Here is a 57,671-nt window from a genome sequence, read left to right on the forward strand (position 1 = left end):
TTCGAATAGTTCAGCCATAGTCGGTCTCCTCTCGTAAATTTCCTCCGCAACGACGGAATCTCCCGGTGCCCGATCGGGCGTCAGGCTGAGCCCATGATCGAGCAAGGCGATGTCGTCGTTGCGCGTGAAGAATGTGATCCTGGGAACTGACCTCGAGTTCCGCCGCTGATCAGTCTGTTGCCTGCCTCAGTCTTGGCCATGCGGGCACGACTGCCGCGAGCAGGCGCAGCAGTGACAGGCCTTCCCGCCCAAGGAATAGCGACGGCAGGAGCCAGCACAACAGCAAGCCCCCCACAGACGCCAGCAATGCCGTATCGATGAGCAGCGGAAGAGGCGATAGATGGAGGGCGCGAAGCCAGTCCACGAATGCCCATGTACCGGTTCCGACAACGCCCGCGAGCGCGACGCCAGGCAGGTGCGCAAGGAAGAAATTCGCCCACGTCATCCCGGTCACGCGGAGACTCAGCTGCGCCATGAGAAAGAAATTTGCCCCGAATGCCAGGCAGACACCAAACGCCACCCCTTCCACGCCCCAGAATTGCCCTGTGAAGGCTCCGATGCAGACACCGACGGTGAAAACAGCCTGGCGCCAGGCCCGGGCGTAAACCGTTCCGGTTGCCCGCGAGACGGAGTCGCTAAGCTTGTAGCTCGTGCGGAACAGCATGCTGAACGCCAGGATCTGGAGCGGGCCGACCACGCCTTCCCAGCCCCGTCCGAGAATGACCCGAACCAATTCGGGCGCGACGATCGCCACCACCACGCTGGCCGGCAGGACAAGCAGGCTGCAACCGGCGACCGCGCTGCGATAGGCACGCGCAAGCCTGACGGGCTCTTCCTGGACCAGCGCCATGGTGGGGAACAGCACGCGATCGAGCACCTGGCCGACGATGACCGCCGGAGTGGTCATGAGTTGGGACGACAAACCGTAGACACCGAGCGCATCGGCGCCGAGATAGCGGCCCACGACAAGCCTGTCCACCTGAGTGGCAAGGTAGTTGCAGACCCGCGCAATGGTGAAGCCGCCGCCAAAATAGAGCAGTTCGAAAATCGCGCTCCGCTCGAGCAACGGCCGCATCGGGTGCCGCTGGCCGACGAGCAGCACGATCGTGCGGAACAACTGCTGGACCAGGATCGCTGCGACAAGTGCCCAGATACCGAAGCCGAGCCAAGCCAGCACCGGAGCGACGACCACGTAGCCGATGGCGAAAGCGACCGCGTCGACGAGCGCGAGCCAACGGAACCGCAAGGCACGCTGGGCCGAGGCCAGCGCCACCATGGAGGCTCCTTGGAAAAGAAAGATGAAGCAGACCGCACGCACGATCGGAGTGAGCTCGGGCAGGCGAAGAAGACCGGCAATAGCGGGTGCCAACGCCCATACCAGAGCGGTTACGGTAAGGCCAAGGAAGAGCGACAGGGTATATCCGACCCGGAGATGCCGCTCCTCCAGTACAGGTCGCTGCACGATCGCAGGCGTGATGCCGAGGCCCTGGAAGATGGCCGAAAACTTGATGACGATCAGTGCCGCGGAGTAGAGACCGAACTCGTTGGGCGAGAGCAACCGGGCCAGGAGGACGAGGGCGACAAGCTCGGCAACCGCCAAGGCGCCCATGGACAGGCCCGTCCAGAACATGCCTACGACACTGCGTTTTGCCAGCCCGCGCCGGATGTCGCTCACGCCAATCTCCACATGCCGCCTTGCTTACTCGACCGACCAAAGAAGGGCGGCCATGCATCTCCCCGGAACCGCTCAGCGGGGGGAGGGGATATTCGGATGGCCATGCTGAAACGCCAACGGCGCCCGCGTGGGCCGCGAGCCATGCCCGACGAGAAGGGACGGGGGGATCTCGTAGCGGTAGAATCCCATCTCATCCCGCACCTCGGGGATGATCGCCGCCAGTTCGTTCGCATCCAGGCGCAGCCACTTCTGCTGGCGGCCGGGATCGATCATCTCCTTCGCCACGCGAAGGATGTCGTCAGAGCAATGCAGCCCGCAATGTTCATAGATACGGCGCAAGACCAACTCGGGATCCTGTATCAGATCCTCATAGCGAAACGACAGCACGCGGCCTTCGCCCAGCCTGGCGAGATCCTCTCGGGCCATTCGATTGCCGCGCGCCCACTGGCGCGCGATCACTGTCAATTTTTGATGCTCCTGCAAATCCCGATCTATTCCCTTGTAGCGCGGTCCGTAGATCGACGTGTATTTTCTGTGTAGTATCCTCTTGGCGACTATCTGCTTTACGACGTCTCCCACGTAGTAATGGACTTGTGTGGCCGGCGTTTCTTTCAATAGTCGCAGAAGACCTTTGAAACTTTTTGCGCGCTGCCACTTAAGTTCCATGGAGCTTATATAGGAGAACGGATTCCTTGTAATATATAGAAATATAGCTTCTGGGAATATCTGGTGGATAAATGGCACGCGCAAGACATTGGCGGGCGTATTTTCCATGATTTGCCGGTTGCCGTTCCGCAGCTGATAGTCGAGGAACCGGTTGCGAATGTAGCGCACGACCTTCTCGCTGGCGTCGGCTTTGACAAATTCGTCATGCCGCCGCGCCGGATCGGCATAGAGCCACAATGTTTTTGGCTCGTACCAGGTGACGACATCCGGGTGCAGCCCGATCAATTTCTGCGTGATGGTGGTGCCCGACCGGTAGTTGCCAATCAGAAAAATCGGAGGTTTCAACTCTGCTGTCGTCATGACAAGCCCCTATCGCTAAAGGTCAACCAGGATGCACGGATGCGCACGACAACGCGCTGCTACTGGTCTCTGAAGGCACGCATCATCTGGTCCGTCAAAGGCTTCATCAGGTATGAGAGCACCTTGCGGTCGCCAGTCCGTACGAACGCTTCCACCGGCATGCCGGGCGCCAGCGAGAGCGCTCCAAGCTTCTTCAGCTCCTGGGGGTCGGGGGTGATGCGCACCGTGTAGTAGATTTCGTTGGTATGCTGATCGCGCGTCACGTCTGCCGCGATCATGGAGACCATACCTTCCGTTTCGGGCGTGGTATGGACGTTGAAGGCCGTGAAGCGAAGAAGCGCGCGCTGACCGATCGAGAGCTGATCGATGTCCTGGGGTGCGGCTTTTACCTCGACCGCGAGAGCATCGGTGTCGGGCACGATCAGCATGATCGGATCCCCCGCGCCGATCACGCCGCCAACGGTATGGACTGCCGATTGATGGACCGTGCCGCTGGCGGGGGCGCGAATATCGATGCGCGACAGCTGGTCCTCGGCGGCGACCTTGCGCTCCTCGAACTCGGCGATCTTGGCCTCGACATCGCGCAGATCGCTCCCGGTCTCGCTGGAAAACTCCTTGTCCAGCTGCAGGATCTGCAGCTCGATTTCGGCGATCGCTCCCTTTGCCTGCGCAATGCTCGACACAAGTTGCGCCCGTTCACCCTCGATGCGCGTCGCCTCACGTTCATATTCGGTCAGCTTCGATTTGAGGGTGAGTTTCATTTCGACAAGACTGCGTATGTCGACGAGCTCGTCGTTGATCAGCTTGATCTCCTTCGTCTTTGCCGATTCCTGCGCCGAATAGCCTTCGATCTGCTTCCCGAACTGCTCGATGCGTTCGCGCAGGCGCGCCTTGTTGCCAGACACCTCGGTTCGACGAAGCTCGAACAGCCGCTGTTCGCTCGCCACCGTGGCAGCTATCTCAGGGTCGTTCATTCTCGCGACAAGCATCGGAGCAAGCGTGATGCGCTCGCTGCCGTCACGCTCGGCCTCGAGCCGGGATTTTCGCGCATAGAGCTCATCCAGGTTCTTCGTCACGTAGGCCAGGCTGGCACGCGGAACGGTGTCGCTGAGCTGGACCAGAACGTCTCCGGCCCTGACGCGGTCGCCGTCGCGCACAAAAATCTTGCCGACCACACCGCCGGTCGGGTGTTGAACCTTCTTTTCGCTGCTGTCGACGACCACCGTGCCGTGCGAAATCACCGCTCCCGAAACATCCACCGTCCCGGCCCAGACTCCCATTCCGCCGACGAGCAATGCGACGATGGTCGTGCCACCCAGCAGATTGCGACGGATCGACCGTCGGTTCAAAAGCGACACGTTCGAAAGGGCAGCTGTCATTTCCCCATTTCCAATCCGGGTCAGCCATCAACGCGGTGTCGGAGTGAGCTTGAAAACCGGCTGCAGGCCTGCGGTCACGGTCTGTGGCGCGGGCAAGAGTGTCGACAGAACGCTTTCCCTGGTGCCGAACATCTGCGTCTGGCCTTCTTTCATCACGAGCAGGAAATCCACTGTGCTGAGAATGTTCGGCCGATGCGCCACGATCGCTAAGATGCCGCCGCGGGCCTTGATTGCGAGGATGGCCGCGGCAAGCGCCATTTCACCTTCGGCATCGAGATTGGAGTTGGGTTCGTCGAGGACCACCAGGAACGGATCGCCATACAGCGCGCGCGCCAGCGCAATGCGCTGACGCTGGCCGGCTGAAAGCGCGGTTCCGCCCTCTCCGATCTGCGTCTCGTAGCCATTGGGGAGACCGATGATGAGCTCGTGGACGCCCGCGGCGCGGGCGGCTGCGACAATGGCCTGCGGGTCCGGCCCGGGATCGAAGCGCGCGATATTGTCGGCAACCGTTCCCGCGAACAGTTCGACGTCTTGCGGAAGGTAGCCTATGTAGCGGCCCAGCCGCTCCGACGACCACTGGTCGAGAGCGGCGCCGTCCAGCTTGATACGGCCGGCCAGCGGTCGCCATGCGCCGACCAGCCCTCGAACCAGACTCGATTTGCCGGAACCGCTTGGTCCTATGATGCCGAGCACCGAGCCGGCGTCCAGGCTGAATTCCACACCTTGCACGATGATGCGCTGTGCGCCCGGCGCACCGATCGCGATGCGCTCCACCGTCAACTTCGACCCGGGCACCGGAAGCGCCATCGGTTGAGCATCCTGCGGCAACCGGGCGAGCAATTTGCTCAGCCTGCTCCAGCTCTGTCGCGCCCCGACGAAGTTGCGCCAATGGGCGATGGCAAGATCGACGGGCGCCAGCGCACGGCCTACAAGGATGGAGCCGGCGATGATGATCCCGGAGGTCGCCTCGCCCTCGATCACAAGCCAGGCGCCCACACCCAGCATCGCCGACTGAAGCATCAGTCGCAACGCACGAGCGAAACTGCCGAAACCGCCAACGATGTCGCTGACACGCTGTTGCAGCGCAAGATGCTCGCGGCTCGCTTCGCGCCAGTGGTCGTGCAGGCGCCTGCCCATGCCCATCGCCTGAAGCACCTCCGCGTTGCGCCGGCTGGCCTCGGCCAAGCTGTTGCGCCTCACGCTGCTTAGAACCGCGGCGCCCATCGGTCTGCGTGTGAGGATCTCCGTCGCGACCGTCAGCGTCACCAGCACCAACGCGCCGCAAGCGGCGGTTGTCCCGAGGGTCGGATGAAGGCTCCAGATGATCGCCAGATAGAAGGGCAGCCAGGGAAGATCGAACAGGGTGCCAGGCCCGGCACTCGACAGAAAAGTACGGATGTTGTCGAGATCGCGTTGCGGCTGCAATCCATCTCCCTGCTGGCCGATGTACAGGGGCAATTTCGAAACGGCGGTGAATACGCGTCCCCCGACCGCTTCGTCCAGCTCAGCGCCGATCCGGTTCATGATGCGGCCGCGCACGAGGTCGATTACCGCCTGCCCGGCAAACAGAACGCCGGCCAGTATTGCCATGGCTATCAGAGTGGGGACGCTGCGGCTCGGCAGCACCCTGTCGTAGACCTCTAACATGAACATTGCGCCGGTCAGCATGAGGATGTTGCTCACGCCGCTGAAAACCGCAACGCCCGCGAAGGCTGCCTTGCAGGAACGCAACGCACTGGCCAGTTCGGAGCCGGGCGCCGGTTCCTTGGTCGGGGACGGGGCGCCGGCGTTCGCGAATGCGCCGGGCAAGTCGCTTCTTCGTCTCCGCCTTGCGCTGCGGACGGCTGCCATGAGGAGACCAAGGGCCGCGACCGCCACGAAAACCTGGAGGGCGCCCGGACCGGCCAGCAGGGCCTGCAGGTCGTAAAAATAGCGCCAGCCAGCCACGAGGTCCGTCCAGGGTCGCGTCTGCGAAACCCTGGCGAGATCAACAAAGCGTGGCAGAAACTCCGCACCCGCAAGCGCGGCGGCGAGGAGGAGCAGGATTGCAGCGGGAAGACGGACGATGAGGCGGCGGCGCGGGGCCTTGCTCGACTTCTTGCGGCGCGCAGTTGTGCGGGGGCGCTTTGGCGGCCGCTGCTTCGTCTTGGCATGGAAATTCGCCCGGCGGGGACGCGCTCCAAAGGCCGTCAATGCTGTGCCAAAGATCACGTCAAAATTCCGAAGATATCTGCTGCTCTATTGGCCGACCATGCTGCGCTGGACGGCCGGATTTTGCACTTTGGGAGAGATACCAGAGTCCGGAGCGTAGAACCCCTTGTTGGCCACGACGGAAACCTCGATGACGTCGCCGGCTCTCACTTCCGTGTTTTGATCGGCGACGATGTCGTGGGCGATCTTCTGGTCGCGCCTGAAGATGGAAATCCTCACCGAGCCCTGCAGGTCGTCGAAGGTTCTCTGTTCGCCGTAAGTGAAGATAAAGAGAAGCTTGTCGGCCACGTATCTGATTTGACTTTGGATTTTTCCGAGCTCAACTTGCGCGTCCTGGGTCTGGCCGATCAATTCCATTTCGTGACTTTGGTGCTTCTTTCGCAGCTCGCTTTCAGCGTTCAGCATCGCCTGCTGCGCCTGTTCCTGCTGCAATTCCGTCTGCGCCAGTTCAGCCCGATAGCTGGTATGTGCTCGTTCCGCCGTCAACACATTCGAGTTCGTTATCAAACCCTTTTCCCGCAGAGACCGGGCAGACTGCAGTTCTTGCAGTTGGATGTTCGCGGTCTTTTCACGTTCTTCCCTGGCCGCGGCTAGCATGGCCGCTTCCTTCTTCGCCCGATCCAGCGAGGCCTCCAGGTAGGAAACGTCATCCCGATACGCGGCAAGGCGGGCGTCCAGCTGCTGCTGTTCGGACGCGATGATGCCGTCAATCAATTGCCCGCCAAACTCGACGGGCGAATCGGGAGGAGCGACGAAGGACTTTTCCAGTCGACTTTCCGCCTGGAGCCGGGCAAGACGGACCTTCAGGCGATATTCTTCAAGCGCCAGGTTTGAGCGCGCGCTTCGCAGATCAGCTATTTCCAGGGCGGGCTCCGTGTTGCCCACAGCGCTGGCGCGAAACCCGCCTGCTATAGCGAGTGCATGGCGAACCGTTATTCCGGGTTGAAACGGATAGGATCCGGGGTGGGCCACCGTTCCGGAGATAAAAAATGGCCGGTATTGTCCGATCTCCACTTTCACGAACGGCTGGAGGATCAGCTTCTGCTGCTGAAATGCTTGCTGGATGGCCTGCGAGAGGGCAACGGTGGTCAGGCCGCGCGCTTTGATATCACCCAACATTGGCAGTGAGATCGAGCCCCGATCATCGACAACGACCTCCAGCGGATAGGATTGTTCGCCGATCACGGACACACGCAGGATGTCACCGGTGTCGAAGGTGTATCCATCCGCGCGGGAGGCACTTGCGGTGAGCAGTACAATGGCAACGGCAAGCCCACCGATCATTGCGAGCATGCTGCCGACCGCGGGTTCGAAGTTGGAAATTAGCCGTCGGCACCAGTCCTTCATGCGCAGAGGCTTGGAAGGAAATTGCTGGTCAACACGCATACGCATCGTCGGTACTCCGGTTGTCTAGCCTGCTGCCATCGGGGCCCGCCGACATTCGCCGGCGGGAGCGTGACACGAGGTTCTTCCTATGGTTCGAGAAGTAAGCCTGCATTGCGAACTCCATCGGAGCAGCAAAGGCTGATCAAAATCCGTGCAGCCCGAAGGTTTGCCCGGCGAGGCGGTCGCGAATTCTCGCCTCGTTTGGCCTCGCGGCCGAAGTGGCGGGCTCCAGCACGGATTGATAAATCTGCTCTACGCTTTCGCACATGGCGTCCAGCCCCCAGGACGACAGGTCGGTGCGTTTCGCGCCGTCGGCCAGTTGAGTGCGGTGCTGCTGGTTCTCGAGAAGACCGGCGACAGCCGCCGCCGCGGCGCCCACATCCTCGGCCGGGGTCACAATTCCGTTCACGCCATGGCGAACAACCTCTTCCACGCCGGGCAAATGCGAGACCACGCTGGCTCGACCGCCGGCCAGATACTGCATCATGACGCGAGGCAATCCCTCTCGCATCGAGGTCAGCACGCACACGTCCGCCAGGCTGATCAGTCGTTCGGGCTCGCTATGGTAGCCGATCATGCGAATGTTGTTTGCGAATGGGGATCGTTCAATCGCCGATTCAACGTCCGAACGCGCCGGTCCGTCACCGGCGAGGAGCAGTCGCACGTTTGGAACTCGGTCAACGACTTTGCCGAATGCCTCAATGAACTCGACGTGGCGTTTTCTCGGTTCCAGCGCGGCCAACATCAGGACCACCGGCGGCTTTGGCTCCCCGGCAGCCGTCCCCAGGAGCAGATGCGGATCTTGCGGCCACCTCGCGTTCGCGAAGCGTGCCAGGTCGAAGCCGGAATGGACGACATGGTGCTGATCGGGGCTGCCCAGATGATTGGCGATGCAGATGTCGCGCATAGCCTGACTGACATCGATGAAAGCGCGCGTGAACTTCGCGGCCAGGCGTTCGGCGGCCAGGAACATCAGCCTCTGCCCGCGGCCGACATGCACGAAAGGCAAGATGTGGACGCCATGTATGATGCCGGGGACATTGGCCTCCTTGGCGGCGAGGCGGCCGACAATGCCGGCTTTGCTTTGATGCGTGTGCACGATGTCGGGCCGCCAATCACGCATAAGGCGGGTGAGTTGCCTGAAGGCGGAAACGTCGCGGGACGGCGAGATCGGATTGATGAGTTTTTCCAGCGTCACCAGTCGAAGGGCTCCGGCAAGGGATGCCCGTAACCTCGGGTCGTATTCCGCGCCGTGAACCAACAGCACTTCATGGCCGTGCCGCGCCTGAGCGAGACAGCAAGCCAACGTGTTCTCCTCGGAGCCGGCTCGAAGCAGTCTGGTGATCACATGAACGATCTTCATTTGCTTGTACCTCAGGGACATGAAATCCGGGAGCGGCGAGAGATCGAGGGGATCGAGCGGGAGTGTCGCGGGGCGCCTTCCGCGGGTTTCGGGGCACGGGCCGGGCTCGCCCGTCGTTCGGCGCGATCGCGTAAAAGCTGCACGTCGGGGATGATGCGGGGCGGTTGGACCGCCCGATTTGCCTCTCAGAGAGACAGCCAAATATGCCTGAACAACTCTTGGCCGACGGCCTCTATGCCGGCGCTGGCGTCAACGGTCCGGATATCCTTGTCCTTCGCCCGCAGTTCCGCCATCAGCGATAGCCGCGCGTCGAACGCTTCTTTCCTGATGTCCCCGGGCTTTCGCTGTTCGGAGACCGCAAAGTCTGAAACGAGGTGCAAAACGAGGTGTGGGCGGCGTTCCGCCATCTTCTCGTAGAGTCGCTGCTCAAGCCGGGCGAGAACTGACAGGCCTGGGACGGAGAACAGGCGAGCGGGAATGGTCGGCCCGTCCAGATATCCCCTGCCGAGCGCCTGCGGCCACCGGTCACAAATGACGATCATGCCGCGCGTCGACCATCGATGTGCGCGTTTCACCACAGCGTATCGCTCAAAAGCGATCAAAACCGCCCAAAACGCCAACGCGGCAGCGACAAGTCCTCCCTTCGACCAAGCCCGGCCGGAGGAATCGCTGCCATCGTTCTGGGCCAGGGACTTCAGGCGCCGTCTATGGGGAGAGACGACGGTCTGCAATGCCTTGCGAAGCCGCCATCCATTGCCATCGCCAGTTCCGACATAGACTTGGGCACACCCGAATTTCCACCCGAATATCTGCCTCAGCCGGTCAGCCTGAGTGCTCTTGCCCATGCCATCGGGACCTATCAAGGCCACCACGAATCCACCAGCTGCGGGCCGTCTCTTTGGTGGAAAGCGCCCCGGCAGCAAGCGGTGGAGGGATCTCAGGGCGAGATAGCAGGTCTTGCGTGCCAGATGCACCGCGGCGTCGGCGATTGCGAAGCGTCCCGTGTAACCACACATTTCGCGGATCGAACGCCGCAGTCTGGCCAGATCTCCGCGGTGGGCGGCCAAGCCGTCGGCGCTTCGCAGGAACCTGCAGCGCACCGTTCTTGCGCCGTCAAACGTGCAGTCGACGACCTGCAAGCCGTGCTCGTCGGACGTGGATGGCAGGCGCGCAAAGTGCTCCTCGTCGAGGGCGATCCATTGCCTCCACGGAAGCGCCGAGGCGCGGAAGGCGAAGCGGGCAATCGCTATTCGAAGCTCGTCTTCGGGAGAGACCACCGGAACCGATACTCCGTCGACGCAAATCGCCTCCCATCGCGTGATCGCCGCATAATCGAAAGCCGGATAGCGCTTGCGAAATTCCCGGCCGACGCGGGCACCGATATGCATATCGAGATGGAGATAGCGGCCATGCGTGAAGTCAGGCAGGAACCAGTCTTCTCTGCCGGCACAGACATTGTCGTAGCAGGAGAGGCTCACGCCGCGCCGGCCGTGCAATTGACAGACGATGGAGCAGAAGAGCGGGTAGTCATGCTTGTCCAAAAGCACATCCAGATCATCCCGTCCGGCAAATCCGTCATGCACGGACGCGAGATCCTGAATAATTCCGTACCTCACGCCAGCTTCATTGAGTGCTCGAAACAGTTCGCTGGCAATCGGCAGTGCCGGCGCCGTTTCGATCGGCCTGAAAGGAGCGCCTCCGTCAGTTTGATACGGCGCTGCACCTGAGTGGCTGCCCAATGCGCCCGCGCCAACAGTCTTCGCCGACGCTGAAACATTCGCTCCCGGCGCCAACGTTTCCGCCACGATCTCCGCCTTGGCCTCCGTAGCCCAGCGGCGATACTGCTGCGGCTGCAGACGATCCCGAAGGTCTCCGGCCCCGGCCGGAGGGAAGGCTGCCGATTTGGACTTGCGTGGTGTTTGCAAGAGATTTCTCGTGATTGGTCGCGGGCGAGCGTCACTCGCTCGTCGTCGCCGGAAACGTCGTGGAACTGGCGTGCGGTAGGTCCAAGCCCCTCGGTGGGCTGGTGTTCCTGGGATGTCGAACGACCAATCGTCTCAGTGCCGGCCCGCAGGTTCTGACGTCACCTTCGCAGGCTACCGCACCGAGGGTGAATTGGGTGCCAACTCATCACTCCCTGCCGAGTATTTCGGCATCTGTGTAACGAAAGCGGTGAGTAAAAACTCACCGAGTAGTTTCAAGACACTATCGACAACTTGTCCCTATCAATAGTGATAGGAGTAGACCGGTTCATGATGTCGAGAAGAATTCTGACCGCTCCGGCGCTTCCGACATGATCAAGAATCCCGAGCTGGTCCGAAAATGGCCCGTCTATGATCCTGATTTTCTGGCCCGGCCTCAACAGGATGTCCGGGTGCAAAATCCCGTCCTCATCGGTTGCCGATATCAAGGATTCAACCACCCCATAAGGCGCCGGTACCGGCATGCCCTTGCTCATGACGAGCTTTCGGACGCCCACGGTCGAGTTGATCGGGTACCAGCTCTGCTGATGGACAGCCAGGGAGACGAACAGATAGCAGTCGAAATACGCGCTGGAGACGGTCCTGACCCTGCGGGCGTGCCGGACGGTTCGCCTGCGCTTGGGCAGATAGGTCCGGAAGTTCTGCGACAGCAGGTGCCGCTCGGCAAGGCTCTCGGAATGCTGGTGCGTCTGGACCACGCACCAGCGCGCAGCTTCGCCGCCGCGACTTTTCTCCGCCGAGTCAGGAAAACCGTTGTTGCAGAAGTTAGTGTGCAGCATGACGCAATACTGTCTCTTCCCTAATTGAGGTAGTAACTGTCCGAGACACTGCTTTCGAGCGACGTGTAACGGCCGTATCTGGGCAGCTTTGGTTCGTCCACCATCGTGAGGGCAATGCCGGCAAGCTTGGACCGATCGCCAAGATGTCGAATTCCTTCGGCAACGGCCTCGCGCGAGGTTTCCCGCCACCTCACGACGAAGACGACCTTGTCGACATGCCTGGCCAGGATCGAGGCATCGGCCGCGGGTCCGACGGGTGGTGCGTCAATGATCACCGTGTCGAATTTTCCCCGAACTTCCTCAAGCAGCGAGCGCATTCGCGCCGAAGCAAGAAGGGCAGGCGGGTTGCGGGTTCTTGCTCCTGCGGGCAGCATGGATATGCCCGAGCGTTCGTCCAGATGGATTGCGTTTGCGGCCTTCACCGGCAAGGTCAGGAGATCGACCAATCCGACCTTGTCAGCCATGCCGAAGAAGGCCGTGGCGGCCGAAAGGCGCAAGTCCGCGTCGATGACCAGAACCCGTTCGCCGTCGGCAGCCGCCGAGCAAGCCAGGCTCAATGCCAGCGTTGTCTTGCCTTCGCCGGGCATCGCCGATGTCACGAGCACCAGGCGCGGCGAACGGTCCAGTTCCGGCGTGGCCTGGATGCCGAGGCGAAGCCGCCGCACCGCTTCGCTGTACCTGGAGAGCGGTTTGCGCTCGAGATAGGCCACAGGCTGAGCATGGACGTCTTTCGACCAGCCCGACATCCTTGGCATCGACGCAAGAACCGGAACTGCCAATTCTTCCTCGATCTGCTTCTTTGCCATGAAGCCGGAAGCGAAGAGTTCACGCAGGACGGCGCCGGCGCCCCCGAAGAAGATGCCGAAAACCACACCCAAAGCCGCAAAAAGAGGCCTGTTTGGAAAGCTTGGCGCGCCAGGAACGCTGGCATCGGTGATTACACGCACGCCGCTGTTGAGGAGGGTGGATTTCTCCTCGGTGAGCTTGGCGCGCGACAGGAAAGTCTCAAAGAGTTCCTTGTTCGCGGCCGCGATCCTCTCCAGATCGCGTAACTGGACGCCAACCTGACCTTCGATTTCGGAGCGGTTGGATACCGAGTCCAGGGCGCGAGCCAGAGAAGCCTCCCGAGCTTCGGCCGCGTCGACCTCGTTCTTCAGATTGCCGATCAGGCGCTGGACTTCGGCGGCGATCTGTCCCTCGATGTCGCGGCGCTCGGCCTGAGCGGACAAGACCTCGGGATGCCGCTCGCCATACTTCAATTTGAGGTCGGCTTCCCGCCGGGTCACTCCGGAGAGCTGAGCCCTGAGCGCGTTAATCACCACCGACTGCAGCACGTCCGGAATCGACTGGATGTCACCTCCGGCAGCCTGTACCTTGCTAACTTGCTGATATTGCGAACGTTTCTCGGACAACTCGGCGCGCGCGTTGATTAGGGCGACGTTCAACTCGGACAGCTGCTGGTCAGTCAAACTGCCCGCCTGCGTCGCCACTAAATTGTGATCGATCCGAAACTTCTGGACAGCTTGCTCCGAACGGCTGAGCTCCGCTCGCAGATAGGCGGCCCGATCGCTGAGCCACGAGGAGGCCTTCTGGACCCCTTCGTAACGGGACCTTATTCGATCTGCCACATAGGCCTGGGCAATCGCGTTCGCGAGCGATGCCGCTTTTTCCGGATCGTAGGCGCCTACATCAAGCTCAATGACGTTGCCAAGCCCGACGCGCGAAACTCCCAGCGCGTTCTGGAGCCATATCAATGCCCCCGGTCCTATCTTGGGGTCTTCCGCCAGCTTTTGGCTGTCGACGACCTGCTGAAGAAGTGACGCAGACCTCAAGACAGCGATCTGACTTTCAATGAACGTTGGATTGTCAGAAAAATCAGAATTGGAGTAATCCTGTGGAGTCATATAGTCGATCGGAGCGTCAAGCAATATCTGAGAGACGCCGGTGTATGTTGTCGGAAGAATATATGCGGCAGCCATAAACAGTGTGAAAGTGATGACGGCAATTCCGCACACCAGCTTCCACCGACGAAGAAAGAAATCGAAGACTTCCCTGACGTCGAGGGGCAGGAATTCCCGAATCATCCTCGGATTATCAGTTGGATTGGCCATTTCCCGAATCCTCACGATCGACAGCACAACTCCCAGCCCTTCAGCGTCGGCTGAATGGCGTTCATTTCAAAATGGGTCGGGCAGCTAGCTGTTATGCGCTCTCAAACGCATGAATCGTAAGGGTTGGTGTCCCGCCGACATGTCCAAATCGCTCTTCTGCGCCCACTCACCGATCGCGTCACCGGTAAGGCAGAAACATATCAGCTTCGCGGACATCGCCGCCATTACCATTATTGAGTAGTAACTCGGCTAAAGGTCGATCTGGTCTACCCCGTATGCCTCTCCGAGCTTTAAGAAGTCGCCGAGACACCTTCCTCTCGCCCTTCAGGGAGGTCCACTACAACGCTACGATCGTCAAGGATGCTCCTGACGATGAGAGAAGCGGCCGGCCTCGGCAGTTCTGAGGTTGACATGGACACTTATAGCGAAGTCGTTCCGAGTTTTGCAGGTTGGGTGCTCGACGGTCCCGGGGTCATTCTTCTGCTGGCGGCAACCCTGCCGCTGATGCTTCTTCTTAAGGGCCGGCAGCTGGGCTACGGGACCCTTGCCGTCGTTGTCGGCACTGTCATGTTGCTATTGTTGGGTATCGAGAATTGGGCGGGAGCGGTCGCCGCTCTTCTCGCCTATTGCGTCCTCGTTTCATTGGCCTTGCTTTCCACCTGGAGGCGTATGAAGCAAATCGAGGACCGCCTCGCATTGGTCGCGTCGGCAATAGACGGCCTGGAAGTCGCCGAGGAGCGGCGACAGACCTACAGCGTCAGGCGTTCGCGCCGGAAGCCGGAGGCCGGAGCAATGGTGCAAACCGTCGCGGTCGGCGCGACGGACAATCCAGAAAACGAGACGCGATATATTCCAGGGCCGCCTTGGCAAGAGCTGCAACCGCCCGGTCCGCGACCCGAATCCGCGGCTCCGGCGTCAACGCAATCGGCAGGGCGCAATTTTGCCTCATCGTCGGGTGGGAGCCCCTGACAACAAGGTTCGAACACAAGGATCGGTTTTGCGGCGGCAGGTCCCCGGGCAGCCTGTCCGGACCGACAGCGCGGTTCAACTTTTCGCTGCATCCGCAGCGTCGCGCGTAATGACGAGACTCTCGGCCTCCCGCCGGGGCTTTGCGATGGTCCAGACGATACTGTCGGGCGCAGTATGCGGGATCGGTGCGGTGGGGCCTGCATTTCGACGGCATGCGGGCACGCCGCGGCATGCTGCTTGGCATCGGTGCGGCACGAGCTGTTGTTCCGAAGTCATCGTGCGCTGCAAGCCAAAGCTGTGCTGCCTGAGCGACTTTAATATACCAAGGGTGTAGGGTTGTACCAAAAGGTGGTAGACTGCGCTGCAATTCGGATAGGGTGACAGATGGAACTTTTTGCCTAGTCGATAGTTGCAGCTTCAGGTTGACCCGGGGGGGTGGATCATGGGCTTGGGCGATTCGGGGAAATGAACTTATCGAAGCAAGTTGGATTGGTGAAAGGACCCACGCTTGCTGACGCAAGCTGGGAAAGGGGAATCTCTGTACTGCCAGGAGCCGTGCGCCGCGCCTATGCGGCCAACGCGACTATTGCAGGCGAATACCACACCAAATCCTCTATTCTGATTATGATCGCCGGCTGGGCGGCATTTGCGAAGACATTGCCGAATGGCTCACGTCTCATCGTCGATTTTGCGCTTCCTCGCGAAATTGCGGTGATCGAGTTCGCCGGAAAAGCGGGCGATACGGTGACGGCCCTCTCGGACGTTATCGCGATCGAGCTGGCCGGCCCCGTCCGTACATGTTCTGCGCGTTATCCGCAGTCCATCTGCGAAGCAATCCTGCGGGCTGAGGCGGATCGATATTCAAGGGTTGCGGAACACCTGGCAAGCGTCAGCAGAAGGGGTGCCGTTGAGCGCACGGCCCATTTCCTTCTCGAACTGGCCTGCCGCTCACATCGATCGGCAACGAGCTATCCGGCCCGCTTCGAATGCCCGCTGACCCAGGGCGAACTGGCCGATGCATTGGGACTTTCGGCTGTGCATGTAAGTCGCGTGTTGAAAACGTTGCGTCAGACCGCCCTGGCCTCATTCCGGTACGGCGTCGTCGAGTTGCACGATCTTCCGGGACTGATCAAAACAGCCGGATTTGATCGCTCCTACATTTCGGGCTGATGCAAGGCGCCTGGCACGGGCAGTTCAGCGCGGGAGTGCTGAACTGCTCAAACCGTTTGGGCCAAATCGTCTCCTTCCGGCCAGCCTATTCTCCCAGCGCAAGTCCCAATTCGGCGCGCCGTCGCAGCCAAAGACTTGCGCGGTAGCGAGGATCCCGGGTGCGGTCATGGATCGTATCCAGCATGCGCAGAATGCGGGCAGGGCCGAGCTTGTTGCCCCACTCCAGCGGTCCGTGGGGATAGCCGAGCCCCAGCCGCACGGCGGCGTCGACATCCGCCGCCGATGCAATCTTTTGCTCGACGATCTCGCAGCCGATATTGACGATCATCGCGACGACGCGCTGGCAGACCGCGCCGCAACTATCGCTCACCAGAGTGGCCTTGCGGCCGGCGCTTTTGACAAGCGCGCGGGCGGCGCTCCTGGCCTTGTCGGACGTCGCCGCCGACGCGACGAGCGTGACGTGACGGTCCAGGCCGAAATAGGGATCGAACCCGACGCATAGTGAAGGTAAGAGGCCAAGACGCATCGCGGCGCCGGCGACGTCGTGCCCTTCCAACCCTACGAGGATGAGGCCGTCTCGCCCTAGCGCCTGATCCTGGCGGCCGCAAACAGTGGCGCCGGCCGACGCGACCAGTTTTTGCATTTCGCCGGTGTCATTGTCGGCCAAGACGGTGACACGGTCCGGAATCCCGGCGGTCTCCGCCGGCTGTGTCGATGCGGGCGGAACGGCTTGCCGGTTGCCGTCGTAGGCATAGAAGCCGCGTCCGGTCTTGCGCCCAAGCAGGCCCGCCGCCACACGCTGCGCCGCGATGACGGAAGGGCGGTAGCGCGGATCCTGATAGAACTGGTTGTAGACACCCTCCATCACCGGGTGGGAGACATCGAGCCCGGTGAGGTCCATCAATTCGAAGGGGCCCATCCTGAAGCCGGCGGCGTCGCGCAGGATCGCATCGATCTCGGCGATCGAGGCCACGCCCTCCCGCAGCATGGCCAGGGCCTCGGTGCCGAAGGCACGGCCGGCGTGATTGACGATAAAGCCGGGCGTGTCGCTGGCGACGACGGGCCGGTGGCCGAAGCGGGCTGCAAGCTCGACCAGCGTGTGCTCGACCTCAGGCGCCGTGTGAGCTCCTGAGATGACCTCGACCAGTTTCATCACGGGCACGGGATTGAAGAAATGGTAGCCGGCAATCCGCTCAGGTCGCTTGGCCGCGGAAGCGATCGCCGTGACGGACAGCGAAGAGGTGTTGGTCGCGATGATGGCGTCCGGCCTGACGATTGTCTCCAGCGCCTCGATGAGCTGACGTTTGGGCTCGAGACGTTCGACAATAGCTTCCACCACCAGATCGGCGCCTGCCAGTCGCCCAAGTGTTTCGGCAGGTTCGATATGGGCGAGCAGCTTCTCGACCACGTCCGAGCTGACTTTGCCGGCGGCTGCCCTGGCGCGCTGACGCGACGCGATTTGCTCGATGGCCGCCGCCGCCTTTCCGGGGGCATCATCGACCATCATCACATCGATGCCTGCCGCCGCCAGGACCTCCGCTATGCCGGAACCCATCACCCCGGCGCCTACGACACCGGCTTTCCCGATCCGACTGGTGGGCTCCCCTCCCGCGCCTGCCAAGTCAGCGCCCCTTGAACGAGGGTCCGCGCTTCTCCAGGAAGGCGGCAATGCCCTCCCGTTTGTCCGCGGTATCGAAAAGCAGCTGGAAGGCTTTGCGTTCCAGCCTCAAGGCGGTTTCCAACGGAGCGTCTTCGCCGTTGACGACCGCCTCCTTGATCTGCTCGACGGCCAGCGGCGGAAGACGGCCGATCCTCTCAGCGATTTGCAGCGCATGCTGCAAGGCCTGGCCCTCATCCGTCAGGGTGCTGACCAAGCCGGCACGCTCGGCATCCTCGGCCGAAAACATGTCGCCGGTGAGAAGGAGCATCAGCGTCTTGTATTTGCCGATTGCCCTGAGCAGGCGCTGGGTGCCGCCGGCGCCCGGCATCAAGCCGAGCTTGACTTCAGGCTGACCAAAAGTGGCTGTCCGTGCGGCGACGATGATGTCGGCGTGCATGGCAAGCTCGCACCCGCCGCCCAGCGCGAAGCCTTCGACCGCGGCAATGACCGGCTTCGGGCACCTGGCAATCGCGTCCCAGTAGCGATGGGTGCGCTGCAGAAGCATGTCGGCCGAGCCGAGCTTTTCAAACGCTTTTATGTCGGCTCCTGCAGCGAAGTTGCCGCCGCGCCCAGCAATGACGATCGAGCGGATTTCCGTGTCCTCGGAAAAGCCTGCCACGGCGGCGGCCAGCTTCTCCCGCACTTCGAGGTTGAGCGCATTGCGCACTTCGGGACGATTGATTTCGACCAGCCCCACCTTCTCGCCAGGGCGGCTCTCGACGACAACGAGGGCGTCTTTCGCGGAACTCATTTCGTGCTGCGGAAGCTAACTGGGACATTTGGTTTCATACCCGAACTATGGTCAGCAGCCGCGAAGCCCGCAAGGACATTGTTTGCTGTGGCCGGTCCGATCGGGGTGGTCCGCAGGCCGGACCCCGCTTCTCAGCGTCATGCTTTCGCTCGAGCTCCGATGTCCCTTAGCGATGCTCCAGCAAGATGCGCGTCACATGCTCGGCGATGGCCAGGCTCGAGGTCAGCCCGGGGCTTTCGATGCCAAACAGATTGACCAGGCCCGAGATGCCATGCGTTCCGGTATCCTGGATGACGAAATCGCTGTTGGCTTCGCCGGGTCCGGAAAGCTTTGGCCTGATACCGCTATAGGCCGGCTGCAGGCTGCCGTCGGCCAGTTCCGGCCAGTATTTGCGGATTTCAGCATAGAAGCGGGTGCCGCGTGTTGGGTCGACGCGGTAGTCGAGCGCATCGGTCCATTCGACGTCAGGCCCAAAGCGCGCCGTGCCGGCAAGGTCGAGCGTCAGATGGACGCCGAGCCCGCCGGGCTCCGGCACGGGATAGATGAGGTGCGAGAAGGGCGCTCGCGTCGCCACTGAAAAATAGTTGCCTTTGGCGTAGCGAAGCCCGGGCAGGAACCGGCGATCGAATCCTGTGATCGAGCCGGCAAGCGCGACAGCGCCGAGGCCCGCCGCGTTCACGAGCCGCGATGTGGCGATCTCGAAATCTTCGCCGCTTCCCGTGCTGGTCGTGTGGAGAACGATGCGGTTGGCTTCGATCCGGCCCGACACGATGCGGGTGTTGAGCGACAGCATCGCACCGCCTTCCTCGGCATCGCCGAGCAGGGCTAGCATCAGCGCGTGGCTGTCGATGATGCCGGTGGAGGGCGAAAGCAGGGCAGCGGTGCAATGCAGCGCCGGCTCCAGCGTGTGAGCCTTGGCGGCGGAGAGGAAACGCAAGTCACCGAGGCCGCAGGCCTCGGCATTGGCTCGAATGTTGGCAAGCACCGGCTCCTGCGCGTCATCGGTCGCGACGATCAGCTTGCCGCAGCGCCGGTGCGGGATCGAGCGCTCGGCGCAGTAGCGATAGAGCATCTCGCGTCCGGCCACGCAGAGCCGCGCCTTGAGCGAGCCTTGCGGATAATAGATGCCGGCATGGATCACTTCCGAGTTGCGCGAGCTCGTCTCGGTGCCGATGGCATCCGCCGCTTCGAGGATCAGCGCGTCGAAACCTTGCGCGGCAAGGCCGCGCGCGATCGCGAGGCCCACCACGCCGGCACCGGCAATCACGCAGTCAACCCGTTCCATGCCCAGTCCATTCGGTTGCGCGAGCGGCACCTCACAGCCCTTTCTCAAGGATCATCTGGCTGTTGTCCATTGCTGTAGGGCAATCATGTGCCCGCCGCGGCTTGCGAGACCGACCATGCGCCAGGTTCCCATGGCGCTATCGATCCTGACAGGGCGGCTCTTGCGGCTTGAACGTGCGATGATGCATCACAGCTCAGACACGAGGGCAAATTTCGGACTTCTCGACCAGCGAGATGGTCCTACACTCGCAGACAGGAGCCATCATGGACGCCAGACCGAATTCCCCTGAAGCCCGCGACATCCGCTACCACATGCACGCCTACACCAATGCCCGCAAGCATCAGGAAACGGGACCGCTGGTCATCGAAAAGGGCGACGGCATCTATGTCGAGGACATTGCCGGGAACCGCTATATCGAGGCGATGGCCGGCCTGTGGAGCGTTGCCGTCGGCTTCTCGGAAAAGCGACTGGTCGAGGCGGCCACGCGGCAGATGTCGAAGCTGCCCTTCTATCACGATTTCGGCTCGAAGGCGCATTCGCCGTTGATCGATCTGGCCGAAAAGCTGGTGCAGATGGCGCCGGTGCCGATGAGCAAGGCCTATTTCACCAATTCGGGCTCCGAGGCCAACGACACGGCGATCAAGATGATCTGGTACCGGTCGAACGCGCTCGGCCGGCCGGCGCGCAAGAAGATCATCAGCCGCAAGCGTGGCTATCATGGCGTCACCATCGCGTCCGCAAGCCTGACCGGGCTGCCGAACAATCATCTGTCCTTCGACCTGCCGATCGCCAATATCCTGCACACCTCGACGCCGCACCACTGGCGCGATGCCGAGCCCGGGGAAAGCGAGGAGCAGTTTTCCAGCCGTCTGGCCGACGACCTGGAAAAACTGATCCTCGCAGAGGGGCCGGAAACCATCGCCGCCTTTATCGGCGAGCCGATCATGGGCGCCGGCGGCGTCGTCGTTCCGCCCGCCGGCTATTGGGAAAAAATCCAGGCGGTGCTGTCGAAATACGACATTCTTTTAGTGGCCGACGAGGTCATCTGCGGCTTCGGCCGCACCGGCGAGATGTTCGGTTCGCAGACCTTCGGCATCAAGCCCGACATCATGGTGTTGTCCAAGCAGATCTCGTCGTCCTACCTGCCGATCTCGGCGCTGCTGATCAACGACAAGGTTTTCGAACCGATCGCCGACGAGAGCGATCGCATCGGCACCTTCGGCCACGGCTTCACCGGCGGCGGTCATCCTGTCGCCGCGGCCGTCGCGCTGGAAAACCTCAAGCTGATCGAGGAGCGCGACCTTGTCGGCAATGCGCGCACGGTCGGCGCGCATTTGCAGGCCAGGCTGCGCAAGCTCGGTTCCCATCCACTGGTGGGCGAGGTGCGTGGCGTCGGCCTGATCGCCGCCGTCGAGCTGGTCGCCGACAAGGCGAGCAAGGCGCCATGGGGCAAGCCTGCGGCTCTCGGTGCGCTGGTCAATGGGTTCATGCAGCACAACGGCGTGATCTCGCGCAACATGGGCGATGCGATCGCTTTCTGTCCGCCGCTGATCATTACCGAGACTCAGGTCGACGCTTTGGTCGACGCGTTCGAACGGTCGCTCGAGGCCGCGCTGCCGCAGGTCCGGCCACGGGGCTGAACCATCGATCACTATGGCAGCGCCGTGTCGGCTGGGTCAGGTCGGCATTTCCGAACTGACCTGCTTGCGAGGCATGGTTATTCGGGCTTGTCGTCCGGATGACCGAGTTCGCAGAACCAGCCGCCGAGATATTTCACCGACGGCCTCCTTGGGTCGGGAATTGGCGTCTTCGCCTCGACGGCGGCCCGGAACGGCTCGGCGCTGTCCTGCGGGATGAATCCGAGATGGTCTGCGCCGCTGTTGTCGACCATCTTCAGCTTGTTGTTGGATAAGCCGAACGAGATGGTGTGGCCGACGCGCGGCGCCGTCAGCGATGCCTCGACCAGGCGCACGCAGTCGGCGAAGGAAAGATACGACCACAGCATGCGCCGGTCGGCCGGCTCGGGGAAAGACGAGAAGATGCGCAGGCACACCGTCTCGATGCCGAACTTGTCCCAGTAAAGCCGGCTGAGGCTTTCGACGAAATTTTTCGACACGCCATAAAGACTGTCCGGGCGCACCGGCGCGTCGACGCCGATGTGCGCCTCGATTTCGTGGTAGCCGATGGCATGTACCGAGGAGGCGTAGACGACGCGCTTCACGCCGTGTTTCCGCGCGCCTTCATAGATGTGGTAGGAGCCGCGAATGCTGGAATCGAGGATGGTCTGCCACTCGCATTCGAGCGGCGCGCCGCCGAAATGCACGATCGCATCGCAGTCCTTGATGGCTGCGATGGTCGCCTCCATGTCGGCAAGATCGAAGACGGCTTCTTCTTCATGAGGCGCAAGATCGCTGAACGGCCCGCGGCCCGCCAGGCGGATCTTGCTTGCCAGCGGCACCAGTCCCTTGCGCAATTGCGAGCCGAGCCGGCCAGCGGCACCGGTGATCAATATACGTTCGTAGTGCGGCATCGTTTACTCCACTTGCGCGACGGCGGCATTGATCCGCGAGATCGCCTCGGCCAGCACCCCTTCGCCGGTCGCCGTCGAGATGCGGAAATAGGGTGACAGTCCATAGGCGACGCCCGGCACCGACGCCACGCGTCCTTCGTTGAGAAGATAGTTGGCCACGGCCGCGTCATCCTCAAGGACGACGCCCTTGGGCGTCTTGCGGCCGATCAGGCTGGCGCAGCCGATATAGGCGTAGAAGGCGCCTTCCGGCGGCGACAACGTCAGTCCGTTTATCTTCCTGATGCCGTCCACTACCAGGTTGCGGCGCGCCTCGAAGGCCTGCCGGAAGCGCGCGACTTCATCCTGCGGCCCGTTGAGGGCGGCGACGGTCGCGGCTTGTGCGATCGAGCAAACCGAGGTGCAGGACTGGCTTTGGATCGTCGACATCGCCTTGATGAGTGGCGCGGGGCCGGCTGCGTAGCCGACGCGCCAGCCGGTCATCGCATAGGACTTCGAGACGCCGTTGACGATCAGGGTGCGGTCCTTGAGCTCGGGGCAGGCCTTGCCGAAGGAGACGAAGTCGCGTCCGTCGAAGAGGATGTGCTCGTAGATCTCGTCGGAAAGGACCAGCACCTGCGGGTGTTTTGCCAGGACCGCGCCCAGCGCCTTGAGATCGGACGCGGAATAGACCGCGCCAGACGGGTTGCCGGGCATGTTGAGGAAAAGCCACTTTGTCCTTGACGTGATTGCCTTTTCCAGCACCGCTGGCGTCAGCCGGAAGCCAGTGGTCTCCGGGCATTCGACGACGACGGGCGTGCCGCCGAGCAGCTTCACCATTTCCGGATAGGAGACGAAATAGGGCGCCGGCAGGATCGCCTCGTCGCCTGGCTCCAGCGTCGCCATCAGCGCGTTGAAAATGATTTGCTTGGCGCCGTTGGCGACGACGATGTGGTCGGCCGTGTAGTCCAGCCCGTTCTCACGGCGGAACTTGCCGGCCACGGCTTCGCGCACTTCTGCGGTGCCGGCGGCAGCGGTGTAGAGCGTCTGTCCTGCTTTCCCCGCGAAGTGGGCGGCATCGATGATGTGAAGCGGGGTCGGGAAATCGGGTTCGCCCAGCCCGAGGTCGATCACGTCCACTCCCTTGGCGCGCAGCGCCTTGGCGGCCTGCGAAGCCGCCATGGAAGCCGAAGGCTTCACCGCCGAAAGGCGCGAGGCAACGTAACTCATTGGTCGTTCTCCGAGATATAACCCTTGGATCGGTCGTTGGCCCGCGCGGCGGCGCTGCGCTTGGCCGGATCGCCATAGCCGCCGCCGCCCGGCAGTTCGAGGATCAGCCGACGCCCGGCGGGGACGTGCTGCCAGCCCTTGGGGCGCATCTTCGTACCGTCATCGAGCTTGACCACGCCGGCGACGCCGGGCTCGCCGCCATTGCGTCCGCGCGGGGGATGGTTCACCCGGTCGAACATGGCGGAGAAGTCGAACTCGTGGCCGTCGGTCGCAGCGATCTCGATGATCTGACCCAGGCCGCCGCGGAACTCGCCGTCGCCGCCGGAATTCGGCCGCAGCTCCTTGCGCCAGATCACGATCGGACCGGTATGCTCCGTCGCCTCGATCGGCATCGTATGAACACCGGACGGGAAGGCCGTCGCCGACAAGCCGTCGAGCTCAGGCCGCGCGCCCATGCCGCCGGAGTTGAACATCAGCACTTCGGCGCGGCGGCCGGACGCGCCGGCGACGGGCCGCGCCGAAATGTGGATGTTCCACAGCGCGCCGGCGCCTTCGGCGAGTATCTTTCCGGGCAACGCCTTGGAGAACGCGCCAAGCACCAGATCGGGCACCATATGGCCGAAGATGTGCCTCAACGCCACCGGGGCCGGCCGCACGGCATTCAGGATGTTGACCGGCGAGGACACGGTGAAGAAGGCGAGCGAAGCGGCATTGTTCGGGATGTCGGGCGCCACCATGCATTTCAGCGCATAGCAGGCATAGGCCTTGCTGTAGATGATCGGGCAGTTGATGCCCCAGCGGCTCATCGGGTCGGTGCCGGTGAAGTCGACCTCGACATGGTCCTCGCGGACCGACACCGTGGCCGCGAGTTTCACCGGCTCGTCGTAGCCATCGGTCACCAGCTCGTTCGACCAGCTTCCCTTGGGCAGCGCCTCGATGCGTTCCAGCATGGCGTCGCGGGTGCGCGAGAAGATGAAATCGCCTAACCCAGCCAGCGAGGTGAGGCCGATCTCCTTCATCATGTCGACGAGGCGCCGGTGCCCGACCTCGTTGCAGGCGGCGAGCGAATAGAAATCGCCGACTACCTGGTTGGGCTCGCGGACATTGGCGCGCAGGATCCTGACCAGATCGAGATTGACCTTGCCCTTTTCCGCGAACTTCATGATCGGGATCTGGATGCCTTCTTCGTAGACGGACTTGCCGTCGGCGCCGAAGCCGCGCCCGCCGACATCGACGACATGTGCCGTGCAGGCAAAGAAGGCGACGAGCTCGCCGTTCAGGAAGGACGGGGATACCATGGTGATGTCGTGCAGGTGGCCGGTGCCCTGCCAGGGATCGTTGGTGACGTAGGTGTCGCCTTCGAACATCTGGTCGCGCGGGATTTCGTGCATGAAATGCAGCACCGCCTCGGCCATGGTGTTGACGTGGCCCGGCGTGCCGGTGACTGCCTGCGCAAGCATCTGGCCGCGCGGGTCGAACACGCCAGCCGACAGGTCGCCGGATTCGCGCACCGAAGTCGAGAAGGCGGTGCGCAGCAGGGTGAGCGCCTGCTCCTCGACCACCGAGATCAACCGGTTCCACATGACCTGCATGCGGATTTCGCCAATATCGCTCATGCCTGGCTGCCTTTGCGGATCAGGAGGATCGCGCCGTCGCTCTGGATGACGGCGTCGAAGCTGGTGGTGACGACGGTGGAAGTTTCGCGCTCGACGATGACCGCGGGGCCCGCGATCCGATCGCCGGGCCGGAGCGTGTCGCGCTCGACGATGCCGTAGCTGCGCGGCGCGCCGCTGACCGGATCGAACACCTCGCGGGTCGTTTTGAGTTCGCTCGTCCTCTTGCCGCTAGTGAGCTCGTGCCTGGCGACGGCGGGACGAACATCCGTCGCCTTGACCGACCAGGTGACGATCTCGATTTCCAGTCCGTCGAGCCCCTCGATGGCACGGCCGAAGAAGCGCTGGTAGTTCTCCTCGAACAGCGCCTTGAGTTCTGCAACGGCATCGTCGCCGAACGGCTCGTCTGCCACCGGCATGGGGATTTCCCAGCCCTGGCCGGCATAGCGCATGAAGGCGGTGATTTCGCAGACGATCCTGCCGCTGGCGCCGCCGCGCACAAAACCCTCGGCGGAGGCCTTGAGATCGGCGAGCAGGGCATTCACTTCGGCAGGCTGGAACCGCGACAGGCGCGTCAGCTTCGAGGCCAGCGCCTCGTAGCCGAACGGCGCCTTGAGGAAGCCGATCGCCGAGCCGACGCCGGCGCCGCGCGGAACGATGCACTGGTCGATGCCGAGCTTTTCGCACAGTCTCGCCGCGTGAAGCGGGGCGGCGCCGCCGAAGGCAATCATCAGATTGTCGGATATGTTCTTGCCGTTCTCGACCGCATGGACGCGGGCAGCATTGGCCATGTTCTCGTCCACTACCTCGCAGATGCCGAAGGCCGTCGACATGGCATCGAGCGACAGCCGCTCGCCGACATCGCGCAGAATCGCCTGCTCGGACGCAGTGCTGTCCAGCTTGATCGCCCCGCCGGCGAAATTGTCGGGGTCGAGCTTGCCGAGCACGAGATCGGCATCCGTGATCGCCGGACGGTTGCCGCCGCGCCCGTAGCAGGCCGGCCCCGGCTCCGAGCCGGCACTCTCCGGCCCGGTCTGGATACGGCCCATGGCGTCGACCCAGGCGATGGAACCGCCGCCGGCGCCGATCTCGATCATCTCGATAACCGGGATGGAGATCGGCATGCCCGAGCCCTTCGAGAAGCGGTAGGTGCGCGCCACTTCGAAGGTTCTCGCCGTGCGCGGCGCATAGTCCTCGATCAGGCAGATCTTGGCGGTGGTACCGCCCATGTCGTAGGAGACGACCTTCTCAAGACCGAAGCGCCTGGCGATGTCTGCGGCGAAGATCGCGCCGCCCGCCGGGCCCGATTCGACCAGCCGGACCGGAAATTCCGAAGCGGTCTCCACCGAGATCAGGCCGCCGCCGGAATGGATCATGAAGACGGGGCAATCGGCGCCCATGTCCTTCAGGCGCGTCTGCAGGCGGGCGAGATAGTCGGCCATCTGCGGCCGCACATAGGCGTTGGCGCAGACCGTGTTGAAGCGTTCGAACTCGCGCATCTGCGGCGAGACTTCGGCGCTGATCGAGATCGGGATGCCGAGTTTTCTGGCAAGGATCTCGCGCGCCCGGCGCTCGTGGTCGGGGTTGGCATAGGCATGGATGAAGCCGATCGCCACCGAGCCGAAACCGCCCGCCGCGATGCGGTCGGCGATCTCTTCCAGAGCGGCTTCGTCGAGCGGCTGCAGCTCCTGGCCTTCCGCGCCGATGCGGCCCTTGACGGTGAAGCGATCCTCGCGCGGGATCAGCGGCGTCGGCAGTTGCAGGTTCAGATCATACTGCTCGAAGCGGTTTTCCGTTCGCATCTCGATCACGTCGCGGAACCCTTCCGTCGTGACCAGCGCGGTCTTCGCGCCACGGCGCTCAATCAGCGCGTTGGTGGCGAGTGTCGTGCCGTGGATGATGATGCCGATCTCGGACGGAGAAATTCCGGCGTCGCGAATGACGATGGCGATGCCGTCGAGGATCGCCTGCTCGGGAGCCGCATAGTTGGTCAGCACCTTGGTCGAAAACATCGTCCCTCGGACATCAAGGGCGATGTCGGTGAAGGTGCCGCCGATGTCCGCGCCGAGACGGATGTCGTCAGTTCTGGAGGTCATGACTTGGCCTTCTGGGAAGCGAGCGCGGCGTCGCGCATCTGAGAGAGGGTCTGCCGGGGCGTTATCGCTTCGGGCGAGATGGCGATGTCGAGGACGGCGCCGGTCGTCGACCTAAGCGCCCGCTCGAACGCCGCCGCGAAATCCCCCGTGGATTCGACCCGCTCGGCGTGAAAGCCATAGGCCTTCGCCAGCGCCACGAAGTCGGGATTCTCGAGCGAGGTTCCGGAGACGCGAGCCGGATAGTTGCGCTCCTGATGGGCACGGATGGTGCCGTATATGCCATTGTTGACGATCAGCACGATCGGCTGCGCGCCGGCCTGCATGGCGGTTCCGAGTTCCTGGCAGTTCATCTGGAAGTCGCCGTCACCGGCAAAGCAGACCACGGTGCGTTGCGGGTATGCGACCTTGGCCGCGATCGCGGCCGGCAGGCCATAGCCCATGGCGCCGGATTGCGGCGCAAGCAGGCGCGCTTGCGGTCCAAACTTGAAGAACTTGTTCGGCCACACGGTGAAATTGCCGGCGCCGTTGGTGAGGATGACGTCGGGCGGCAGCGTCTCGCGCAGCCAGGTGCTGACCGCGACCATGTCGACCGGGCCGGGCTGCACGGGCGCAGCGAACGTGCCTTCATAGGCCTTGCGTGCCGTCGTGCGCCAGTCGGCCCAAGAACCCTTGATCGGGGTGAGCGCCTTGGCGAAGGCGTTCGGACCGGAATGGATACCGATCGTGGGCACATAGATCTTGCCGATCTCGCGATCGGAGCCGTGCACGTGGATCAGCTTCTGGCGCGGTACGGGAACTTCGAGCAGGGTGTAGCCGTCGGTCGTCATCTCGCCGAAGCGGACATTGACGGCGAGGATCACGTCCGCGTCGCGGATCAAGTTTTTCACATGCGGCACCATCCCGACGCCGGCCTCGCCGACGAACACCGGCGAATGGTTGTCGAACTGGTCCTGATACCGGAAGGCTGTCACGACCGGGATATCGGAGGCTTCGGCGAAAGCCTGAAGCGCCGCGCGTCCGTCAGCCGTCCAGTTGGCGCCGCCCATCAGCAGCACCGGATTTTCGGCGGCGGCAAGCATCTTCAATACCGACGCAATTGCCTCCTGTGCCGGCGCCGCTTCGAAGATAGGCGCCGGCCCGCCGAGCGGCGCGGCTTCGGTCATGGCCGTCAGCATGTCTTCCGGCAGCGCGACCACCACGGGGCCGGGGCGTCCGGTCAAAGCGGTGGTCCAGGCCCGCGCCACGATTTCGGGAAGGCGATCGACGTCATCGATCTCGACCGCCCATTTTGCGACGGTTCCATACTCCGCCCGGTAGTCTATTTCCTGGAAGGCTTCGCGGCCTTTGATGTCGGTGCCGACCTGGCCGACGAAGAGGATCATCGGCGAACTATCCTGCATGGCGGTGTGCACGCCGATGCTGGCATTGGTCACGCCCGGGCCGCGCGTCACAAAGCAGATGCCCGGCGTGCCCGTCAGCTTGCCGTAGGCGGAAGCCATGAAAGCCGCACCGCCCTCATTGCGGCAGAGCACGTAGTCCAGCTTTCCACGCGTGTCGTGCAGCGCGTCGAGAACGGCGAGATAGCTTTCGCCGGGAACGCCGAAGCTCTTGGTCGCGCCAAGCGAGATCAGGCACTCGACAAGAAGGCGACCGCCATTGCGGACCATGCTTCGGCATCCTCTTACGCTGGTGGCAAGCAGACGGAGCCTGCCTTTCGAACTTATACCTGCACTCTGGCGGGCCGACGCGAAATCAAGAAATGCGATCCATTCGAAAGTTTTTCTTTATTCTGCAATTCGAACCAGGACGCCGGGATTCATCGTGCCCTGCGGGTCGAACGCGCCCTTCAGCCGCGCCATGAGTTCCCGCTCCACAGAACTGCGATTCCGCTCGGCCATGGCGATCTTGGCGCGCCCAAGCCCATGTTCCGCCGCGAAGCTGCCCCCCATCTCGGTAGCGAGCGCAGCCAGCGCCTCGGCAAATTGTCCCGCCTTGCCGTCGAAATCGGCGCGGCCTTCCGGCGGCGACAGATTGTAGTGGATGTTGCCGTCGCCGAGATGCCCGAATGGGTTGATCCGCACGCCGGGCAGGATGTCGTCGCAAATCCCGGCGCCGGTCTCGATGAAGCGGGCGATGGCGCCCGGCGGCACCGAGATGTCGTGCTTCAACTGTTCGCCTTCCAGCCGCTGCCCCTCGGGTTGTTCCTCGCGCAGCCGCCAGAATTGCGCCCGCTGCGCGCCCGAATTGGCCAGCGCGCCATCCACGACCAGACCTTCCTCCATACCCCATTCCAGTGCCGAAGCGAGGATCTCCTCCAGCGGAACGCGCGCCGAACCTGACGCCAGTTCGACGAGCAGGTAGACGTCGCCTCGTGTTTCCAGCTGGTAGGCGAGATCAGGCAGATGCTTGAGCGCCAGCGTCAGGCCGACATCGGAGAAGAATTCGAGCCCGGCAAGGAACTCGCCGGCCTCGCCGCGCAGATAGGTGCCGAAGGAAACGGCCGCGGCGAAGTCGGACATCACCAGAAGCGCGCTCGCCTGTTGTTTTGGGGTGGGATAGAGCCTGAGGACAGCGCGCGTGACGATGCCGAGCGTGCCTTCGGCACCGCAGAACAGCTTGCGCAGCTGATAGCCGGCATTGTCCTTCTGCACCGCGCGAAGGCCGTCCCATACCGCGCCGTCCGGGGTCACGACTTCGAGGCCGAGCACAAGGTCCTGCATCATGCCATAGCGAAACGCCTGGCTGCCGCCGGCATTGGTGCCGATCAGGCCGCCGATCCTGGCGCTGCCTTCGGCGCCGAGATGCATCGGGAACATCAGGCCATGCGGCTCCAGCGCGTCGTGCAACGCGGCGAGCACAACGCCCGCGTCAACCGCAATCGACCCGCTCTCCGGATCCGGTTCGCCTATTGCCGTCATGCGCGAAAGCGAGACGATCACCGCGTTCGCCCGATCGGCGACGGCGCCGCCGCACAGGCCGGTGTTTCCGCCTTGCGGAATCACGGCCACGCCGGCCACCCGGCATGCCTTGACCACTGCCGCAACTTCGGCCGTGCTCGCGGGTCTGGCAACGCCCAAAGGCGCGACGCCATAGCGGTTCAGCCAGTCGCGCTGATAAGGCTCGGCGTCGGTGCCCGAAAGCCAGCCTTTCGGTCCGAGAATCTCGCGCAAAGCGGTGACGGGATCGGTCATTGCGATACCTGCGATGTGTGGCACGCCGCGTATAGACAGCAGCTGGCTCTGGCTCAATGACCCAGCACCTGCGACAGAAATTGCCGGGTGCGCTCGTTCCGGCAAGAGGTGAAGAACTGCTCCGGCGGCGCCTCCTCGACGATCTCGCCGCGGTCCATGAAAATGACGCGGTCGGCGACGCGGCGCGCGAAGCCCATCTCGTGCGTGACACAGATCATCGTCATGCCTTCCGAAGCAAGGGTCACCATGACGTCCAGCGCTTCGGCGATCATTTCCGGGTCGAGCGCCGAGGTCGGCTCGTCGAACAGCATGAGCTGCGGCTGCATGCAAAGGGCGCGCGCAATGGCCACCCGCTGCTGCTGGCCCCCGGAGAGCTGTCCGGGAAACTTCGTCGCCTGCTCGGGAATGCGGACCTTCTCCAGATAGCGCCGGGCGGTCGCCTCGGCCTCGGCGCGCGGTCGCTTGCGCACGATCATCGGTGCGATCATGCAGTTCTCCAGCACGGTCATGTGCGGGAACAGGTTGAAGTGCTGGAACACCATGCCGACTTCGCGCCTGATCCCGTCAATGTTGCCGACATCGTCGTTGAGCTCGGAGCCGAGCACGGTGATGCGCCCGCCATTGTGCTGCTCGAGTCGATTGATGCAGCGGATCATGGTCGACTTGCCGGAGCCCGAGGGGCCGCAGACGACGATCTTTTCTCCGCGCTTCACGGAAAGGTTTATGTTCCGCAGCGCGTGGAAAGAGCCGTAGTATTTGTCCAGGTTCTCGATATGAACCGCGGCGCCGGATGACTGCGTCGAAATCACTTTGCGCGCCTCCTTACCGTTCGCCGACCGACATGCGGCGCTCGAGGTAAGCACCGTAGCGGGACAGGCTGAAGACGAAGACGAAATAGATCAACGCAATGAAGGCATAGACCTCGACATAGGCGAAGCGCCATTCGCCGGTGCCGTAGGCGGCATTGCCGGAGGCGAGGATCTCGAAGAAACCGACGATAACCACCAGCGAGGTTTCCTTGAACGAGATGACGAACTGGTTGATCGTCGCCGGCAGCGCGTTGCGCATGGCCTGCGGCAGGAGGATGCGGCCGATGCGCTGCCAGTAGCTCATGCCTAGCGCCATGGCGGCTTCCTCCTGGCCCTTCGGAACGCCCTGCATGCCGCCGCGCACGATCTCGGCCTGATAGGCCGAGAAGAACAGGGCCGAGCCGAGAATGACTCGGTACAGCTTGTCGCCTGCCATCCATTGCGGCAGCGCGAAGGGCAGCACGACGGCAAAGGTGAAGAGAATAGAGATCAGCGGCAGCGAGCGCACTCCGTCGATGATCAGGCCCGTGGTCCTGGATATCCAGGGCAGCTCCGAGCGGCGCAAGAGAGCCAGGCAGATCGCCAGCGGAAAGCCGATCAGGCAGGTGGTGACGAAGATGAAAAGGGTGAGCGCCAGCCCGCCCCAGGCTTCCTCGCCGACATAGGGGAGGCCGAGCACGCCGCCTTTCATCAGCACATAGTAGAGCGCCGCTCCGACGCCCCAGACGAGCGCGATGCGGCTGCCGGTCCAAAAGGCCGGGATGCAGCTCAGCACTGTCATGATCACGACGGCCACACAGGCCAAGGCCGAGCGCCATTGCTCCTCGAAGGGATAGAGGCCGAAAAGGATGATGCGCCATCTGGCGGCAATGACCGACCAGCAGGCTCCTGCCGCCGCCTGGCAGGCCTCGGGCCCGCCGCTGGTGGTGAACACCGCTGAGAACACCGCCCAGTTAAGCAGCTTCCAGAGAACGAAAGCCATGATCGCCAGCGATATCAGCGACAGCAGCGCCTGCAGCGGCGTGGCGAAGAAACGGCGCCGCAGGTCTTCCAGCTTGCCAGGGGCAGGGGGAGCGACAATTACCATCTCCATCGTTCACCCCCTCAACTGATTGCCCTTGAGGGCAATGGTTTTGTTGATGCGGTTGAACACGGCTGCCAGGCTGAGATTGATCGCCAGGAAGCCCGCCATCAGGATACCGATCGCCTCCAGCGTCTGGCCGGAGTGGTTGATGGTCAGCGCCACGATCATGAAGAAGTCGGTGAAGCCCACCGCAATGCCCATGGTCGTCGCCTTCATCAGCCAGACATACTGGTTCGCGAGGATCGGCAGCATGGCACGCAGCGCCAGCGGCAGCCGCACCAGCGTGAACACGCGCCAGGGGCTCAGCCCCAGCGAAAGTGCGGCCTCCATCTGGCCCTTGCCGACTGCCTTGAAGCCGCCGCGCACGATCTCGGCGATGTAGGAGCCGCCATAGATGGCGATGGCGATGGCTAAAGCGGAAAATTCGGGAGGAATGCGCAGGCCGCCCTTGAGGTTGAGGCCTTGCAGGGCAGGGAAGTCGAGCAGCGGCAGGTCCGGCAGGCGACCCAGCGCAAGGACAATGACTGCGCTGGCCAGTGCCGTCGCGGCCGCGGTCAGTTGAATGCCGAGCCGCTCGCCGGGCGGTTGGCTGAGGCGCGTGGTCCGGCCCAGCCAAACCGGCAGCGCGATCGCGGCGATTACAGCAAGGAAAGCTGCCGCAAACGCGACGCCGCCGACATTGGGGACCGGCACATAGAGGCCGCGGCTGGTCAGCAGCATGCCGAAGGCCTCGTGCGCGGCGCGTGGCGTCGGCAGATGCGTGATGACGGCGTACCAGAAGAAGACCTGGAGGATCAGCGGGATGTTGCGGAAGATGTCGACATAGGTGCGGCCAAGCAGCCGCGCCAGTTCGTTCGAGGAAGTCCGCGCCAGGCCAACGATGGTGCCGACGATCGTCGCCAGGATCAGCCCGGTGCATCCCAGGAATAGCGTATTGATGACGCCGATGAGGAAGAACCACCAGTAGGGGTCGTTGGCGGTGGCGGGCGGCAGCGAGAAGTTGACATCCCAGCCCGTCGACTTGAACAGGAAGTCGAAGCCGGAGGTGATGCCTTGCTGCGCCAGGTTCCGCCGGGCAATCATCACGCAGGCAAGGATCATCGCGGCAAGCGAGCCGACATAAAGAACCTGTAAAAGCGTATTGCGGACCCTCTGATTTCTTAGCAGGCTGACCATCATGGTCTTCCCCGAATTGTCGCCGGCTCCGCCTGGCGGTGCCAGGCGGAGCTCAGAGCGAGCTGCGTTAAGAGGTGGAGTCAGTCGATCACCAGCGGGAACAGGACGCCGCCATTGTTCCAGAGGTTGGTGAGCTCGCGATCCATCTTGTAGGGCGACTCCTTGCCGAGATCGCGATCGAAGATCTCGCCATAATTGCCGACCTTCTTGATCACGTTGTAGGCCCAGTCGTCAGGAAGTCCGAGACCCTTGCCCATGCCTGGCGCGGCACCGAGGAACTTGGCGACCGCCGGCGACGTGGGCTTGGCTTTGATCTCATCGACATTTTTGGACGTGATGCCTTCCTGCTCGGCGAAGAGCAGGGCGGAGAGCGTCCAGTTGGCGACGTCGACCCAGTTGTCGTCGCCTTGCCGCACGATCATGACCTCGGGTTCGACGGCGAGCACGTCGGGCAGGATCACGTGGTCGTCGACCTTGCCCTTGGCGACACGCGCGATTGCGAGAACTGGCCCCCACTGGGCATACATGTCGCAGCGCCCCGAGAAGTATGCTTGCTCGAGCTCTTCCGTCTTTTCGATGACGACAGGCTCCAGCTTTATCCCGACCTTCTGCGCATAGGCCGCGACCTGCTGCTCGATGGTCGTCCCCGCGGGGATGCAGATCGAGCCGCCATCGGCGTCCTTGAGCGACTTCAGATTGAGCTCCTTATGCGCCATCACCTTGGTCGTTCCGAGGTAATAGGACATCGAGAATTGCAGGCCGAGCTCGGTATCTCGGCTGAGCGTGCCGCCCGACGCCTTGATGATGATGTCGACGTCGCCCGACTGCAGCGACGGCCAGCGCTGCGCCCAGCTGATCGGGACGATCTTCAGCTTGGCCGGGTCGCCGAACACGGCGGTCGCCACCGCCTTGCAGAGGTCGATGTCCATGCCCTTCCAGTTGCCCTTGTCGTCTACCTCGGCGAAGCCGAGATAGGAGCCGTCATGGCCCGTGCAGTTGAGCACGCCGCGCGCCTTCACGGTTTCCAGCGTCTTGCCGCCCGCCGCCTCGGCCGGCGCCGCAAAATGAACCAGGCCAAGGGCCATGGCTGCGGCCCCCCATTTCGTCATTTTCATGTTTGTTGTCTCCACTGTTGAGGTTCACTTGTTCTTGTTGTTGGAGGCCCGAAACACGCGCTTCGGCCCTCGGTCGCTAAGCCGCTCCTAATCGGAGAGCGGTGTCGGTTTCGGCAGAGAAAGCTTGAGGTCGCTGCCCCAATCCTGCTGGACGAGCCAGCGATGCAGGGCGGCCACCGCCTTCACGCGCAGATGCCCGCGCGGCATGACGAGGTAGAAGCCGGGGACTTCTTCCGGCTTCATGTCCGAGAGGGCGTCACGGCCAAGTGGCGCGACCAGCGCGCCCGACCTGAAGTCCTCCTCGGCATCGATGACGGAAACCAGGCCGACACCGATGCCTTGGAGCGTCGCACGGCGCATGGTGGCGGCGTCATCGAAGCCGATGCTGCGGTCGCCTTCAGCCAGTTCCACTCCGAGGTGCCGCAATATGTCGGGCCACAGCCGCTTCGACTTGACGGTGTCGAGCAGCGTGAACCGCGTCAGGTCCTGCGCCGACTTGATCTTCTCGCCAATCGCCGGGGTGCAGCATATGATCTTCGGGTCCGGCACCAGCAGCGTGGTCTCGTAGTCCGGCCAGTTGCCATAGCCCCACTGCACCGTCATATCGATGTCGTCACGCCCGAAATCGGGCAGGTCGACCATCGTCGTCAGGCGCAGATCAGCGCCCGGCAGGATCTCGCGGAACAATGAAAGCCTGGGCAGCAGATAGTGCGTCGCGAAGTAGGGGCTCGCATTGAGATTGATGCGGTCCCGGTAGTTCGATTTGGTGACGCGGCGAACGCCTTCGGAAAATTCGTCGAAGCCGGCTTTGACATAGTGCGAGAGCAGGATCGCCGACTCCGTCAGCTCGATCGAGCGCCCCTTGCGCTCGAACAGCGTCACCTGCAGCGTGTCTTCCAAAAGCTTGATCTGCTGACCGACGGCTTGCGGCGTCACCAGGAGCTCGTCGGCGGCCTGCCGGAAGCTCTTGTGCTGTGCGACGGCGTGGAAGACGCGAAGCGCATTGAGCGAAGGAAGGCGAAGCTTGCCGGTCATCGTGAAGTCCGCCTCCTTTCGTTCGAGACTCCGTTGATCATGCACTGCTGGATTTCAGACGCCGCCGGCTTATGAAAACCGATTCAGGCGTAGATGTAACCGCCTGAGACGATTACGTTTTCACCGGTCATATAGGTGTTCTTCGGGCCGCCGGTCATGAGCACCCACTCGGCGATCTCGGTCGGCTCGGCGCCGCGGCCGAGCGGGCTTGCCTTGGCCAGTTCCTCGAGAAAGCCGAGCGCCTTGGCCTTCTCGGTGGCCATGCCGGCGGGCGCGACGGAATTCACCAAAATCCCATCCTTGGCGACGTGATGGGCAAAGGAGCGCGTGAGGCTGACGACGGCGGCCTTGGTCGCCGCATAATGGGCGTTCTGCGGATGCGCCTTGAAGGCGTCGACGGAAGTGAGGTTTACGATCCTTCCACGCACATGCGCTTTTGGCTCTTGCGACTGCATGTGGCGAACAGCCGCCACCATCATGTGGTACGTGCCCTTGATGTTGATGCCGTTGGAGGCGTCCCACTCGGCGTCGGTGATCTCGAGGAGCGGACGCCGAGGATAGATCGCGGCGCAATTGATCAGCGTGTCGACGCGCCCGAGCTTCGCGACAATGGCGTCGAAGGCGGCGTGACACTGCGGTCCGACCTGGATGTCGCAAGCTGCGGCAGCCGTCGGCAGGCCCTTGGCCTTCGCCGCGTCGAGAGCGCTCTCAGCGGCTTCCTGGTTGATGTCGATGATGCCGATCTTTGCCGCCCCGGCCTCCACAGCCATGCGGGCGAGAAGGGCGCCAAGGCCGGCGCCGCCGCCGACGATCAGAACGGAAAGATCCTTCATTGCAGTTTTCCTTACTTGGTGCCGCTGGGCGAGGTCGGCCAGGTCGGCATGATGTCGAAACGAGTAACGTCGGCCCATGCGGGGAGCGCCAGCACAGCGACGACCATCCTGCCCACGTCGTCCGGCTGCACTACTTTTCCGGCGTACATCGCCGCCCGGGCGTCGGCGTCGAGGATGTCGTTGTAGAGCTGCGTCTCGACCCGACCGGCGACGATCTCGGTGACGCGTATGCCGGACGACGAGAGGTCGGCGCGCAAGGCAGCGGCAAAGCCGGAGATCGCCGCCTTGGTGGCCGAATAGACGGCGATATTGGAATAGGCCGCGTGGCCGGCGGTGGAGCCGGTGAACAAGATGTGGCCGGACTGGCGCTCGCGCATCTGCGGCACGACGAGGCGGGTGAGCAGGATCGCCGCGCTGAGGTTCACCTCCAACGTGGTGTCGATGTCCGCGATGTTCATATCGGCGAAATTGCCGAGTGGCGGCATGATGCCGGCGTTGTTGATCAGCACATCGATGGTGAGATCGGCCAGGACCGATTCCAAAGCCTCGCGGTCGGTAACGTCAACGGCGATCGGCAGGATGCCCGGACGCTCGGACTGCAGTTCTTTCAGCGCGGCCTGGCTGCGGCCGACCGCATAGACGTCGTAACCGGCGTCGCTCAACGCGATGGCGATGGCTCGCCCAATGCCGCTCGTCGCACCTGTGATGAAGGCTGTCGTCACGTGGGCTTCCCCTATTGCTCTTCAGTCTGCGGCCTTGACCGGTGCCGCGAAACCAAGAAAAGCAACAAAAAGGAAAGATAAACTTTCGAGAGCCTTTCCGGCAGTTCAAACGTTCCACGCTGCCTGCGCGGCCTCCCACGCTGCGAACCAAAGGAAAACAATCCCGTCGGCGCGCGGGAGAAGGTTCTCGGTCGTCGGTGGAACAAAAACACGGCTTTCGCGACGCGCGGCAAGTCACATTCGGTGCCCACGCGAAGGATCGAACCCGTCCCGGCCCTAACCGGCCGTTGGCGCAGGCCTTTTCATTTTGGTGAAGAGCGAGGCTGCGGCGGCCTTTTGCTCCGCGTCGGTCGCCTCGACTCCGGAAGCCCGCGCCAGGGCGCGAACGCGCCCGAGGCTGTTGTACAGATGCTTGCGCATGGCCTGGCGGGCCTTGCCGCCGTCCTGTCTTTCGATGGCATCGACGATGGCTTTGTGCTCGCTGTGGATGCGAGCGTAATAGCTGTCCTTCAGGGCCGGCTCGACGACATAGCCGAGCTGGAAGCGCGGCACGATCATCGGTCCGAGATAGGCCAGGAAGCCATGGATGAATTCGTTGCGCGCGGCTTTGGCGATCGCGAGGTGGAAATCGTAGTCGTAGTGGATCTGGACGGCCGCCGGGTCGGCCTGCTGCGCGTCGATGTCATCCATCATGGCACGGATGGCGCTCGCCTCCTTGTCGGTGCGGCGTTCGGCGCAGAGCCCGGCGGATTCGACTTCGACGCTCAACCTGAGTTCGAGCAAGGCGATGGTTTCCGGCAAGGTTCTCAGCGCCTCGTCCGGGATCGAGAAATTGCGCGGCACGGGTGTTTCGCTGACGAACATGCCGCGACCCTGCTGCGGCACCACCATGCCCTCGGAGCGCAGCCGCGCCACGGCTTCGCGCACGACGGTGCGGCTGACATCGTATTCGGCGCAAAGCTCCGCCTCGGTCGGCAGTTGCGCGCCCGGCTGCAACTCACCGGAGCGGATTTTTTCCCCCAGGCTCTCCGCCACGACGGTGGAAAGCGGCTTGCGCTTCGTCATTCAGGCCTTCCGTTCAAGTCCAGACTAGGGCCGTTCAAGTTCAGATTCGGGATGATGCCCGAACCGGCGAGACCATTCAAACCGCCGCGGTGACGATCAGTTCGACCAGCATGCCGGGCTTGGCCATCCGCCCCTCGCCGGAAGAGCGTGCCGGCGCATGCTCTTTCGGCATCCAGGCGTCCCAGACCGCATTGACCTCGTCGAAATCCCGCACGTCGTCCAGCCACATCTGGACGTGGAGGATGCGGGTCTTGTCGGTGCCTGCCGTGGCGAGTAGCGCATCGATCTTGGCGAGCACCTCGCGCATCTGGTCGGCCGCCGGTTGGCCCGGCTTGGCAACCTGGCCGGTCAGGTAGAGCGTGCCGTTGTGGATGACGCCATGATGGATGCGGGTGTCGAAGTCGAAGCGTTGGATATCGCCCACTGGATCTTCCTCGTCAGATTGCCGGCGTCTGCCGGATGGGGTTGCCCTGCAGGTACTGCGCGTACGGCGCTTGGACGAGCCAGCCGGCATCGACGGGCAGCGTAACGCCGGTGATCGACGCGGCACGGTCGGAGCAGAGGAACAGCGCCGCCTCGGCGACATCGCGCGGCTCGACGAAGCGGCGCAGCGCGGTGGTGGCCTGGATCGCTTCCGGGTTGCGTTCGCCCTTGGCGATCCTGGACTTCAGCCCGTCGGAGAGGGTATAGCCCGGCGCTACGGCGTTCACACGGACTCCATGCGGGCCGAGTTCGGCAGCCAGGATCTGAGTGAGCGCCAGGACCGCATGCTTTCCGGGCGTGTAGGCCGGAAGCGACAGCGGCGCGAAGGAGGCGAGCGAGCCGACATTGAGGATCGCGCCGCGTCCGGCGGCCGACATCAGCCGGCCGAACAACTGGCAGCCAAGCAGCGTGCCGCGATAGTTGATCCGCCACATCTGCTCGTCTTCAGTGAGGTCCTGGTCGAGCACATGCTTGCCGCTCTGCAGGATGCCGGCGCAGTTGACCACGACATGAGGGGTGCCGAACGCATTGCTGACGTCTTGCGCCAGCGCCTCGACGGAAGCGGGATCGCCGACATCGGTCTGGACAAACACGGCGCGTGGGGCGCCGGCGCTCTCGCAGGCCTCGGCGGCTTCCTTGCCGCGGCTCGCGTCCCGGCCTGCGACGACCACCTGGTAGCCTTCCTCGGCGAAGCGCTCCGCAATAGCGCGGCCGATCCCGGACGTGCCGCCGATGACGACCGCGGTCGAAGCCTCAGCCATTGTGGCGCTCCTTTCGCTCGATGTCGAAGAATGCGGCCATGGCCTCGACCTGGAAGTCCATCATCGGGCGTCCGGGCTGGATGCGGCAGCCGATCTCTTTCGCCGCCTTGAGCAGGGCCGTTTCGGCCGGCTCCATGATGATGTCGACCACGGTCATCTCCGGCGTCAGCTTGTTCACATCCATCGGCAGCGGATCGCCGCCCTTCAGCCCGGAGGGCGTCGCGTTGATCGCCATGTCCATTCCGGACGGATCGGGTTCGCCGACCTCGATGCGGCAATCGGGGAACGACCTGCTGACCAGCGAAGCGAGCTTTTGCGCGCGTTCCCTGTCGATGTCGGCGAGGCGGATCTCCGTCGCGCCTTCCTCGGCGAGGCAGTAGGTCAGCGATGCGCCCGCACCGCCTGCGCCGACCTGGAGGATGCGCCGGCCGGCGATCCGGTGTCCGCCGGCCTTCAAGCCGTCGATGAAGCCGACGCCGTCGAAATTGTCGGCATACCAGGTGCCGTCCGCCTGCCGGCGCACGGAATTCGCGCTCTGCACGCGCGCGGCGCGATCGTGGGCGGCGGCGCATTTGTGGTAGACCGGGACCTTATAGGGCACCGAGATGATGACGCCGCGGATGTTCTCCGCCGCCGTGATGCCGGCCCAGAAAGTATCGAAATCTTCCGGACGGCAGCTCAGCGGCACCATCAGACTGTCGAGCCCCTTCTGCTCGAAGATCTCGTTGAAGATGCCAGGGCTTTTCGCGTGGCCCACGGGATGGGCCAGCATGACGAAGACATCGGCCTTGCCGGTTCCGCGCATCGGTTATTCCTTTCCGTTTGACAGTTCATGATCGCTCAGGACCTCGAGAGCCCGGACGAGCGACGAGTGGTCTGCTTCCGCGCCGCCCGGGCGGGCCGCACAGGCATTCATCAGTTGCTGCGCCAGCGCCGTGCTCGGCAGGGCGGCTCCAAGCGCGCGGGCGCTTTCGAGCGCGAGGTTGAGATCCTTCTGGTGCAAGCGGATGCGGAAGCCCGGCGCGAAGGTGCGGGCGATCATGCGCTCGCCATGCACTTCGAGCACGCGGGACGAGGCGAAGCCGCCCATCAGCGCGCTTCGGACCTTCGCCGGATCGCAGCCCGCTTTGCTGGCAAAAACAAGCGCTTCGGCAACGGCTTCCATGTTGAGCGCGACGATGATCTGGTTGGCTATCTTGCAGGTCTGGCCGGCGCCGTTCTTCTCGCCGATCAGGGTGATATTCTTGCCGAGCTTTTCGAAGATGGGCAGCGCGCGCTCGAATTCGGCAGCCGGCCCGCCGACCATGATGGTGAGACTCGCCGCTTTTGCGCCGACCTCGCCGCCGGAGACGGGTGCGTCGAGGAAGCCGCCTCCCGCTTCCCTGAACTTCGCCGCGAATTGCGCGGTGGCGATCGGGCTGATCGAGCTCATGTCGATGACCAGCTTGCCGGCTGAAATCCCTTCGAGCACGCCACCCGGCCCGAGCAGGACGCGCTCCACGTCGGGCGTATCGGGCAGCATGGTGATGATGATTTCGCAAACCCGCGCCACTTCCGCCGGGGAAGCCAGCACCGACGCTTTCAGATCGGCAGGCAGAGGAGAGCGATTGAGCACCGTGACGATCTCGTGCCCGGCATCGGCAAGATGCCGCGCCATGGGCGCGCCCATGACGCCAAGTCCGATGAAACCGATTTTCATGCGCAACTCCCGTGCTCGCCAGAGCGTCTTGCAGCTCAATGGAGGCGTATGATATAGGACATCATACAAATTTCAATGCCTCTTCCACTGGAGACCGATCGTAAATGCAAGAGCGCGTCAATTCGCTGAAGGCGGCCGTTAAGGCCGGCCAGCCTCATATCGGCATCTGGTGCTCGCTGGCTTCAGCGCTGACCACAGAAGTGGTGGCTGGTTCCGGAGCGGGCTGGCTGCTGATCGACGGCGAGCACAGCCCCAACGATCTGCGCAGCATCATGGCGCAGCTTCAGGTCGCGGCGGCATTTCCGTGCGAGGCGGTGGTGCGCCTGCCGTCCGACGATCCCAACCTGATGAAGCAGGCCCTGGATGTCGGTGCCCGCAGCCTGATGATTCCGAATGTGCGCACGCCGGACCAGGCGCGCAAAATCGTCGCGGCGATGACCTATGCTCCGGGCGGCTTCCGCGGCTTCTCGGTCGGCCATCGCGCCAACGCCTTCGGCCGTATCGCCGGGTATCATGCGAAAGCGCGCGAGCAGCAGCTGTTGGCGGTGCAGATCGAGGACGCGGCCGGCGTCGCCAATGCGGCTGAGATCGCAGCGGTGGAAGGCGTGGACGTTCTGTTTGTCGGGCCCGGCGATCTTTCCACGAATATGGGCGCGATGGGCAATCCCGGCGCTGCGCATGTGCAGGAGGCGATCGCTTCCGTGCGCAAGGCCACGGCCGCGGCAGGCAAGGCGAGCGGGATTTTGGCTCCCGTGAAGGCCGACGCCGACCGCTATCTCGCCGAAGGCTTCACCATGGTTGCCGTCGGTTCCGACCTCGGCCTGTTGGCGCGGGGCTCGGACGCCCTGATTGCGTCCTTCAACCGCTAGACTCGGGAGACGGCCGTGGCGATCCCCGCTTACAAACCACCTTCGCGCAACGCCTACGACATCGTCATCGTCGGCGGCGCGGTCATCGGCTCGTCGACGGCCTATTGGCTGAGCCAGGCGCTGGGCAGGGGCGCCTCGATCCTCGTGGTCGAGCGCGACTCCAGCTACGAATTCTCCTCGACGGCGCTCTCCACCAGCGCCATCCGCCAGCAATACTCCAATCCGATCAATGTGAAGATCAGCCAGTTCGGCATCGAGATCATCCGCGGTTTCCAGGAGCGGATGGCGCCCTTCTACACGAACGAGCCGGCGCCCGATCTCGGCTTCAAGGAGCACGGATATCTCTATTGCTGCTCGCCGGAAGGCGTGGAGGCGGCCAAGGAGCGGGTCGAGCTGCAGCGCAGCCTCGGCGCCCACACCGTCTTTCTCGAGCCGGGTCCGCTGAAGGAACGCTTCCCCTGGCTGAATGTCGACGACCTCGGCGGCGGTTCGTGGGGTGCGCGCGAAGAGGGCTGGTTCGATTCCATGGGCATGTTGAACGGCTTCCGCCGCGCCGCCCGCGCCAGCGGGGTCGAGTACATCGACAATGCCGTGACCGGACTGGATGTCGTCGATGGGCGGGTTGTCTCCGCTCGGCTGGCGACCGGCGAGACAGTCGCTTGCGGAACCCTGGTCAACGCCGCCGGCCCGCGAGCGCAGCAGGTCGCTGCCATGGCCGGCCTTTCCATCCCGGTAGCCCCGTACAAGCGCTACAGCTTCGTCTTCGCCAGCGCCAACCCGATCCCTGGGCGAATGCCCAACGTCATCGACCTTTCCGGCACTTTCGTGCGCCCGGAAGGCGAGCTCTTCCTCACCGGCAACACGCCGCAGGGCGACGGGCCGGCCGATTACGACGATTTCGAAATGCATTTCGAGGAGTTCGACGACTATATCTGGCCGGCGCTGTGGCACCGCATTCCGGCCTTCGACGCGCTCAAGGTCCAGACCAGTTGGACCGGCCACTACGAATACAACATGCTCGACCACAACGGCATCGTCGGCTTTCACCCGGAGGTGAAGAACTTCATGTTCGCCAACGGCTTCTCAGGGCACGGCCTGCAGCAGTCGCCGGCGGTCGGCCGGGCGGTATCGGAGCTCATCGTGCACGGCGCCTTCCAGACGCTGGACCTGTCACCGTTCTGCTACGAGCGCATCCCGCGCAATGAACCATTCCTGGAAGAAGCGGTGATCTGAACGGTTCGGGAGAATTTCACTCGGCGGCCTGAACGTGCCGGGCGTCGATGATCGCCCTTATCTCCGAGCGGCACGAACCGCAGTTGGTGCCGGCGCGCAGCGTCGAGCCGATCGCCTCCAGACTGTCGCAACCCGCAGCGACCGCCGAAGCGAGCTGGTTGACGCCGATGTGGAAGCATGAGCACACGATCCGCCCGATGGCGGGCATCGGCGCTGGCGAACGCCCGGAAAGAAGCGCATGGCGATCGGCTGGCGACAGCGGCTGGCGGGTGGCCAGCAGCGAGACCAGCCAGTCCCGCGTCGGCAACTGGTCTGGAGCGGCGACCAGCACGGCCTCAGCCATGGCGCCGCCTTCGTCGATCGCAGCGGCGCGATAGGCGAGCCCGCGGCGATCGGTGTATTCGAGCAGTTGATCCTGCCGTTGAAGGCCGAGCAGCTTGCGCGCCAGAAGAATGCCCTGGTCCGGCGGCTCGGTCCCGGTCAGTTCGTAGACCCAGCCGCCTTCGACCGCGTAGCGGCTCCAGTGGACGAAACCGGTCGGCCTGAGGTCGCGCCGCGTGATGAGCACACCGGCCCATCCAGTGTTTTCGCGCACGATTCTGACTGGGACATGCTTCAGTTCCGGCTGGCCGGAATGCGGGTCGGTGACAGGCGAGGACAGCAGGCCGGTGGCGGCCCTGGCCGCGAACTGGCCGCTCCAATGCATGGGCATGAAGGCATGGCCGCGCCGCTGCGCGTTGGTCACACGTACTCTCGCGCGCACGAAACCGAAGCGCGTCGACAGATGGGCAAGGTCACCATCCTTGAGCTGGTGCGCGGCCGCATCCGCCGGATTGAGGTCGACCGCCGGTTCCGGCGCGTTGGCCATCAGGCGCGGCACGGTGCCGGTACGCGTCATGGTGTGCCATTGGTCGCGCAACCGGCCCGTGTTCAGCGCAAGCGGATACTCCGCATCGACGGTGAACGCCGTCGCCTCCTGCCGCACCGGCACGAAACGCGCACGGCCGTCCGGTGTCGGGAAGCGACCGTCCGCAAACAATCTCGTCTGGTACTCGCGCGATTCTGGTGCCGGCCAGTGGCGCGGCGCGAAGCCGGCATAGCCCGCATCGCTGAGGTCCGTCAGGCCGCCCAGATCGAACAAGCGCCCCCCATTGTTCTCGAAAGCCGAGAGCGCGGCATGCTCGCGGAAGATTTCCGCCGGCGTCTGGTAGGCAAAAGCATCGCCGAAGCCCATGCGCGCGGCGACCTCGCAGATGATGCGCCAATCGGCTTTCACTTCGCCCGGCGACGGCACGAACGGCCGCTGACGCGAGAGGCGCCGTTCCGAATTTGTGACCGTGCCGTCCTTCTCGCCCCAGGCAGCGACGGGCAGCAGCACGTCGGCATAGCGCGTGGTGTCGGTGCGGGTCACATCCGAAACCGCGACGAAATCGCATTTGGACAGGGCGGCGCGCACGCGCGACGCGTCCGGCATGCTCACTGCGGGATTGGTGCCCATGACCCACAGTGCCTTGATGCGACCGTCGGCAACCGCCTGAAACTTGTCCACGGCCTTCAGCCCGCCGCGCCGCGCGATTCCGGGCGCCTTCCAGAAGCGGGAGACCCGCTCGACAGCGGCCTGATCCGCGAAGTCCATGTGCGCGGCAAGTTGGTTGGCGAGGCCCCCCACCTCGCGGCCGCCCATGGCGTTCGGCTGGCCCGTGACCGAGAACGGCCCCATGCCTGGCTTGCCAATGCGGCCGGTGGCGAGGTGGCAGTTGAGGATGGCGCTGACCTTGTCGGTTCCATGTGCCGACTGGTTGACGCCCTGGCTGTAGACGGTGACCGTCCGTTCGGTGCCGGCGAAGATCTCATAAAAGGCCTGGACATCCGTGGCCACCAGCCCGCAGCCTTTTGCGACGCGCGCGACCGACGGCGCATCGGCACCGGCTAGCGCGGCAGCGGCTTCGAAGCCCGATGTGCTGGTGCGGATGAAATCCGCGTCGATCTTTCCGCTCTGGACGAGATGCGCCAGAAGGCCGTTGAACAAGAGCACGTCCGTGCCCGGATCAAGCGCCAGGTGCAGGTCGCATTCGTCGGCCGTGGCGGTGCGGCGCGGATCGATGACGACGATCCTGGTTCCGCGTTCGCGCTGCGCCGCGAGCATGCGCTGGTAGAGCACGGGGTGGCACCATGCGGTGTTGGAGCCGGTGAGCACGATCAGATCGGCGTGCTCGAAATCCTCATAGACACCGGGAACGATGTCCTCGCCGAAAGCGCGGCGGTGGCCGGCGACCGACGACGCCATGCACAGCCGCGAATTGGTATCGATATTGCCCGAGCCGATGAAGCCTTTCATCAGCTTGTTGGCGACGTAGTAATCTTCGGTAAGCAACTGGCCGGAGACATAGAAGGCGACCGAGTCCGGCCCATGCTCGGCAATCGCGTCCGAGAATTTCGCGGCGACGAGGTCGAGCGCTTCGTCCCAACTCGTCTGCCTGCCTTGGATTTCCGGCTGAAGCAAGCGGCCATCGAGGCCGAGCGTCTCGGCAAGCGCGGCACCCTTGGAGCAAAGGCGGCCGAAATTGGCCGGGTGCTCGGGATCGCCGCGGACGGTTGCCTTGCCACCAGCGGCGATCTCGGCCACCACGCCGCACCCCACCCCACAATAGGGGCAGGTGGTCCTCACCTCGCGTGCTTCTTCCATGGCTCAGGCCGCTTTCGAGGCCAACGGTTCGAGCGCAATGAACAGCCGTTCGCCTTCGATCCTGACCGGGATCGTCCTAACCGAGCCTTCGTCGGCGCCGAGCGCCTTGCCGGTCTCCAGCGAGATCACCCAATTGTGCAGCGGGCAGGTCACCGCCGCGCCATGGACGATGCCCTGGCTGAGCGGCCCGCCTTTGTGCGGGCAATGGTCTTCGATGGCGAAGACCTTGTCATCCGCGGTGCGGAAAACAGCGATCTTGCCTTGCGGGGTGGCCACGCAACGCGCGCCGCGGCGAGGGACGTCGGAAACGGAGCCGATTGCGATCCAGTTCATTGGGACACTCCCGTGTTTGCTTGATAGGCGAGCGTCCAGGATGGCGCGAACTTCTCCATCACTCGGCCGCCTCGGCGAACCCGACCGAGGCCAGCGGCCGGAACTCGTGCTTGTCCTTGCCGGAGACGCGTTCGGACCACGGGTCGACCTGCGCGAATTTCTGCGAAAAGACGAAGCGCTCGAAATAAGCGCGGCGCTTCTCCACGTCATCCAGGATCTGCTTTTTGATCTCGGCGGTACCGACGCGCTTGGCCCATTTGTAGATGCGCTCGAGGTAGCGGGCCTGCTCGCGATACATCTGGACAAGCGCCACGATCACCTCCAGCGCTTCGTCCTCGGTCTTCACCAGGCCGAGCACTTCGGTGCCCTTGATGTCGAGGCCGGCGGCGCCAGCGAAGTGGATCTCGTAGCCAGAATCGACGCAGACCACGCCGACATCCTTGCAGGTCGCTTCGGCGCAATTGCGCGGGCATCCCGAGACCGCCATCTTCACCTTGGCCGGGGTCCAGGAACCCCACATGAACTTCTCGATGCGGATGCCCAGCCCCGTCGAATCCTGGGTGCCGAAACGGCACCAGTCGGAGCCGACGCAGGTTTTGACCGTGCGCAGGCCCTTGGCATAGGCATGACCTGAGACGAAGCCAGCTTTGCCGAGATCGGCCCATACCGCAGGCAGGTCCTCCTTGCGGATGCCAAGCATGTCGATGCGCTGGCCGCCGGTCACCTTCACGGTCGGAATGCCGAACTTATCGACCACGTCGGCGATGGCGCGCAATTCGCTCGCGCTGGTGACGCCGCCCCACATGCGCGGCACGACCGAATAGGTGCCGTCCTTCTGGATGTTGGCATGCACACGCTCGTTGATGAAGCGCGACTGATAGTCGTCGGCATATTGGTCCGGCCAATCGCAGACCAGATAGTAGTTGAGCGCAGGCCGGCACTTCGCGCAGCCGCAGGAGGTCTTCCATTCGAGCTCCTGCATGATGGCCGGTATCGTTTTCAACCCCTTGGCCTTGATCAGGCGCCGCACGTCGTCATGACCCAGGCTCGTGCACCCGCACATGGGCTGCACGGCCGCCGGATTGTAGGCCTCGCCCAGCGTGAGTTTCAGGAGTTGTTCGACGAGACCCGTGCACGAGCCGCACGAAGCCGAGGCCTTGGTGTGGGCGCGCACGTCGTCGAGCCCGGTCAGCCCTTTGCCGGTGATCGCGCCGGTGATCTTTCCCTTGCAGACGCCGTTGCAGCCGCAGATTTCCGCATCATCCGCCAGTGCCGCAACGGCCGCCAAAGGGTCCGAGGAAGCGCCTCCCTGGAATGCCTGGCCGAAGATCAGCGTGTCGCGCATCTCCGAGATGTCGGTCGCCTTCTTCTTCAAATCATTGAACCAGGCGCCGTCGGCGGTCTCGCCGAACAGCACCGTGCCGATGATGCGGTTGTCCTGCAGCACGACCCGCTTGTAGATGCCGGCGGATGCGTCGCGCAGGATGATCTCCTCGCGGTCGTCGCCGTCGGCAAAGTCGCCGAGCGAATAAAGGTCGATGCCGGTGACCTTGAGCTTGGTCGGCGTGTCGGAATGGACGAAGCGCCTGTCCTCGCCGTTCGCCAGCCCGGCCGCCGCCACGCGGGCCATCTCGTAGAGGGGCGCGACCAACCCGTAGACATGGCCGCCGACCTCGGCGCATTCGCCGAGCGCCATGATCGCCGGATCGGATGTCTGCATGCGGTCGTCGACGACGATGCCGCGATTGACTTCCAGCCCTGCGTCCTTGGCCAGCGCGATATTCGGGCGGATGCCGACCGCCATCACGACCAGCATCGCCGGAATGATCGTGCCGTCCATGAGCTCGACGCCCTCGACCTTGCCATTGCCGACAATGGCCTTGGTGTTGGCCTTGGTCATGACCTTGATGCCGCGCGCCTCGACCGCCTTCTGCAGCAGATAGCCGGCAGCCGGATCGAGCTGGCGCTCCATCAGTGTCGGCATGACGTGCAGGACGGTCACATCCATGCCGCGCTCTTTCAGACCGGCCGCCGCTTCAAGGCCGAGCAAGCCGCCGCCGATGACGATCGCCTTGGCGCGCGACTGCGCGGCAAGCAGCATGGCGTTGACGTCGTCGAGATCGCGGTAGCTGAGCACGCCCGGCAAGTCCTTGCCCGGCACCGGGATGATGAACGGCACCGAGCCGGTGGCGATGATCAGCCTGTCGTAGCCTTCGGTCACGCCGTGGTCCGAGGTGACGGTCCTCGCTTCACGGTCGATGGCGACGATCCTGTGCCCCTTGTAGAGGGTGATGCCGTGCTTGATGTACCAGCCGTCGCCATGGATGACGATTTCCTCGAACTCCTTCTCGCCCGAAAGCACCGGCGACAGCATGATGCGGTCGTAATTCACGCGCGGCTCGGCGTTGAAGATGGTGACGGCGTAGCGGTCGGGTGCGGCTTCCAGCAGGTGCTCGAGCATCCTGCCGGGGGCCATGCCGTTGCCGATGATGACGAGTTTCTCGCTCATGTCCGGTCAGCTCCGATCTATTCGGCGGCGTAGGTGAGGGGCGCGGGCTTTACGGCGGCCGCGCGCTCCATCCGGCGGATCGTGGCGTGCATCCAGAGAAGGCACGAGACCACGATGACGAAGAGCAGCATGAAGCAGCTCGACCAGACGCCGGTGAGGTCGTTCAGCGCGCCGAAGGCGATCGGCAGGATGAAGCCGCCGAGGCCGCCGATCATGCCCACCACCCCGCCGACCGCGCCGACGCTCTGCGGGTAGTAAACGGGGATGTGCTTGTAGACGGCGGCCTTGCCGAGGCTCATGAAGAAGCCGAGCACGCAGGCGACGGCGATGAAGGCGAGCGGGCCGATCTCGACATGGAACGGGATCGGCCCGCTGATGCCGCGCACGACGTAATCTGTCGAGGGGAGAGACAGAACGAGGGTCGCGACGGCAGATACGGCGAAGGTCCAATAGAGCACGGTACGGGCGCCGATGCGGTCGGAAAGCACGCCGCCATAAGCGCGGAAAATGCTTGCGGGGATCGAATAGGCGGCTCCGATCATGCCGGCGGTGGCGATGCCAAAGCCATAGACGCCAATCAGATAGCGCGGCAGCCAGAGCGACAGCGCCACGAACGCACCGAAGGAAAAAAAGTAGTAGAAGGCGAAGCGCCAGACCTGAAGGTTCTTCAGCGGCGCGAATTCCTGCCAGAAGCTTCTCGCCGGTACTGCCTTGCCGGCACGGCGCTCGCGGATAACCGGATCGTCGCTGGTCATGAACCAGAACACGCCGGCCATGACAACCAGCGCCGCGGCCCAGATCAGCGCGACCGACTGCCAGCCCCAGGCAATCAGTACGAGCGGCGCCAGGAACTTGGTGACCGCGGCGCCGACATTGCCAACGCCGAAGATGCCGAGAGCCGTGCCTTGTTTGCGCGCAGGGAAGAAGCGCGAGACATAGGCGACTCCGACCGCGAAGGAGCCACCGGCAAGCCCGACGCCGAGCGCCGCGACCAGCATCTGCTCATAGGTATGTGCAAAGGCGAGCAGGAAGGTCGCGACCGCCGCCGCGAGCATGGTCATGGTGTAGACCAGCCTGCCGCCGTAGCGGTCGGTCCAGACGCCGAGCACCATGCGCACGAGCGAGCCGGTGAGGATCGGCGTGCCGACCAGCAGTCCGAACTCGGTCTCGTTCAGCCCGAGCTCCTGCTTTATGCGCACGCCGATGATGGAGAAGATCGTCCACACCGCGAAGCAGACGGTGAAGGCGATCGTGGAGATGAGGAGCGCCTGCCGGGAGCTACTGTCCTGGCTGGGCGCGGCTTGGAGGTTTGCGGTCATGGTCGGCTCCGTTTGCGGCGTGGGAGGCACCGCGTGTTGTGTTGATCAAAGGCTCGGCATCGGTCAGCGCGCCGAGGCTGGGACCTGCGCGGTCACTTGCGGACCCTTGGCCTCTCTGTCGTGATTGGTGGGAAACAGCAGAAGCGCGGCGGCGAACAGCACCGCCGTCAGGATGCTGCTCGCCAGGAAATCGCGGCGGGTGAAATCCATCAGGGAAGCGCCAATTCCGATCCGTTTCGTCATCGTCGTCTCCGTTCGGCGCCGCCTGGGATCGGCGCCTTCGATTGCGTTTCGGTCCAAAACAAAAAAGCTGCCGACCAGGCCTGTCGCGTCCGTACATCCGGGATCGCGCGTCGACCTGAGCGGCAGCTTTGCCTGTGGCGCCCGCCATTGGACGCCTGTTCTATTGCCCGCGAGGGGGCGCGATTATCTTAAAGCACGAAGCGTGCCAGTTTTGCGTGGAAGACGGATTTCCAGAAAAATCAAAGCGGTAGGCGCTTCAGGCACCGGCCCGGCCGAGCCGAGACACGGTCAAACGTTGATCAACGGAGCGGGCAGGGCGCACAAATTTTGTGCAATGCACAAGAATGGCGCGCAAATGATCAGTCGCGATTCTGGGCCGCGATGTAAGCATCGATCCGATCGGGATCGAAGATCTGGCCGTCGAAGAATCCGTCCGGGCCGAGCACAAGGCTCGCCCCGGCCGAGCCGACCGGCGTCGCGGTCTTCAGCGCGCCTTCCACTTTGGCGTTGGCGCCGGGCAGGGCCACGCCGAGCGGCTTCAGCGCCGAGCGGTAGAGATCGGGCCGGTAGCAGTCGCGGGCGATCGCCAGGTTTTGCGGCGTATGCGGCAATTGTCCCCAGCGCACCATCTGCGTGTAGAACCAGAGCGCATGGCTCTTCCAGGGAAAGTTCGCCGCCTTGTCGAAGGGCAGGAAGAAAGCCTCAACGCTGCGCTCCGGGCCGCCGCCGAGCTGAAGTCGCCCGGTGAGTGCCGGCATCTGGATCGCCTCCGGCTGCCCTAGGAACGCAGGCTTGGCCATCAGCGCGGCCAGCGCGCCGCGGTTCACCGGATCCTGGCACCAGCGCGCGGAGTGATGCAGCGCTCTCAGCAGCGCCGCCAGCGCGTCGGGGTTTTCCTCGGCCCAGCTTCTGCGCGCGCCGATCACCTTTTCCGGGCTGTTGCGCCACAGCAGCGCCTTGACGGTGACGATGCGGCCGGTGCCGGCGGCGACGGCGGCACTGTTCCAGGGCTCTCCGACGCAATAGCCGTCGATGCGGCCGGCGGAGAGCGCATCGGCCATGAAGGGCGGCGGCACGATGACGATCTCGACATCGCGGTCGGGATCGATGCTGCAGGCGGCGAGCCAGTAGCGCAGCTCGTAATTATGCCCGGAATGCGGATGGACGACGGCGAAACGCAAAGGCTCGCGGCCGGCGGCCGCCCGCTCGCGGATCAGAGCGCCAAGCGCCGTGCCAGCGCGTCCCGGATCGAGGTCGGGCGCGGCCCCGTGCGCCGCCATGCCTTGCCACACCGCATTGGAGACGGTGACGCAGTTGCCGCCAAGCCCGAGCGAGAAGGGCACTATGGTCTCCGAGGCAAGCGGCGTGAGGCCGAGGCTGCAGGCGAGCGGCATCGGCCCCAGCATATGTGCCACATCGAAATGGCCGATGGCGATGCGGTCTCGGATGTTGGCCCACGAGGTCTCGCGATGCAGCTTGAGCTCGATGCCTTCGCGGGCGGCAAAGCCCATCTCGCCGGCCGCTACAAGGACGGCGCTGTCGAAGAGCGGCATGAAGCCGGCGGTGATCTCGTGCGCCGCAGTCTTGCTCATTCGCCCTCCAGCGGTCCCAGCAATCCCGCCGCCGTCACCAGGCTCTGGGCGATGTCGGCGATCTTGCGGTTCTGGTTCATGGCGGTCTTGCGCAGAAGCGCGTAGGCGGCCTCCTCGCTCAAGCCGCGCGATTTCATCAATATGCCTTTGGCGCGATCGACGACCTTGCGGTTCTCGAGCTCGCTGCGCGCCTCCTCCAGTTCGCGCGCCATGCGCGAGAAGGCGTTGAAGCGGCTGATCGTCATGTCGAGAATCGGCTTGATGCGCTCCTTCTTCAGCCCGTCGACCACATAGGCGGACACGCCGGCTTCGACCGCCGCCTCGATCGAGGCCCGGTCGGAGCGGTCGACGAACATAGCGATCGGCCGTTTCACTGCTCGCGAAAGCTGGAACATGTTCTCAAGCATGTCGCGGTTGGGGTTTTCGAGATCGATGACGATGACATCCGGCTCGATCTCGGCGATGCGCTTGGCAATGCCGGCCACGTCATGAACAACGGTGACATGGCGATGGCCGGCGTCCCGCAATCCGGCCTCGATGATCGAGGCGCGGATGCGGTTCTCGTCGATAACAAGGATGGTCAACGAACCAGCGGACATGCTTCCTATTGTGCAGCCCGGCCGGAATTGTGCAATGCGATAGCGTGGTCCGCGGCGACTTTCCCACGCCCAAAGGCCGCGGGCCAGTCGCCGATATTCGAAGCTTCTAATTTTCGAAGGGAGGTTTTTCGCTGGGCCAAAAAGGTCAAAAACGTATCAGTAGGCGCGGCGTGGCGAGGTGGCGGACATCCTTGGCCGCCGCTATCCTGACCCTAGATGAGCCGGAACAAACGGCCGCGGTTCGAAGGCTGGCACAGCCTGCGGGAGGAATCGATGGGACCCGATCTGGAAGTCATACAGATAAGGCCTGGCGAGTCGTTCGCGGTGAGGTGGCATGGCTATCCCTACCATACGGTGCGCTGGCATTTTCATCCGGAATACGAACTGCACCAGATCGTGGCGACCAAGGGCCGCTATTTCGTCGGCGACTTCATCGGCGAGTTCGAGGTCGGCAACCTCGTTCTCACCGGTCCGAACCTGCCGCACAACTGGATCAGCGAGGTTCCGGAAGGTCAGTCAGTTCCGCTGCGCTGCAGGCTGGTCCAGTTCAGCGAGGAATTCATCGGCGGCGCGATCGCCACTTTTCCCGAGCTTGGCGCGGTCTCGCCACTGCTCGAGCTCGCGCGGCGCGGCGTCCTGTTCAGCGCCAGTGTGAGCAGGGCGGTCATGCCGTTGCTGGCGGAGATCACACATGCTTACGGCGTTCACAGGATCAGCCTGTTCATGTCGATCATGGAGGCGCTGAGCCGCGAAACTACGCCGCGCGTGCTCGCCAGCGAGAACTATCTGCCGGACCCGTCCGGATACATGTCTGCGGGCATGAACCAGGCGCTCGCCTATATCCGCGAGAACCTGACCCAGCAATTCAACGAAGGCGATCTGGCGGCAATCGCGGGACAGACGCCGAGCGCCTTCTCGCGCTCGTTTCGCAAGCATACCGGCATGTCGCTGCTGCAGTACATCAAGCGGCTGCGCATCAATCTCGCCTGCCAGATCCTGATGAGCGACGAAGAGGCTCAGATCTCGGACATCTGCTTCGAGGTCGGCTTCAACAATCTGTCGAACTTCAATCGCCAATTCCTGGCCGAGAAGGGCATGCCGCCTTCGCAGTTCAGGAGATTGGTTGCGGATAATTTCGCGGCCGCGCGCGCCGCATAGAAAGGAGTTCGGGAGGAGAAACAAGCCTTAGACAAGAACCAGGACGAAGCGGTGGGTCGCGCAAGCGAACCAGCGATGGACGAGTATTTCCTCGTGTCATGCCAGCGGGAGGAAGCCGTGAGGCTGCTGCACGAGTTCACTGGACTTCCAATCGGGCGCGCGAGCAGCATCCGCGGCTCGATGTCGAAGTCCGTTTAGATCACACAATGGGAATTGGAGAAGACCTTATGTCCAGATACGTGTCCAGATTGACAGCAGCCGCGATGGCCGTCTCGAGCCTCGCTCTTGGGGCGACTTTTGCCAATGCGCAGGATATCGCCGGCTCCACGGTCGCGTTCCTGATGCCCGACCAGGGCTCGACGCGTTACGAAGAGCATGATCATCCGGGCTTCGTCGCTGAAATGAAGAAGCTTTGCGACAGCTGCAAGGTGCTCTATCTCAATGCCGACGCCGACGTCACCAAGCAGCAGCAGCAGTTCAACTCCGTCATCACCCAGGGCGCGAAGGTTGTCGTGCTCGACCCGGTCGATTCGGCGGCGGCGGCCTCGCTGGTGCACAATGCGCAGGCTCAGGGCGTCAAGGTGATCGCCTATGACCGTCCGATCCCCACGGCGAAGGCCGATTTCTATGTGTCGTTCGACAACAAGGCCATCGGCAAGGCGATTGCCGCCTCGCTGGTCGAGCATCTCAAGGCCAAGGGGGTGTCGAGCGATGGCGATGTCGGCGTGCTGCAGATCAACGGCTCGCCGACCGACGCCGCGGCGGGCCTGATCAAGGACGGCATCCATGAGGGTCTCAAGACCGGCAGCTACAAGACGCTCGCCGAGTTTGACACGCCGAACTGGGCGCCTTCGAATGCCCAGCAATGGGCGGCGGGACAGATCTCGCGCTTCGGCAACAAGATCGTCGGCGTGGTCGCCGCCAATGACGGCACGGGCGGCGGCGCCATTGCCGCCTTCAAGGCAGCCGGCGTCGATCCGGTGCCGCCGGTGACGGGCAACGACGCGACGATCGCCGCCTTGCAGCTCATCATTGCCGGCGACCAGTACAACACTATCTCCAAGCCGAGCGAAATTGTCGCCGCGGCGGCGGCAAACGTTGCTGTACAGCTTCTCAAGGGCGAGACGCCGAAAGCCGAGACAACGCTCTACGATACGCCCTCGCAACTCTTCGTGCCGGCGGTGGTGACGCAGGAGAATCTGAAGGCCGAGATCATCGACAAGAAGATCCAGACCGCAGCCCAGCTCTGCACCGACCGCTACGCCGAAGGCTGCAAGAAGCTCGGCATTCAATAAGGAGCGATGCGGCTGAAGCCGCATCGTCTGCCAGAAGCGATGCGGCCCAAGGTGCATCGTCTTCTAGGAGCGAGGCGGCGGAGCCGTATCGTCTCCAACAGCGATGCGGCGCAGCCGCGTCGCCTGCGATATGCTCGGCTGGCCCGTCAGGGCTGAGAGCCGGGTGTGTCCGGCCGCTCCCTCCTGGCGGCCGGACAGATCGACCAAAACGCGGGAAGAGAGACACGCAATGGCAATACCCGACGCACCGCCCACGACGAGCCGTCCGCCGGTGCTTAGCCTGCGCGGCATCTCGAAGAATTTCGGCGCGGTGTCGGCTCTCACCGACGTTGATCTCGACATCAATGCCGGGGAAATCGTCGCCCTGGTCGGCGACAACGGCGCCGGCAAGTCGACGCTGGTGAAAATCCTGGCCGGCGCGCATATGCCGAGCTCGGGCTCGATCACTTTCGACGGCCAGCCGGTGACGCTTGCCAATCCCGCCGCGGCGCTGAAGCTCGGCATCGCCACCGTCTTCCAGGATCTCGCGCTCTGCGAAAACCTCGACGTCGTGGCCAACATCTTTCTCGGCCGCGAGCTTCATCCGCTTCGCCTCGACGAGGTCTCGATGGAGGTCCGCGCCTGGACGCTGCTCAACGAGCTCTCGGCACGGATTCCCAGCGTGCGCGAGCCGGTGGCATCGCTGTCGGGCGGGCAGCGGCAGACGGTGGCGATCGCCCGCTCGCTGCTGATGGAGCCGCGCGTGATCCTCCTCGACGAGCCCACCGCCGCACTCGGCGTCGCGCAGACCGCCGAAGTGCTGAACCTCATTGAGCGCGTGCGGGATCGCGGGCTGGGCGTCGTCATGATCAGTCACAACATGGAGGACGTGCGCGCCGTGGCCGACCGCATCGTGGTGCTGCGGCTCGGCCGCAACAACGGCATCTTCCTGCCCGGCGCCTCCAATCAGGAGCTGGTCACCGCGATCACCGGCGCCGACGACAATGCGGTCTCGCGGCGCGGCAGGCGCACGGCCGAGAAGGCGCAAGGAGAACAGCCATGACCACGGCGTCCGACCGCAATCCCGGCGCGCTGCTCGATCGCAGCGACGAACGGCTGAAGGATCGCAGCGGCGCGAAGGGCGCCATCAGGGGCTTCCTCGACCGCGTCCGCTCCGGCGATCTCGGCTCGCTGCCCGTGGTTGTCGGGCTGGTTCTGATCTGCACCATCTTCCAGACGCTCAACCCGGTATTCCTGTCGCCGAACAATCTGGTCAATCTTTTGTTCGACTGCTCGACGGTCGGCATCATCTCACTCGGCATCGTCTGCGTGCTGATGGTGGGCGAGATCGACCTGTCCGTCGGGTCCGTCAGCGGCCTGGCCTCCGCGCTGCTCGGCGTGCTGTGGGTGCAGTGGGGCTGGCCGGTCGCGCTTGCCATGCTGGCGGCGATGGCGGTCGGGTTCGTGACCGGCTGCGTCTACGCGCTGCTGCTCAACAGGCTCGGCATGCCAAGCTTCGTCTCGACGCTGTCGGGCCTGCTCGCCTTCCTGGGATTGCAGCTCTACATCCTCGGCCCGACGGGCTCGATCAACCTGCCTTACGATTCGCCGCTGGTGAATTTCGGACAGCTCCTCGTGATGCCGCACTGGGTGTCGCACACTTTGGCCGTCGTGCCCGGCGTGCTTGCCCTGGCTCTCGGCTATCGCAAGGCGCAACGCCGCCAGGCCGCCGGCCTGTCATCGCGTTCGCTCGGCGGGCTGCTGCTCCAGGCCGTCGCGATCACGGTCGCGCTCGAACTGGTGGCTTACTACCTCAATCTGTCGCGCGGCGTGCCCTGGATGTTCGCGTTGTTCGTCGGCCTGGTCGTGGCGATGAACTATGCGCTGAAGCGCACCCAATGGGGCCGCTCGATGACCGCTGTCGGCGGCAACCGCGAAGCGGCGCGTCGCGCCGGCATCAACGTCCGGCTGATCTACGCCAGCGCCTTCGCGCTCTGCGCCACGCTGGCGGCGACGGGCGGCCTGCTCTCGGCGGCACGCCTGGCAACCGCCAGCCAGCAGGCCGGCACCGGCGACGTCAATCTCAACGCCATCGCGGCGGCCGTCATCGGCGGCACCAGCCTGTTCGGCGGCCGGGGCAGCGCCTATTCGGCGCTGCTCGGCATCATCGTCATCCAATCCATCGCAAGCGGCCTGACGCTGCTCGATCTGTCATCCTCGCTCCGGTACATGATCACCGGCTGCGTGCTGGCGATCGCGGTCATCGTCGATTCTCTCGCCCGCCGCTCGCGTGTCTCACACGGCCGCGCCTGACGGCTTATCGAAGAGGATCGCAATGTCTGATAGTCTTTCCGGCAAGGTTGCCGCAATCACTGGCGCTGCCTCGGGCATCGGGCTGGAATGCGCCCGCACCATGCTCGCCGCCGGCGCAAAGGTCTTCCTAGTTGACCGGGCCGAGGACCGGCTTCAGGAACTTGTCGCGGAGCTCGGCGACAATGCTTATGCCGTCGTCACCGACCTGCTCGATCCGGCGAGCGTCAACCGCATGATGCCCGAGATCCTCGAAAGAGCGGGCCAGCTCGACATCTTCCATGCCAATGCCGGTGCCTATGTCGGCGGGGAGGTGGCATCGGGCGACCCCGATCAGTGGGATAGGATGCTCAACCTCAACGTTAACGCCGTGTTCCGCAC

At 63.7% G+C, this 57,671-nt stretch carries 48 protein-coding genes (2 of these 48 cut by a window edge); 10 read left to right on the forward strand and 38 right to left on the reverse strand.

Annotated elements, in window-relative coordinates:
- From A9K71_RS32395 to A9K71_RS06565, 10 genes are all read right to left on the reverse strand, one after another.
- On the reverse strand, nt 1-18 hold the beginning of the coding sequence (locus tag A9K71_RS32395; RefSeq protein ID WP_245299540.1) for a hypothetical protein. 4,395 nt of this gene lie to the left of the window's left edge; 18 of the gene's 4,413 nt are visible here — the first part of the coding sequence; it begins with the start codon at nt 16-18; its stop codon lies beyond the left edge, outside the window.
- A 151-nt stretch (nt 19-169) separates the two neighbouring features.
- Entirely contained in the window at nt 170-1,675 is a 1,506-nt protein-coding gene (locus tag A9K71_RS06525) for a lipopolysaccharide biosynthesis protein (RefSeq protein ID WP_245299541.1), read from the reverse strand.
- Nucleotides 1,676-1,747: 72 nt separating this feature from the next.
- Complete coding sequence (locus A9K71_RS06530; protein WP_082954065.1) at nt 1,748-2,701, reverse strand: sulfotransferase; 954 nt, start codon at nt 2,699-2,701, stop codon at nt 1,748-1,750.
- 59 nt (nt 2,702-2,760) lie between these two features.
- Nucleotides 2,761-4,080, reverse strand: a complete 1,320-nt coding sequence (locus tag A9K71_RS06535) for an HlyD family type I secretion periplasmic adaptor subunit (protein ID WP_066992059.1) — start codon at nt 4,078-4,080, stop codon at nt 2,761-2,763.
- 27 nt (nt 4,081-4,107) lie between these two features.
- Nucleotides 4,108-6,291 (reverse strand): type I secretion system permease/ATPase, encoded by a 2,184-nt coding sequence (locus A9K71_RS06540; protein ID WP_245299542.1) that lies wholly within the window; start codon nt 6,289-6,291, stop codon nt 4,108-4,110.
- 27 nt (nt 6,292-6,318) lie between these two features.
- Nucleotides 6,319-7,683, reverse strand: a complete 1,365-nt coding sequence (locus A9K71_RS06545) for a polysaccharide biosynthesis/export family protein (protein ID WP_245299543.1) — start codon at nt 7,681-7,683, stop codon at nt 6,319-6,321.
- 136 nt (nt 7,684-7,819) lie between these two features.
- On the reverse strand, nt 7,820-9,040 hold the full coding sequence (locus A9K71_RS06550) for a glycosyltransferase (protein ID WP_082980373.1): 1,221 nt from the start codon (nt 9,038-9,040) through the stop codon (nt 7,820-7,822).
- A 185-nt stretch (nt 9,041-9,225) separates the two neighbouring features.
- Entirely contained in the window at nt 9,226-10,965 is a 1,740-nt protein-coding gene (locus A9K71_RS06555; RefSeq protein WP_245299544.1) for a hypothetical protein, read from the reverse strand.
- A 272-nt stretch (nt 10,966-11,237) separates the two neighbouring features.
- Nucleotides 11,238-11,801 carry a transcription termination/antitermination NusG family protein gene (locus tag A9K71_RS06560; protein WP_066992063.1) on the reverse strand — a complete coding sequence of 188 codons (564 nt, stop codon included), beginning with the start codon at nt 11,799-11,801 and terminating at the stop codon, nt 11,238-11,240.
- 20 nt (nt 11,802-11,821) lie between these two features.
- On the reverse strand, nt 11,822-13,912 hold the full coding sequence (locus A9K71_RS06565; RefSeq protein WP_066992066.1) for a polysaccharide biosynthesis tyrosine autokinase: 2,091 nt from the start codon (nt 13,910-13,912) through the stop codon (nt 11,822-11,824).
- A gap of 411 nt (nt 13,913-14,323) precedes the next feature.
- Between A9K71_RS06565 and A9K71_RS06570 the strand changes: the two genes are divergently transcribed.
- Together A9K71_RS06570 and A9K71_RS06575 are read left to right on the forward strand one after the other, a co-directional pair.
- On the forward strand, nt 14,324-14,881 hold the full coding sequence (locus A9K71_RS06570; RefSeq protein WP_156752601.1) for a hypothetical protein: 558 nt from the start codon (nt 14,324-14,326) through the stop codon (nt 14,879-14,881).
- A 555-nt stretch (nt 14,882-15,436) separates the two neighbouring features.
- Nucleotides 15,437-16,051 (forward strand): Crp/Fnr family transcriptional regulator, encoded by a 615-nt coding sequence (locus tag A9K71_RS06575; protein ID WP_066992071.1) that lies wholly within the window; start codon nt 15,437-15,439, stop codon nt 16,049-16,051.
- An 85-nt stretch (nt 16,052-16,136) separates the two neighbouring features.
- On the opposite strand, the gene A9K71_RS06580 is transcribed toward A9K71_RS06575, so the two are convergent.
- The 3 genes from A9K71_RS06580 to A9K71_RS06590 form a co-directional block, all read right to left on the reverse strand.
- A complete protein-coding gene (locus A9K71_RS06580; protein ID WP_066992074.1) occupies nt 16,137-17,672 on the reverse strand; it encodes a 3-hydroxyacyl-CoA dehydrogenase in 1,536 nt (511 codons plus the stop codon).
- Between the two features lies 1 nt (nt 17,673).
- Entirely contained in the window at nt 17,674-18,462 is a 789-nt protein-coding gene (locus A9K71_RS06585; RefSeq protein ID WP_066992077.1) for an enoyl-CoA hydratase-related protein, read from the reverse strand.
- Between the two features lie 166 nt (nt 18,463-18,628).
- Entirely contained in the window at nt 18,629-19,747 is a 1,119-nt protein-coding gene (locus tag A9K71_RS06590; RefSeq protein WP_066992078.1) for an NAD(P)/FAD-dependent oxidoreductase, read from the reverse strand.
- A gap of 263 nt (nt 19,748-20,010) precedes the next feature.
- Here A9K71_RS06590 and A9K71_RS06595 point away from each other — a divergent pair, with 263 nt between their 5' ends.
- Nucleotides 20,011-21,387, forward strand: coding sequence for an aspartate aminotransferase family protein (locus A9K71_RS06595; protein WP_066992081.1), 1,377 nt, complete (start codon nt 20,011-20,013; stop codon nt 21,385-21,387).
- 77 nt (nt 21,388-21,464) lie between these two features.
- Here the strand turns inward: A9K71_RS06595 and A9K71_RS06600 are convergent, their stop codons facing one another.
- The 18 genes from A9K71_RS06600 to A9K71_RS06685 all read right to left on the reverse strand — a co-directional run bounded on the left by A9K71_RS06600 (nt 21,465) and on the right by A9K71_RS06685 (nt 41,165).
- A complete protein-coding gene (locus A9K71_RS06600) occupies nt 21,465-22,277 on the reverse strand; it encodes an NAD(P)-dependent oxidoreductase (RefSeq protein ID WP_066992084.1) in 813 nt (270 codons plus the stop codon).
- Between the two features lie 3 nt (nt 22,278-22,280).
- On the reverse strand, nt 22,281-23,483 hold the full coding sequence (locus A9K71_RS06605; RefSeq protein WP_066992087.1) for a pyridoxal phosphate-dependent aminotransferase: 1,203 nt from the start codon (nt 23,481-23,483) through the stop codon (nt 22,281-22,283).
- Nucleotides 23,480-25,099, reverse strand: a complete 1,620-nt coding sequence (locus tag A9K71_RS06610; protein WP_066992090.1) for a hydantoinase B/oxoprolinase family protein — start codon at nt 25,097-25,099, stop codon at nt 23,480-23,482. Before A9K71_RS06610 ends, A9K71_RS06605 begins: the two co-directional genes overlap by 4 nt.
- The gene (locus tag A9K71_RS06615; protein WP_066992093.1) at nt 25,096-27,192 is read right to left on the reverse strand and encodes a hydantoinase/oxoprolinase family protein; all 2,097 of its coding nucleotides are present in this window, start codon (nt 27,190-27,192) and stop codon (nt 25,096-25,098) included. The genes A9K71_RS06610 and A9K71_RS06615 overlap by 4 nt, the downstream gene beginning before the upstream one ends.
- The gene (locus tag A9K71_RS06620; protein ID WP_066992096.1) at nt 27,189-28,859 is read right to left on the reverse strand and encodes a thiamine pyrophosphate-binding protein; all 1,671 of its coding nucleotides are present in this window, start codon (nt 28,857-28,859) and stop codon (nt 27,189-27,191) included. Before A9K71_RS06620 ends, A9K71_RS06615 begins: the two co-directional genes overlap by 4 nt.
- Nucleotides 28,860-28,976: 117 nt before the next feature.
- On the reverse strand, nt 28,977-30,383 hold the full coding sequence (locus A9K71_RS06625; RefSeq protein ID WP_066992099.1) for an FAD-binding oxidoreductase: 1,407 nt from the start codon (nt 30,381-30,383) through the stop codon (nt 28,977-28,979).
- Nucleotides 30,384-30,436: 53 nt separating this feature from the next.
- The gene (locus A9K71_RS06630) at nt 30,437-31,192 is read right to left on the reverse strand and encodes an amino acid ABC transporter ATP-binding protein (RefSeq protein ID WP_066992101.1); all 756 of its coding nucleotides are present in this window, start codon (nt 31,190-31,192) and stop codon (nt 30,437-30,439) included.
- 13 nt (nt 31,193-31,205) lie between these two features.
- Entirely contained in the window at nt 31,206-32,285 is a 1,080-nt protein-coding gene (locus A9K71_RS06635) for an amino acid ABC transporter permease (protein ID WP_066992104.1), read from the reverse strand.
- A gap of 3 nt (nt 32,286-32,288) precedes the next feature.
- Nucleotides 32,289-33,455 (reverse strand): ABC transporter permease subunit, encoded by a 1,167-nt coding sequence (locus tag A9K71_RS06640; RefSeq protein ID WP_245299545.1) that lies wholly within the window; start codon nt 33,453-33,455, stop codon nt 32,289-32,291.
- A gap of 77 nt (nt 33,456-33,532) precedes the next feature.
- Nucleotides 33,533-34,567: an amino acid ABC transporter substrate-binding protein gene (locus A9K71_RS06645; RefSeq protein WP_082980382.1), complete on the reverse strand. Its 1,035-nt coding sequence runs from the start codon at nt 34,565-34,567 to the stop codon at nt 33,533-33,535.
- An 87-nt stretch (nt 34,568-34,654) separates the two neighbouring features.
- A complete protein-coding gene (locus A9K71_RS06650; RefSeq protein WP_066992107.1) occupies nt 34,655-35,602 on the reverse strand; it encodes a LysR substrate-binding domain-containing protein in 948 nt (315 codons plus the stop codon).
- 83 nt (nt 35,603-35,685) lie between these two features.
- A complete protein-coding gene (locus A9K71_RS06655) occupies nt 35,686-36,435 on the reverse strand; it encodes an SDR family oxidoreductase (RefSeq protein WP_066992110.1) in 750 nt (249 codons plus the stop codon).
- 11 nt (nt 36,436-36,446) lie between these two features.
- Nucleotides 36,447-37,157, reverse strand: coding sequence for an SDR family oxidoreductase (locus tag A9K71_RS06660; protein WP_082980376.1), 711 nt, complete (start codon nt 37,155-37,157; stop codon nt 36,447-36,449).
- 276 nt (nt 37,158-37,433) lie between these two features.
- The gene (locus A9K71_RS06665; protein WP_066992116.1) at nt 37,434-38,222 is read right to left on the reverse strand and encodes a FadR/GntR family transcriptional regulator; all 789 of its coding nucleotides are present in this window, start codon (nt 38,220-38,222) and stop codon (nt 37,434-37,436) included.
- Nucleotides 38,223-38,298: 76 nt separating this feature from the next.
- Nucleotides 38,299-38,646, reverse strand: a complete 348-nt coding sequence (locus tag A9K71_RS06670; RefSeq protein ID WP_066992119.1) for a RidA family protein — start codon at nt 38,644-38,646, stop codon at nt 38,299-38,301.
- Between the two features lie 13 nt (nt 38,647-38,659).
- Nucleotides 38,660-39,466, reverse strand: coding sequence for an SDR family oxidoreductase (locus A9K71_RS06675; RefSeq protein ID WP_066992122.1), 807 nt, complete (start codon nt 39,464-39,466; stop codon nt 38,660-38,662).
- Nucleotides 39,459-40,271: a shikimate dehydrogenase gene (locus A9K71_RS06680; protein WP_066992125.1), complete on the reverse strand. Its 813-nt coding sequence runs from the start codon at nt 40,269-40,271 to the stop codon at nt 39,459-39,461. The genes A9K71_RS06675 and A9K71_RS06680 overlap by 8 nt, the downstream gene beginning before the upstream one ends.
- A gap of 3 nt (nt 40,272-40,274) precedes the next feature.
- Nucleotides 40,275-41,165 carry a 2-hydroxy-3-oxopropionate reductase gene (locus A9K71_RS06685; RefSeq protein ID WP_066992129.1) on the reverse strand — a complete coding sequence of 297 codons (891 nt, stop codon included), beginning with the start codon at nt 41,163-41,165 and terminating at the stop codon, nt 40,275-40,277.
- Nucleotides 41,166-41,269: 104 nt separating this feature from the next.
- Here A9K71_RS06685 and A9K71_RS06690 point away from each other — a divergent pair, with 104 nt between their 5' ends.
- Nucleotides 41,270-42,034: an HpcH/HpaI aldolase/citrate lyase family protein gene (locus tag A9K71_RS06690; RefSeq protein ID WP_066992133.1), complete on the forward strand. Its 765-nt coding sequence runs from the start codon at nt 41,270-41,272 to the stop codon at nt 42,032-42,034.
- A gap of 15 nt (nt 42,035-42,049) precedes the next feature.
- Nucleotides 42,050-43,267 (forward strand): FAD-dependent oxidoreductase, encoded by a 1,218-nt coding sequence (locus A9K71_RS06695; RefSeq protein WP_066992135.1) that lies wholly within the window; start codon nt 42,050-42,052, stop codon nt 43,265-43,267.
- Between the two features lie 16 nt (nt 43,268-43,283).
- Here A9K71_RS06695 and A9K71_RS06700 read toward each other — a convergent pair whose 3' ends face one another.
- The 7 genes from A9K71_RS06700 to A9K71_RS06730 all read right to left on the reverse strand — a co-directional run bounded on the left by A9K71_RS06700 (nt 43,284) and on the right by A9K71_RS06730 (nt 52,548).
- Nucleotides 43,284-45,953 (reverse strand): nitrate reductase, encoded by a 2,670-nt coding sequence (locus A9K71_RS06700; RefSeq protein ID WP_066992138.1) that lies wholly within the window; start codon nt 45,951-45,953, stop codon nt 43,284-43,286.
- 3 nt (nt 45,954-45,956) lie between these two features.
- The gene (gene nirD / locus A9K71_RS06705) at nt 45,957-46,286 is read right to left on the reverse strand and encodes a nitrite reductase small subunit NirD (RefSeq protein WP_066992140.1); all 330 of its coding nucleotides are present in this window, start codon (nt 46,284-46,286) and stop codon (nt 45,957-45,959) included.
- 58 nt (nt 46,287-46,344) lie between these two features.
- Nucleotides 46,345-48,795 (reverse strand): nitrite reductase large subunit NirB, encoded by a 2,451-nt coding sequence (gene nirB, locus A9K71_RS06710; protein ID WP_066992143.1) that lies wholly within the window; start codon nt 48,793-48,795, stop codon nt 46,345-46,347.
- 17 nt (nt 48,796-48,812) lie between these two features.
- The gene (locus A9K71_RS06715; protein ID WP_066992147.1) at nt 48,813-50,114 is read right to left on the reverse strand and encodes a nitrate/nitrite transporter; all 1,302 of its coding nucleotides are present in this window, start codon (nt 50,112-50,114) and stop codon (nt 48,813-48,815) included.
- A gap of 63 nt (nt 50,115-50,177) precedes the next feature.
- Complete coding sequence (locus tag A9K71_RS06720) at nt 50,178-50,357, reverse strand: hypothetical protein (RefSeq protein WP_066992350.1); 180 nt, start codon at nt 50,355-50,357, stop codon at nt 50,178-50,180.
- A gap of 359 nt (nt 50,358-50,716) precedes the next feature.
- Entirely contained in the window at nt 50,717-51,949 is a 1,233-nt protein-coding gene (locus A9K71_RS06725; protein WP_066992150.1) for a CmpA/NrtA family ABC transporter substrate-binding protein, read from the reverse strand.
- Nucleotides 51,946-52,548: an ANTAR domain-containing response regulator gene (locus tag A9K71_RS06730; protein ID WP_066992153.1), complete on the reverse strand. Its 603-nt coding sequence runs from the start codon at nt 52,546-52,548 to the stop codon at nt 51,946-51,948. The genes A9K71_RS06725 and A9K71_RS06730 overlap by 4 nt, the downstream gene beginning before the upstream one ends.
- A 273-nt stretch (nt 52,549-52,821) precedes the next feature.
- On the opposite strand from A9K71_RS06730, the gene A9K71_RS06735 reads away from it, so the two are divergent.
- The 5 genes from A9K71_RS06735 to A9K71_RS06755 form a co-directional block, all read left to right on the forward strand.
- On the forward strand, nt 52,822-53,706 hold the full coding sequence (locus A9K71_RS06735) for an AraC family transcriptional regulator (RefSeq protein WP_066992353.1): 885 nt from the start codon (nt 52,822-52,824) through the stop codon (nt 53,704-53,706).
- A 227-nt stretch (nt 53,707-53,933) separates the two neighbouring features.
- Nucleotides 53,934-55,001 (forward strand): sugar ABC transporter substrate-binding protein, encoded by a 1,068-nt coding sequence (locus A9K71_RS06740; RefSeq protein WP_066992156.1) that lies wholly within the window; start codon nt 53,934-53,936, stop codon nt 54,999-55,001.
- A 229-nt stretch (nt 55,002-55,230) separates the two neighbouring features.
- Nucleotides 55,231-56,043, forward strand: coding sequence for an ATP-binding cassette domain-containing protein (locus A9K71_RS06745; RefSeq protein WP_066992159.1), 813 nt, complete (start codon nt 55,231-55,233; stop codon nt 56,041-56,043).
- Entirely contained in the window at nt 56,040-57,293 is a 1,254-nt protein-coding gene (locus A9K71_RS06750) for an ABC transporter permease (RefSeq protein ID WP_066992162.1), read from the forward strand. Before A9K71_RS06745 ends, A9K71_RS06750 begins: the two co-directional genes overlap by 4 nt.
- Before the next feature lie 22 nt (nt 57,294-57,315).
- Nucleotides 57,316-57,671, forward strand: partial view of an SDR family oxidoreductase gene (locus tag A9K71_RS06755; RefSeq protein WP_066992165.1) — the beginning only. 373 nt of this gene lie beyond the right edge of the window; 356 of the gene's 729 nt are visible here — the first part of the coding sequence; it begins with the start codon at nt 57,316-57,318; its stop codon lies off the right edge, out of view.

Source organism: Mesorhizobium sp. WSM3873 (genome assembly GCF_001672445.1).
Taxonomy (GTDB): Bacteria; Pseudomonadota; Alphaproteobacteria; order Rhizobiales; family Rhizobiaceae; genus Mesorhizobium.

Excerpts from the sequence above, each read along its gene's own strand:
- A9K71_RS06715 (WP_066992147.1), bottom strand. The coding sequence starts at position 50,114 with ATGACCGCAAACCTCCAAGCCGCGCCCAGCCAGGACAGTAGCTCCCGG.
- A9K71_RS06650 (WP_066992107.1), bottom strand. The coding sequence starts at position 35,602 with ATGACCGGCAAGCTTCGCCTTCCTTCGCTCAATGCGCTTCGCGTCTTC.
- A9K71_RS06730 (WP_066992153.1), bottom strand. The coding sequence starts at position 52,548 with ATGTCCGCTGGTTCGTTGACCATCCTTGTTATCGACGAGAACCGCATC.
- A9K71_RS06645 (WP_082980382.1), bottom strand. The coding sequence starts at position 34,567 with ATGAAAATGACGAAATGGGGGGCCGCAGCCATGGCCCTTGGCCTGGTT.
- A9K71_RS06550 (WP_082980373.1), bottom strand. The coding sequence starts at position 9,040 with ATGAAGATCGTTCATGTGATCACCAGACTGCTTCGAGCCGGCTCCGAG.
- A9K71_RS06565 (WP_066992066.1), bottom strand. The coding sequence starts at position 13,912 with ATGGCCAATCCAACTGATAATCCGAGGATGATTCGGGAATTCCTGCCC.
- A9K71_RS06590 (WP_066992078.1), bottom strand. The coding sequence starts at position 19,747 with ATGGAACGGGTTGACTGCGTGATTGCCGGTGCCGGCGTGGTGGGCCTC.
- A9K71_RS06530 (WP_082954065.1), bottom strand. The coding sequence starts at position 2,701 with ATGACGACAGCAGAGTTGAAACCTCCGATTTTTCTGATTGGCAACTAC.
- A9K71_RS06685 (WP_066992129.1), bottom strand. The coding sequence starts at position 41,165 with ATGAAAATCGGTTTCATCGGACTTGGCGTCATGGGCGCGCCCATGGCG.
- A9K71_RS06610 (WP_066992090.1), bottom strand. The coding sequence starts at position 25,099 with ATGAGCGATATTGGCGAAATCCGCATGCAGGTCATGTGGAACCGGTTG.
- A9K71_RS06745 (WP_066992159.1), top strand. The coding sequence starts at position 55,231 with ATGGCAATACCCGACGCACCGCCCACGACGAGCCGTCCGCCGGTGCTT.
- A9K71_RS06675 (WP_066992122.1), bottom strand. The coding sequence starts at position 39,466 with ATGGCTGAGGCTTCGACCGCGGTCGTCATCGGCGGCACGTCCGGGATC.
- A9K71_RS06700 (WP_066992138.1), bottom strand. The coding sequence starts at position 45,953 with ATGGAAGAAGCACGCGAGGTGAGGACCACCTGCCCCTATTGTGGGGTG.
- A9K71_RS06600 (WP_066992084.1), bottom strand. The coding sequence starts at position 22,277 with ATGCCGCACTACGAACGTATATTGATCACCGGTGCCGCTGGCCGGCTC.
- A9K71_RS06595 (WP_066992081.1), top strand. The coding sequence starts at position 20,011 with ATGGACGCCAGACCGAATTCCCCTGAAGCCCGCGACATCCGCTACCAC.
- A9K71_RS06655 (WP_066992110.1), bottom strand. The coding sequence starts at position 36,435 with ATGAAGGATCTTTCCGTTCTGATCGTCGGCGGCGGCGCCGGCCTTGGC.
- A9K71_RS06640 (WP_245299545.1), bottom strand. The coding sequence starts at position 33,455 with ATGATGGTCAGCCTGCTAAGAAATCAGAGGGTCCGCAATACGCTTTTA.
- A9K71_RS06605 (WP_066992087.1), bottom strand. The coding sequence starts at position 23,483 with ATGAGTTACGTTGCCTCGCGCCTTTCGGCGGTGAAGCCTTCGGCTTCC.
- A9K71_RS06680 (WP_066992125.1), bottom strand. The coding sequence starts at position 40,271 with ATGCGCGGAACCGGCAAGGCCGATGTCTTCGTCATGCTGGCCCATCCC.
- nirB (WP_066992143.1), bottom strand. The coding sequence starts at position 48,795 with ATGAGCGAGAAACTCGTCATCATCGGCAACGGCATGGCCCCCGGCAGG.
- A9K71_RS06720 (WP_066992350.1), bottom strand. The coding sequence starts at position 50,357 with ATGACGAAACGGATCGGAATTGGCGCTTCCCTGATGGATTTCACCCGC.
- A9K71_RS06560 (WP_066992063.1), bottom strand. The coding sequence starts at position 11,801 with ATGCTGCACACTAACTTCTGCAACAACGGTTTTCCTGACTCGGCGGAG.
- A9K71_RS06740 (WP_066992156.1), top strand. The coding sequence starts at position 53,934 with ATGTCCAGATACGTGTCCAGATTGACAGCAGCCGCGATGGCCGTCTCG.
- A9K71_RS06585 (WP_066992077.1), bottom strand. The coding sequence starts at position 18,462 with ATGAGTTCCGCGAAAGACGCCCTCGTTGTCGTCGAGAGCCGCCCTGGC.
- A9K71_RS06735 (WP_066992353.1), top strand. The coding sequence starts at position 52,822 with ATGGGACCCGATCTGGAAGTCATACAGATAAGGCCTGGCGAGTCGTTC.
- A9K71_RS06665 (WP_066992116.1), bottom strand. The coding sequence starts at position 38,222 with ATGACGAAGCGCAAGCCGCTTTCCACCGTCGTGGCGGAGAGCCTGGGG.
- A9K71_RS06570 (WP_156752601.1), top strand. The coding sequence starts at position 14,324 with ATGGACACTTATAGCGAAGTCGTTCCGAGTTTTGCAGGTTGGGTGCTC.
- A9K71_RS06750 (WP_066992162.1), top strand. The coding sequence starts at position 56,040 with ATGACCACGGCGTCCGACCGCAATCCCGGCGCGCTGCTCGATCGCAGC.
- nirD (WP_066992140.1), bottom strand. The coding sequence starts at position 46,286 with ATGAACTGGATCGCAATCGGCTCCGTTTCCGACGTCCCTCGCCGCGGC.
- A9K71_RS06635 (WP_066992104.1), bottom strand. The coding sequence starts at position 32,285 with ATGGAGATGGTAATTGTCGCTCCCCCTGCCCCTGGCAAGCTGGAAGAC.
- A9K71_RS06545 (WP_245299543.1), bottom strand. The coding sequence starts at position 7,683 with ATGCGTATGCGTGTTGACCAGCAATTTCCTTCCAAGCCTCTGCGCATG.
- A9K71_RS06620 (WP_066992096.1), bottom strand. The coding sequence starts at position 28,859 with ATGGTCCGCAATGGCGGTCGCCTTCTTGTCGAGTGCCTGATCTCGCTT.
- A9K71_RS06535 (WP_066992059.1), bottom strand. The coding sequence starts at position 4,080 with ATGACAGCTGCCCTTTCGAACGTGTCGCTTTTGAACCGACGGTCGATC.
- A9K71_RS06615 (WP_066992093.1), bottom strand. The coding sequence starts at position 27,192 with ATGACCTCCAGAACTGACGACATCCGTCTCGGCGCGGACATCGGCGGC.
- A9K71_RS06725 (WP_066992150.1), bottom strand. The coding sequence starts at position 51,949 with ATGAGCAAGACTGCGGCGCACGAGATCACCGCCGGCTTCATGCCGCTC.
- A9K71_RS06625 (WP_066992099.1), bottom strand. The coding sequence starts at position 30,383 with ATGACCGATCCCGTCACCGCTTTGCGCGAGATTCTCGGACCGAAAGGC.
- A9K71_RS06690 (WP_066992133.1), top strand. The coding sequence starts at position 41,270 with ATGCAAGAGCGCGTCAATTCGCTGAAGGCGGCCGTTAAGGCCGGCCAG.